The sequence below is a fragment of the Methylosinus sp. DMC45 genome (assembly GCF_056313885.1).
Map to the genome: position 1 here is coordinate 57,354 of NZ_JBQUZK010000056.1, position 55,840 is coordinate 113,193.

54 protein-coding genes and 2 tRNA genes (2 of these 56 only partly in view) are annotated in these 55,840 nt (G+C 66.7%); 28 read left to right on the top strand and 28 right to left on the bottom strand.

Annotation, left to right across the window (positions count from 1 at the left end; all coding sequences use genetic code 11):
• Together ACT53T_RS19370 and ACT53T_RS19375 are read right to left on the bottom strand one after the other, a co-directional pair.
• On the bottom strand, window positions 1-1,669 hold the 5' portion of the coding sequence (locus ACT53T_RS19370; protein ID WP_476162489.1) for a hypothetical protein. Its footprint begins 629 nt before the window's first position; the window shows 1,669 of its 2,298 coding nt (coding positions 1-1,669); the start codon lies at window positions 1,667-1,669; its stop codon lies off the left edge, out of view.
• A gap of 61 nt (window positions 1,670-1,730) precedes the next feature.
• On the bottom strand, window positions 1,731-2,138 hold the full coding sequence (locus tag ACT53T_RS19375) for a winged helix-turn-helix transcriptional regulator (RefSeq protein ID WP_400769742.1): 408 nt from the start codon (window positions 2,136-2,138) through the stop codon (window positions 1,731-1,733).
• A 77-nt stretch (window positions 2,139-2,215) separates the two neighbouring features.
• Here ACT53T_RS19375 and ACT53T_RS19380 point away from each other — a divergent pair, with 77 nt between their 5' ends.
• Window positions 2,216-2,833, top strand: a complete 618-nt coding sequence (locus ACT53T_RS19380) for an FMN-dependent NADH-azoreductase (RefSeq protein WP_476162490.1) — start codon at window positions 2,216-2,218, stop codon at window positions 2,831-2,833.
• A gap of 123 nt (window positions 2,834-2,956) precedes the next feature.
• Here the strand turns inward: ACT53T_RS19380 and ACT53T_RS19385 are convergent, their stop codons facing one another.
• Complete coding sequence (locus ACT53T_RS19385) at window positions 2,957-3,151, bottom strand: hypothetical protein (protein ID WP_018266688.1); 195 nt, start codon at window positions 3,149-3,151, stop codon at window positions 2,957-2,959.
• A 210-nt stretch (window positions 3,152-3,361) separates the two neighbouring features.
• Between ACT53T_RS19385 and mch the strand changes: the two genes are divergently transcribed.
• From mch to fae (ACT53T_RS19410), 5 genes are all read left to right on the top strand, one after another.
• Window positions 3,362-4,339, top strand: coding sequence for a methenyltetrahydromethanopterin cyclohydrolase (gene mch, locus ACT53T_RS19390; protein WP_024881061.1), 978 nt, complete (start codon window positions 3,362-3,364; stop codon window positions 4,337-4,339).
• Window positions 4,293-5,264, top strand: coding sequence for a RimK family alpha-L-glutamate ligase (locus ACT53T_RS19395; protein ID WP_400769743.1), 972 nt, complete (start codon window positions 4,293-4,295; stop codon window positions 5,262-5,264). Before mch ends, ACT53T_RS19395 begins: the two co-directional genes overlap by 47 nt.
• Complete coding sequence (locus ACT53T_RS19400; RefSeq protein WP_476162491.1) at window positions 5,257-6,126, top strand: triphosphoribosyl-dephospho-CoA synthase; 870 nt, start codon at window positions 5,257-5,259, stop codon at window positions 6,124-6,126. Before ACT53T_RS19395 ends, ACT53T_RS19400 begins: the two co-directional genes overlap by 8 nt.
• A 137-nt stretch (window positions 6,127-6,263) precedes the next feature.
• Complete coding sequence (fae, locus tag ACT53T_RS19405; RefSeq protein WP_018266692.1) at window positions 6,264-6,773, top strand: formaldehyde-activating enzyme; 510 nt, start codon at window positions 6,264-6,266, stop codon at window positions 6,771-6,773.
• Between the two features lie 258 nt (window positions 6,774-7,031).
• Window positions 7,032-7,598, top strand: coding sequence for a formaldehyde-activating enzyme (fae, locus tag ACT53T_RS19410; RefSeq protein ID WP_018266693.1), 567 nt, complete (start codon window positions 7,032-7,034; stop codon window positions 7,596-7,598).
• A gap of 140 nt (window positions 7,599-7,738) precedes the next feature.
• On the opposite strand, the gene ACT53T_RS19415 is transcribed toward fae (ACT53T_RS19410), so the two are convergent.
• Window positions 7,739-8,455: a HisA/HisF-related TIM barrel protein gene (locus ACT53T_RS19415; RefSeq protein ID WP_476162492.1), complete on the bottom strand. Its 717-nt coding sequence runs from the start codon at window positions 8,453-8,455 to the stop codon at window positions 7,739-7,741.
• A 111-nt stretch (window positions 8,456-8,566) separates the two neighbouring features.
• Complete coding sequence (locus tag ACT53T_RS19420) at window positions 8,567-9,337, bottom strand: hypothetical protein (RefSeq protein ID WP_476162493.1); 771 nt, start codon at window positions 9,335-9,337, stop codon at window positions 8,567-8,569.
• A gap of 229 nt (window positions 9,338-9,566) precedes the next feature.
• On the opposite strand from ACT53T_RS19420, the gene ACT53T_RS19425 reads away from it, so the two are divergent.
• From ACT53T_RS19425 to ACT53T_RS19440, 4 genes are all read left to right on the top strand, one after another.
• Window positions 9,567-10,181, top strand: coding sequence for a hypothetical protein (locus ACT53T_RS19425; RefSeq protein ID WP_476162494.1), 615 nt, complete (start codon window positions 9,567-9,569; stop codon window positions 10,179-10,181).
• Between the two features lie 95 nt (window positions 10,182-10,276).
• Entirely contained in the window at window positions 10,277-11,668 is a 1,392-nt protein-coding gene (locus ACT53T_RS19430; RefSeq protein ID WP_476162495.1) for a DUF2252 domain-containing protein, read from the top strand.
• Complete coding sequence (locus tag ACT53T_RS19435) at window positions 11,665-12,459, top strand: enoyl-CoA hydratase (RefSeq protein WP_476162496.1); 795 nt, start codon at window positions 11,665-11,667, stop codon at window positions 12,457-12,459. The genes ACT53T_RS19430 and ACT53T_RS19435 overlap by 4 nt, the downstream gene beginning before the upstream one ends.
• Before the next feature lies 1 nt (window position 12,460).
• Complete coding sequence (locus tag ACT53T_RS19440) at window positions 12,461-13,444, top strand: threonine ammonia-lyase (protein ID WP_476162497.1); 984 nt, start codon at window positions 12,461-12,463, stop codon at window positions 13,442-13,444.
• A 140-nt stretch (window positions 13,445-13,584) separates the two neighbouring features.
• Here ACT53T_RS19440 and ACT53T_RS19445 read toward each other — a convergent pair whose 3' ends face one another.
• Complete coding sequence (locus ACT53T_RS19445; protein WP_476162498.1) at window positions 13,585-14,571, bottom strand: hydrogen peroxide-inducible genes activator; 987 nt, start codon at window positions 14,569-14,571, stop codon at window positions 13,585-13,587.
• A gap of 153 nt (window positions 14,572-14,724) precedes the next feature.
• On the opposite strand from ACT53T_RS19445, the gene ahpC reads away from it, so the two are divergent.
• Window positions 14,725-15,288, top strand: coding sequence for an alkyl hydroperoxide reductase subunit C (gene ahpC, locus ACT53T_RS19450; RefSeq protein WP_018266702.1), 564 nt, complete (start codon window positions 14,725-14,727; stop codon window positions 15,286-15,288).
• 219 nt (window positions 15,289-15,507) lie between these two features.
• Window positions 15,508-17,061, top strand: a complete 1,554-nt coding sequence (ahpF, locus tag ACT53T_RS19455; RefSeq protein ID WP_476162499.1) for an alkyl hydroperoxide reductase subunit F — start codon at window positions 15,508-15,510, stop codon at window positions 17,059-17,061.
• 105 nt (window positions 17,062-17,166) lie between these two features.
• Here the strand turns inward: ahpF and ACT53T_RS19460 are convergent, their stop codons facing one another.
• The 4 genes from ACT53T_RS19460 to ACT53T_RS19475 all read right to left on the bottom strand — a co-directional run bounded on the left by ACT53T_RS19460 (window position 17,167) and on the right by ACT53T_RS19475 (window position 18,831).
• A complete protein-coding gene (locus ACT53T_RS19460) occupies window positions 17,167-17,619 on the bottom strand; it encodes an FKBP-type peptidyl-prolyl cis-trans isomerase (RefSeq protein WP_476162500.1) in 453 nt (150 codons plus the stop codon).
• A 212-nt stretch (window positions 17,620-17,831) separates the two neighbouring features.
• Window positions 17,832-17,906: transfer RNA gene (locus tag ACT53T_RS19465), tRNA-Thr, on the bottom strand.
• A gap of 106 nt (window positions 17,907-18,012) precedes the next feature.
• Window positions 18,013-18,087: transfer RNA gene (locus ACT53T_RS19470), tRNA-Val, on the bottom strand.
• Between the two features lie 51 nt (window positions 18,088-18,138).
• Complete coding sequence (locus tag ACT53T_RS19475; protein WP_476162501.1) at window positions 18,139-18,831, bottom strand: HAD-IA family hydrolase; 693 nt, start codon at window positions 18,829-18,831, stop codon at window positions 18,139-18,141.
• Window positions 18,832-18,927: 96 nt separating this feature from the next.
• Between ACT53T_RS19475 and ACT53T_RS19480 the strand changes: the two genes are divergently transcribed.
• Complete coding sequence (locus ACT53T_RS19480; RefSeq protein ID WP_018266706.1) at window positions 18,928-19,293, top strand: hypothetical protein; 366 nt, start codon at window positions 18,928-18,930, stop codon at window positions 19,291-19,293.
• A 49-nt stretch (window positions 19,294-19,342) separates the two neighbouring features.
• Here ACT53T_RS19480 and ychF read toward each other — a convergent pair whose 3' ends face one another.
• Window positions 19,343-20,440, bottom strand: coding sequence for a redox-regulated ATPase YchF (gene ychF, locus ACT53T_RS19485; RefSeq protein ID WP_400769755.1), 1,098 nt, complete (start codon window positions 20,438-20,440; stop codon window positions 19,343-19,345).
• Between the two features lie 283 nt (window positions 20,441-20,723).
• Here ychF and ACT53T_RS19490 point away from each other — a divergent pair, with 283 nt between their 5' ends.
• Window positions 20,724-22,091: a L,D-transpeptidase family protein gene (locus tag ACT53T_RS19490; RefSeq protein ID WP_476162502.1), complete on the top strand. Its 1,368-nt coding sequence runs from the start codon at window positions 20,724-20,726 to the stop codon at window positions 22,089-22,091.
• Between the two features lie 27 nt (window positions 22,092-22,118).
• Complete coding sequence (locus ACT53T_RS19495; protein ID WP_157235116.1) at window positions 22,119-22,337, top strand: hypothetical protein; 219 nt, start codon at window positions 22,119-22,121, stop codon at window positions 22,335-22,337.
• A gap of 38 nt (window positions 22,338-22,375) precedes the next feature.
• Here the strand turns inward: ACT53T_RS19495 and ACT53T_RS19500 are convergent, their stop codons facing one another.
• The 3 genes from ACT53T_RS19500 to ACT53T_RS19510 are packed head-to-tail and all read right to left on the bottom strand — an operon-like array spanning window position 22,376 to window position 24,950.
• The gene (locus ACT53T_RS19500) at window positions 22,376-23,164 is read right to left on the bottom strand and encodes an ABC transporter permease (RefSeq protein WP_476162503.1); all 789 of its coding nucleotides are present in this window, start codon (window positions 23,162-23,164) and stop codon (window positions 22,376-22,378) included.
• Entirely contained in the window at window positions 23,161-23,928 is a 768-nt protein-coding gene (locus tag ACT53T_RS19505; protein ID WP_476162504.1) for an ABC transporter ATP-binding protein, read from the bottom strand. Before ACT53T_RS19505 ends, ACT53T_RS19500 begins: the two co-directional genes overlap by 4 nt.
• A 2-nt stretch (window positions 23,929-23,930) precedes the next feature.
• Entirely contained in the window at window positions 23,931-24,950 is a 1,020-nt protein-coding gene (locus ACT53T_RS19510) for an ABC transporter substrate-binding protein (RefSeq protein WP_476162505.1), read from the bottom strand.
• A gap of 245 nt (window positions 24,951-25,195) precedes the next feature.
• On the opposite strand from ACT53T_RS19510, the gene ACT53T_RS19515 reads away from it, so the two are divergent.
• From ACT53T_RS19515 to cobT, 4 genes are all read left to right on the top strand, one after another.
• Window positions 25,196-26,002, top strand: a complete 807-nt coding sequence (locus ACT53T_RS19515; RefSeq protein ID WP_400769760.1) for a creatininase family protein — start codon at window positions 25,196-25,198, stop codon at window positions 26,000-26,002.
• Between the two features lie 113 nt (window positions 26,003-26,115).
• A complete protein-coding gene (eno, locus tag ACT53T_RS19520) occupies window positions 26,116-27,399 on the top strand; it encodes a phosphopyruvate hydratase (RefSeq protein ID WP_400769761.1) in 1,284 nt (427 codons plus the stop codon).
• A gap of 196 nt (window positions 27,400-27,595) precedes the next feature.
• Entirely contained in the window at window positions 27,596-30,310 is a 2,715-nt protein-coding gene (locus ACT53T_RS19525) for a valine--tRNA ligase (RefSeq protein WP_476162821.1), read from the top strand.
• Window positions 30,311-30,487: 177 nt separating this feature from the next.
• Entirely contained in the window at window positions 30,488-31,501 is a 1,014-nt protein-coding gene (gene cobT, locus ACT53T_RS19530) for a nicotinate-nucleotide--dimethylbenzimidazole phosphoribosyltransferase (protein WP_476162506.1), read from the top strand.
• Between the two features lie 3 nt (window positions 31,502-31,504).
• On the opposite strand, the gene glpE is transcribed toward cobT, so the two are convergent.
• Complete coding sequence (gene glpE / locus ACT53T_RS19535; RefSeq protein WP_018266717.1) at window positions 31,505-32,302, bottom strand: thiosulfate sulfurtransferase GlpE; 798 nt, start codon at window positions 32,300-32,302, stop codon at window positions 31,505-31,507.
• A gap of 120 nt (window positions 32,303-32,422) precedes the next feature.
• Between glpE and ACT53T_RS19540 the strand changes: the two genes are divergently transcribed.
• Window positions 32,423-34,192, top strand: a complete 1,770-nt coding sequence (locus tag ACT53T_RS19540; protein WP_476162507.1) for a symporter-like protein — start codon at window positions 32,423-32,425, stop codon at window positions 34,190-34,192.
• Between the two features lie 221 nt (window positions 34,193-34,413).
• Window positions 34,414-36,102 carry a hypothetical protein gene (locus tag ACT53T_RS19545; RefSeq protein WP_476162508.1) on the top strand — a complete coding sequence of 563 codons (1,689 nt, stop codon included), beginning with the start codon at window positions 34,414-34,416 and terminating at the stop codon, window positions 36,100-36,102.
• 27 nt (window positions 36,103-36,129) lie between these two features.
• Here ACT53T_RS19545 and ACT53T_RS19550 read toward each other — a convergent pair whose 3' ends face one another.
• Window positions 36,130-37,047: an AEC family transporter gene (locus ACT53T_RS19550; RefSeq protein ID WP_476162509.1), complete on the bottom strand. Its 918-nt coding sequence runs from the start codon at window positions 37,045-37,047 to the stop codon at window positions 36,130-36,132.
• A gap of 355 nt (window positions 37,048-37,402) precedes the next feature.
• On the opposite strand from ACT53T_RS19550, the gene rpsO reads away from it, so the two are divergent.
• The 5 genes from rpsO to hisG all read left to right on the top strand — a co-directional run bounded on the left by rpsO (window position 37,403) and on the right by hisG (window position 43,152).
• Window positions 37,403-37,672 (top strand): 30S ribosomal protein S15, encoded by a 270-nt coding sequence (rpsO, locus tag ACT53T_RS19555; RefSeq protein ID WP_018266720.1) that lies wholly within the window; start codon window positions 37,403-37,405, stop codon window positions 37,670-37,672.
• A 359-nt stretch (window positions 37,673-38,031) separates the two neighbouring features.
• Window positions 38,032-40,179, top strand: coding sequence for a polyribonucleotide nucleotidyltransferase (gene pnp / locus ACT53T_RS19560; protein WP_400769766.1), 2,148 nt, complete (start codon window positions 38,032-38,034; stop codon window positions 40,177-40,179).
• A gap of 199 nt (window positions 40,180-40,378) precedes the next feature.
• Window positions 40,379-40,948, top strand: coding sequence for a hypothetical protein (locus ACT53T_RS19565; protein WP_476162510.1), 570 nt, complete (start codon window positions 40,379-40,381; stop codon window positions 40,946-40,948).
• Between the two features lie 93 nt (window positions 40,949-41,041).
• On the top strand, window positions 41,042-42,181 hold the full coding sequence (locus ACT53T_RS19570; RefSeq protein WP_476162511.1) for an ATP phosphoribosyltransferase regulatory subunit: 1,140 nt from the start codon (window positions 41,042-41,044) through the stop codon (window positions 42,179-42,181).
• Window positions 42,178-43,152 carry an ATP phosphoribosyltransferase gene (gene hisG, locus ACT53T_RS19575; RefSeq protein WP_476162512.1) on the top strand — a complete coding sequence of 325 codons (975 nt, stop codon included), beginning with the start codon at window positions 42,178-42,180 and terminating at the stop codon, window positions 43,150-43,152. The genes ACT53T_RS19570 and hisG overlap by 4 nt, the downstream gene beginning before the upstream one ends.
• 349 nt (window positions 43,153-43,501) lie before the next feature.
• Here the strand turns inward: hisG and ACT53T_RS19580 are convergent, their stop codons facing one another.
• The 11 genes from ACT53T_RS19580 to coxB all read right to left on the bottom strand — a co-directional run bounded on the left by ACT53T_RS19580 (window position 43,502) and on the right by coxB (window position 53,242).
• Window positions 43,502-44,281 (bottom strand): WecB/TagA/CpsF family glycosyltransferase, encoded by a 780-nt coding sequence (locus ACT53T_RS19580; protein WP_400769770.1) that lies wholly within the window; start codon window positions 44,279-44,281, stop codon window positions 43,502-43,504.
• 151 nt (window positions 44,282-44,432) lie between these two features.
• Complete coding sequence (locus ACT53T_RS19585; protein ID WP_018266726.1) at window positions 44,433-45,032, bottom strand: GNAT family N-acetyltransferase; 600 nt, start codon at window positions 45,030-45,032, stop codon at window positions 44,433-44,435.
• Window positions 45,033-45,042: 10 nt separating this feature from the next.
• Window positions 45,043-46,455, bottom strand: coding sequence for a threonine synthase (gene thrC, locus ACT53T_RS19590; RefSeq protein ID WP_476162513.1), 1,413 nt, complete (start codon window positions 46,453-46,455; stop codon window positions 45,043-45,045).
• 94 nt (window positions 46,456-46,549) lie between these two features.
• Window positions 46,550-47,278, bottom strand: a complete 729-nt coding sequence (locus tag ACT53T_RS19595; protein WP_476162514.1) for an SURF1 family protein — start codon at window positions 47,276-47,278, stop codon at window positions 46,550-46,552.
• Window positions 47,268-47,648: a DUF983 domain-containing protein gene (locus ACT53T_RS19600; protein WP_476162515.1), complete on the bottom strand. Its 381-nt coding sequence runs from the start codon at window positions 47,646-47,648 to the stop codon at window positions 47,268-47,270. Before ACT53T_RS19600 ends, ACT53T_RS19595 begins: the two co-directional genes overlap by 11 nt.
• Before the next feature lie 107 nt (window positions 47,649-47,755).
• Complete coding sequence (locus ACT53T_RS19605) at window positions 47,756-48,619, bottom strand: cytochrome c oxidase subunit 3 (protein ID WP_018266730.1); 864 nt, start codon at window positions 48,617-48,619, stop codon at window positions 47,756-47,758.
• A 106-nt stretch (window positions 48,620-48,725) separates the two neighbouring features.
• Window positions 48,726-49,319, bottom strand: coding sequence for a cytochrome c oxidase assembly protein (locus ACT53T_RS19610; protein WP_476162516.1), 594 nt, complete (start codon window positions 49,317-49,319; stop codon window positions 48,726-48,728).
• A gap of 7 nt (window positions 49,320-49,326) precedes the next feature.
• A complete protein-coding gene (locus tag ACT53T_RS19615; RefSeq protein ID WP_018266732.1) occupies window positions 49,327-49,509 on the bottom strand; it encodes a hypothetical protein in 183 nt (60 codons plus the stop codon).
• 11 nt (window positions 49,510-49,520) lie between these two features.
• Window positions 49,521-50,459 carry a heme o synthase gene (locus tag ACT53T_RS19620; protein WP_400769774.1) on the bottom strand — a complete coding sequence of 313 codons (939 nt, stop codon included), beginning with the start codon at window positions 50,457-50,459 and terminating at the stop codon, window positions 49,521-49,523.
• A 186-nt stretch (window positions 50,460-50,645) separates the two neighbouring features.
• Window positions 50,646-52,313, bottom strand: coding sequence for a cytochrome c oxidase subunit I (ctaD, locus tag ACT53T_RS19625; protein WP_036294648.1), 1,668 nt, complete (start codon window positions 52,311-52,313; stop codon window positions 50,646-50,648).
• Between the two features lie 53 nt (window positions 52,314-52,366).
• Window positions 52,367-53,242, bottom strand: coding sequence for a cytochrome c oxidase subunit II (coxB, locus tag ACT53T_RS19630; protein WP_476162517.1), 876 nt, complete (start codon window positions 53,240-53,242; stop codon window positions 52,367-52,369).
• Window positions 53,243-53,588: 346 nt separating this feature from the next.
• Between coxB and ACT53T_RS19635 the strand changes: the two genes are divergently transcribed.
• Window positions 53,589-54,122, top strand: coding sequence for an invasion associated locus B family protein (locus ACT53T_RS19635; RefSeq protein WP_020493741.1), 534 nt, complete (start codon window positions 53,589-53,591; stop codon window positions 54,120-54,122).
• A 51-nt stretch (window positions 54,123-54,173) separates the two neighbouring features.
• A complete protein-coding gene (locus tag ACT53T_RS19640; protein ID WP_476162518.1) occupies window positions 54,174-54,833 on the top strand; it encodes a hypothetical protein in 660 nt (219 codons plus the stop codon).
• Here the strand turns inward: ACT53T_RS19640 and ACT53T_RS19645 are convergent.
• Window positions 54,811-55,840, bottom strand: the 3' portion of a protein-coding gene (locus ACT53T_RS19645) for an FAD-binding oxidoreductase (RefSeq protein WP_476162822.1). Its footprint extends 305 nt past the window's final position; only the last 1,030 of its 1,335 coding nucleotides appear in the window; its start codon lies beyond the right edge, outside the window; the stop codon is at window positions 54,811-54,813. The two genes, ACT53T_RS19640 and ACT53T_RS19645, sit on opposite strands and share 23 nt — an antisense overlap.

Here is a 55,840-nt window from a genome sequence, read left to right on the forward strand (position 1 = left end):
CGAGCAGGCGCAGGCGCACCGGATTGTAGCCGAACTCCTGATCGAAGCCATGCACCAGCGAGGCGTTGGGCCAGTGGAAATCAATGCCGGCGAGCTCGACGCGGTCGCGCCGATCCGGCGCCGCCGTCGCCGCGAGACGCGCGCGCAAGAGAGCGATCGTGTCGTTTTGCGTGTCCGCGCGCAGCACGTCGAAATTCTGCGGCGGCAGCGCCGTCGATTCATTGGGGCCATTATTGAAGGCGAGATCGAGCGTCATCGTCGCGCCGACGGCGGCGAGCAGCGCATAGCGCCGCGTGGCGAGCTGCGGCGCGAAGGCGATGACGAGAAAGGCCAGGCTCACGAAGCCGGCGCTCTGCGCGAGCGGCAGGAGCGCCGCGGACAGATGATCCTTGCTCCAGGCGAGCGCAATGGCGAGCGCGAATAGAACGCCCAGCGCCGCCGCGAGATAGCGCAAGGGCGGCTTGCTCGGCGCATTGGCGACGACATTGAGGCCGAAGCCGGCGAGAATGGCGAGCACGGCGCAGAGCGGGAAGGTCGCGTCGGCCGGGCGGCGGAAGAGATCGACGCCCGGTATGTGAAACATCAGCGCGAAGGCCGGCGTGAAGCGGCCGAGCGCATAGAGCAGCAGCGCCAGCGCCGCGGCAGAAAAGAAGCTGATCTCGCGATTGGACGGCAGACCGTGACGCGTCAGCGCGATGAGCGAGAGCAGCGGCAGCGCGCCAATGTAGACGTCGCACATATTGCGCGCGAGAAAGAGATCCGGCGAGCCGAAAACCGCCGCCGGCGGTCCCCAGAAATTCGCGAGCGGACCATCCGTGCCGAAGAGATTGGCCGAGACGAAAGTGAGCAGCGCCGCCGGATGCAGCGAGCCGCGCAAGGCGCCTTCGAGATCGATGGCCGGCCGATTGGATTGCGACGCCAGCTCCATCGTCAGCAGCAGCGGAACGATGATGATGGCGATTCCGCAGGCCGCGCCGGCCGCGAGCGGCGCGACGGCGGTGGAAATCTTCGCATCATCGGAAAAGACGCGAAAGACGGCGTAGGCCGAGAGGAGGAGCACTTCCAGAAAAGCGACCTGATCGCGGCCGAGCACGAGAAAGGCCGCCGCCACGCCGGCATAGGCGCCCCATTGCGCCGAGCGGCGATCGAGCGCGCGGGCGAGCAGAAAGAGCGTCACCGGGAACCAGGCGAGGCTCATAACCTGCCCCGTATGCTGAATGCGCCAGGCGGCCGAGCCGCCGAAGGCGAAAGCGAGCGCGCAGAGCAGCGCGCCTTCCGCCGAAAATTTGCGGTCGCGGAAATAGGCGATGAAGGCGAGCCCGCCCATCGCCAGCATCGCGAAGACAATGCCGTCCTCGAGCGCGAAACTGGGCTCGGGAACGAGCCAGGCGGCGATGAGGAAGAAGGGCGAGAAGATCAGCGATTGCGGATCGGCGAGCTGCGGCGAGCCGGCGAAGACATTGGGCGTCCAGAAGGGCGATTGTCCCGAATGCAGCGCATGGGCGAGAAAGGCGAATTGCGGCTGGAAATGCGCCTTCGCATCCCAAGGGACGGTGACCCGGCCGGACGCCCAAGGAAAGGCGAGAACCACCGCAGCGGCCAGAAAGACGAGCGCGGCGGCGCCGTGGGAAACATTGGTCTGCGGACGCTCGGTCACTTCTCGGCTCACTCCGACGAATCTCGATCACGCGGCATTGCGCATGAATTTTGCAAAAGCGCAAAGGACGCGCTCACGCGCCGACAGCGCGCTGCGGCCGCGCCGCCGCCTGCTTTTCCGCCTCGGCGTCGAAGCGGCGGCGCGACTCCTCGATCGTCTCGACATGCTCGAGCGCCCAATCGCCGAGTCGATGCAGCGGCTCGCGCAGAGAGCGGCCGAGCGGCGTCAGCTCATAATCGACGCGGGGCGGTATAGTGGGATAGACAGTGCGCGTGACGAAGCCGTCACGCTCGGCCGCGCGCAGCGTCAACGTCAGCATGCGCTGCGAAATGCCGCCGATGCGCCGCCGCAGCTCGTTGAACCGCAAAGGCCCGGCGCCGAGCGATTCGACGACCAGCACGGTCCATTTGTCGCCGATCCGCGATAGAATGGCCGCAATGCGCCCGCATTGGGCGGGAACATGAATGTGACCCCGTTCCAAAAATGTGCCTCCTTGCGCGCCGCAGCGACAGGGGGCAACCTAGCCTAAGTTACCCTTTGATACCAGGAGCGAGCCGCATGACGCGCCTTTTGCACATAGACTCGAGCATTATGGGAGAGAAATCGCTGAGCCGCCGCCTCACCGCCGAGCTGGTGGAGAAGCTGCGCGGCGATATCCCGGGGCTCGAGGTCGCCTATCGCGACGTCGCCGCCGTGGCGCCGCCCATTCTCTCCAGCGCTCTCTTCTTCGCCCGCGGAGCCGGCGCGGAGCCGGAGGATGCGGCGCTACGGGCCGAGCTAGCCACCGCCCGCACGATTCTGGAGGAGTTTCTCACCGCCGATATCGTCGTGATCGGCGCGCCCATGTATAATTTCTCCATCCCCACGCAATTGCGCGGCTGGATCGACCATCTCGTCGTGCCGGGCAAGACCTTCGCCTATACGGCCGACGGCCTCAAAGGCCTCGTGACCGGCAAGCGGCTCATCGTCGTCTCGACGCGCGGCAGCCTCTATGCCGGGAATGAGACGCTTTCCGCGCAGGACCATCAAGAGGCCTATCTGCGCACGACCTTCGGCAATCTCGGCGTCGCCGATTTCGCCTTCGTGCGCGCCGAGGGCGTCGGCCTCGGCCCGGCGCAGAAGGAGGAGGCGCTCGCCTCCGCGCGCCGCGACATCGCCGCGCTGCAGGCCGCCTGAGCAAAAAAACGGCCCCACGGGCGAACGTGGGGCCGAGACCTGAAGGGGAAATGACTACGTCCTAGAATTCCGCACGACCGCCGGAAGGGCGGCGACTCGCGACGCCACACGCAACCGACGCGATCAATCGAACACGGAGCCCAGCGCCGCTCCGATGAGACCGAAAACCACTGCGCTGGCGATGATGGCCGGGCCGCCCAACAGGCCATAGCCCACCACCCCGCCGATGACCGCGGCGAGACCGCCGGCGATCAGCTTGCCCGTGTTATTGTCCTTCTTGCCGGCCTCGCCGGACTTTTCCGCGATATTGTCGGCCATTTGCGCTTCTCCTCGAGAAGAGTAAGCCCTCGGACGCCGCATCACGGCCCTTTTCTAGCAGGCGCGTGTAATGCTCTCGTGTGAGTCTCTTGACGGGGGAATGACAGGCCTTTCGCCCGGCGCGGCTTTCGCCCGGGACGAAAGCTTAGTAAAGTCGCGCCGCAATTTCGGCCGGCGCGGGGAGCCGGTCCCCAATCGAGGACAAAAGACGTGACAGGGACATTGGATACGAGCGGGCGCGCCACGGCGAGCGTCAATGCGCTGGCGGGCGAGATCGTCGACAGGCTCGTCGCGGGCGCGGAGCGCTATCGCCTCGCCGTTTCGCGCGGAAGCCTCGGAGAGCTCTTGATCGACGCCGGCGCCAAGGTGGCGGGCGGCATCGACGCGGGCCTGCTGCTCACGGAAATCTGCCTCGGCGGCCTCGGCAAGGTCACGCTCTCGCCGGCTCCGGGCCAGAAGAACTGGCCCTTCTGGCTGACCGTCTCCAGCAATGATCCGGTCGTCGCCTGCCTCGCCAGCCAATATGCCGGCTGGAGCCTCTCCCATGAGAAATTCTTCGCGCTCGGCTCCGGCCCCGGCCGCTCGCTGGCGCGCAAGGAGGCGCTGTTCCAGGAGCTTCCTTATAAGGACTCCGCCGATCGCTCGACCATCGTGCTCGAGGCCGGCGCGCCGCCGCCGGAGGCCGTCGTGGCCAAGGTCGCCAATGACTGCGGCGTGTCTCCCGACAAGCTCGCCTTCGTCTATGCGCCGACGCAGAGCCTCGCCGGCAGCGTGCAGGTGGTCGGCCGCGTGCTCGAGGTGGCGCTGCACAAGGCGCATGAGCTGAAATTCCCGCTCGAGCATATCGTGGACGGTATCGCCACCGCGCCGCTCTCGCCGCCGCACCCGGATTTCGTCACGGCCATGGGCCGCACCAATGACGCGATCATCTACTCCGGCCGCGCCCATCTCTTCGTGCGCGGATCGGCGGCGGCGGCCAAGGAGCTGGCCGAAAAGCTGCCGAGCTCGACCTCGCGCGACTATGGACGGCCTTTCGCGGAAATTTTCAAAGCGTATAAGGGCGACTTCTACAAGATCGACCCCAGCCTGTTCTCGCCCGCCGAGGCGATCGTGACGGCAGTGGAGACAGGCGAGACTTTCCGTGGCGGAGCCATCGACGAAAAACTGCTCGAAGCCTCTTTCGGCTGAGCCCGCGCGCCCCCGCGAGGGGGCGCCGCGCATCGCGATCTTCACCGACGAGCTCGACTGGCATGTCGAGCGTCTCATCAAGGGCTTCGCGCGCCATGGCGCGCGGGCCGTTCCCGTGCGCCTTTCCGCCTGCAAGATCGACACGGCCCGGCCGCAGCTCATCGCCATTCCGGGCTTTCACGGCGCGCTGCCGGACGCCGCCGTCGTGCGCGCCATCGGCGACGGCTCGCTGGAGACCGTCACGCTGCGGCTCGGCGTGCTGCATGCGCTCGGCGCGCTCGGCGTTCCGCTGGTCAATAGCGCCCGCGCGATCGAGCGCTGCACCGACAAATCCGCCGCGAGCTTTCTGCTCGCCGCCGCGCGCATTCCGACTCCCGCGACCTTCGTGACCGGCTCGCGCGCCGAGGCGCTGCGCATCATCCGCAGCGAATGCGGGCTCGCGCCGCTGGTGCTGAAGCCTTTGTTCGGCGCGCAGGGCTGGGGCCTGAAGCTCATCCGCCGCGAGGAGGATCTGCCGACGACGGAGGAAGCGCGCGGCGTCTTCTATCTGCAGCGCTTCGTTCCGCCGCGGGACGTCTGGTACGAGGATATGCGCATTCTCGTCTCCCATGGCGAGATCATCGGCGCGATGCGGCGGCGCTCGCGACGCTGGATCACCAATATCCGCCAGGGCGCGAAGCCGACGCCCTGCGAGCCGAGCGCGCGCGAGCGCGAATTGGCGCTGCGCGCCGCCGCCGCGCTGGGCGCCGATTTCGCCGGCGTCGACATCATCAGCGGCGCCGACGGCCTACCAATGGTGCTGGAGGTCAACAGCATGCCGGGATGGAGCGGGCTGCAGAGCGTGACCCCCTATCAGATCGCCGAGCGCATCGCCGGCGACATAATGACGGCGATCGGCGCCGCCGCGCGCCGCGCCAATGGCTGAGCCGCTTTCGGAACAGATCGCGCGCGCCTTCATCGCCGCCTGCGAGGACGAGCTCGCAGCGCCCAAGCCCGGCAATGTCCATATATATGCGCCCGGCCATGGCATGGAGGCGCAGGACTTCATCGCCAGCGCCGCCGCCGCGGCTCCGCATCTCGCCGCGGCGGACGCCAGCGTCGGCGCGCGCATTCTCGGAGCGGTGGAGGCGACCTGGGCGCGCGTCGGCTGCAACACCAATCTCGGCATTATCCTCCTCTGCGCGCCGCTCGCTCACGCCGCATTGCGAGCGGGCGAGAGCGGGCTCGCGGAGAAGCTCGTGGCGACGTTGGACTCGCTCGATTCGTCCGACGCCGATCTCGCTTTCCGCGCCATCTTGCGCGCCTCGCCCGCCGGATTGGGCTCCGCGCCGCAGCACGACGTCGCCGCGCCGGCGCAAATCTCGCTGCGCGAAGCCATGGCGCTCGCCGCCGACCGCGACCTCGTCGCGCGGCAATACGCCAATGGATTCGCTGATATTTTCGGTCTGGGCCAGGAGGCGCTCCGCGACGCGCGCGCGCGCGGGCGCGACCGCGAGACGGCGACGCTGCTTGTCTTCATGACTTACGCACGACATTTCGCCGACACGCATATCCAGCGGAAATTCGGCGAAAAAGTCGCTCTCGAGACCTTGACGCGCTTTCAAGAAGCGGCTTCTCTTCTAGACGCCGCGCACGACAGAGATTCCATGTTCCGCATCGCGCTGGAGCTGGATCATTCTCTCAAAAAAAGCGGCTATAATCCGGGCGCCTGCGCGGACCTGACGGTCGCCGCGCTTTTTGTCGATTATCTCCTCGCCATCTTGCCGAACGTCCACAAAAATGGTTGAGTTCGCGCCGCGCGAGATGGTCTCGCGACCGGCTCGTCCGGCTCGGCCGCATTTCGGCCTGACGCCGGCGAGGAGAGGGAGGCGCCCGCGCCGGCAGCCGCGTGGGCGATAAGTCGAGTTTATCGAAAGGAAGAAACATGGCCCTGATCAACAAGCTCCTGGTTGGCGAGTCGCTCGTCGGCGAAGGCAATGAAGTCGCCCACATCGACCTGCTGATCGGACCGCGCGGCAGCGCGGCCGAGACCGCCTTCGCCAACGCGCTCGTCAACAACAAGGACGGCTTCACCACGCTGCTCGCCGTCGTTGCGCCGAATCTGCTGGCCAAGCCGAACACGATCCTCTTCAACAAGGTCACCATCAAGAACGCCAAGCAGGCCGTTCAGATGTTCGGACCGGCTCAGGCCGGCGTCGCCAAGGCCGTCGCCGATTCGGTCGCCGAAGGCGTGATCCCGCTCGCCGAGGCCGATGACCTGTTCATCTCCGTCGGCGTGTTCATCCATTGGGAAGCCAACGACGACAAGAAGATCCAGGAGTACAACTATCAGGCCACGAAGGAAGCCATCGCGCGCGCCGTCAAGGGCGAGCCGAAGGCCGCCGAGGTCGTCGCCAAGCGCAACGACGTCAAGCATCCTTTCGGCGCGAACTGAGCTCACGCTCGTTCGGCCGGCGAGCGTCGGCGCGCCTCGCGCGCGTCGTCGCCTCGCTGCGATGCGGCGCCCCGTCGCCGGATATTCGAGGAGCCGTCCGCGGCTCCTCTTCGTCGACTCGAATTGAAGCGAATCGATCCGCGGTCGGCGCGTCACCAGTCGGCTTCCTGACGGAAGTTGCAGCGAGATTGGGGGGCCTCGCGCAGGCCGAGAACAACGCCGCCAAGGCGTGACGAACAGACCGAAAGGAAATCGAATATGGCTTCGATACTGGATAAGATTCTGGGCGCCCTCTTTCCGAAGGCCGGCTCCAGCTCCTCGACCCCCAAGCTGCTGGTCGGCGAATCGCTCGTCGGCGAAGGCAATGAGGTCGCGCACATCGACCTGCTGATCGGACCGCGCGGCAGCTCCGCCGAGACGGCATTCGCCAATGCGCTCGTCAACAATAAGGACGGCTTCACCACCCTGCTCGCGGTGGTCGCGCCCAACCTTCTGGTCAAGCCCTACACCATCCTCTTCAACAAGGTGACGATCAAGAACGCCAAGCAGGCGGTTCAGATGTTCGGCCCGGCGCAATATGGCGTCGCCAAGGCCGTCGCCGACAGCGTCGCCGAGGGGATCATCCCGATCGAGCAGGCCGACGACCTCTTCATCTCGGTCGGCGTGTTCATTCATTGGGAAGCCAATGACGATCAGAAGATCCAGGACTTCAACTATCGCGCCACGAAGGAAGCCATCGCCCGCGCGCTGAAGGGCGATCCGAGCGCCTCGCGCGTCCTCTCCGAGCGCGTGACCGCCAAGCACCCCTTCGCCGCCGCCGACTGAGGCGCGGACGATATTTCGATAAATCAAAGAGGAGCCGCCGCCCGCGGCTCCTCTTTCTGTTTCAGCGGCGCGGCTCTCCCTCTCCCCGCGAGCGGGCAGAGGGAAGCGACGACGCCGCGCGAAGCGATCAGACGAGCGCATCACATGGCGCGACGCAGCTCCTGCGCCGACAGCCGCCCGTCATGCAGCGCCGAGGCGACGAGAACGCCAGCGACGCCGATGCGCGTCAACGCCTCGAGATCGCGCGCATCGCGCAGCCCGCCGGCGGCGTAGATTTCCCGACCCGGCGCGCGGCGCGCCAGCGAGGACAAAAGCGCGACATCCGGCCCCGCGAAGGCGCCGACGCGCGCCAGAGTCATGGCGATGAGTCGCGGCGGCCAGAGCCGTGGATCGTCGAGCAGCCCAGGCGGCCCGAGAAATTCATCGCCGCGAAAATCCAGCGAGAGAATAGCGCGCGCGTCATGCGAGAGATCGGGGACGACATGCTGCGCGAGACTCTCGCTGCCGATGACGGGAAAGAGATTGGCGAGCCTGAAGGCTCGCGGTCCAGACGCCGCAATGGACCGCGAGCCTTCAGGCTCGCTTTCGGCGCCCTTATCGACCCAGAAGCCGATTTGCGGAAAGCTCTTCGCCAGCGCCTCGATCGCCGCGCCATGATCGCCACATCGCTCGATCGCGTCGAGATCGGCGATATAGATCGTGTCGAAAGCAAAGAGCCGCAGAAATCCCGCGACGATGGCCTCCGGCGCGCTGCCGACGGCGAGCGGCGTGACGATCGGCGCATAGGAATCGCGCTCGCCCCGAAAGGCGCGCACGACATGGCCGCCTTTGAGGTCGATGACCGGGATGATCCGCATGGGGACGCGTTATAGGGGATAAGCCGCCCCCGCGCGACGGCGGCGGCGCGCCATGAGCCGACCTTCCTGCGCCTCTCCATATGGAAGCTTATGCGCATGAGGGTTGACACCTCATGCATTCCGAATATCGGCGCCGTGCTGCGCCGCTAGAGCCTGAACCACCTCTACCCAATCGAGTTCTTCCCCTGCAGTTCGCGGCGCGTTGCAGAATACGTCGGTAGCAAAACGGAATTGGGTTGACGGATCGCCCCAGACGCGGACCCCGGAAACGATCTTTTTGAGCTTTTTCACCGGGTGGCGGCAGTCAATGATCAAAAACGCATCGCCGCGTCGGACCGCCGTCATGTCAGAAAACTTTATCGGCTCAGAAAGGTGCGCATGCCACAAGGCGTCACCCGTGATCACGAGGTGAGGACCCGAGATAGGTGACGCCAAATCCAGGTAAGCATTCTTGCGCCACAAAGACCACGCTCCCTGAAGCGCTAGTGTAACTATAAATATATCGAAGCCTATTGGGAAATAGCAATCCGAACCATAACGATGACCGTTCTTGGCGGGACACCAGCCCTCCGCCCGATATATCGAAATCTCCCAAAAGATGAACGCTAGAAACGCGATCACAAATATCAAAATAAGCGGCACCAGTCCCCAGCTGGCTTGCTGAATGCGGTGTTCGACCGGCAGCTCGACACGCCTTTTCGGGAGAACAATCGTCGGGTCCCAGGAACCCCAACGATCTTTGACGGGCAAGCCCGGCAACTCGACAAAATCGCGCCCGGATTCGGGTGTTTCAGTTTTTTCCAATGCGCCGCCGTTACTGGCTCTGTCAAATAGGGCTTTTTTGTTCCAAGAACTGATACCGAAAAATCCAGCGTGACGCATTCGCTCATCCTAGACCGTTTTTCAGGCCGGCGGAACCGCTCGCGCCGTGAGTGCAAAATCAAAGCTTTCGCAAGCCTACACAACGCCTGACCAAAAGGGGTCGGAGCGTCCCGAGCCGCCCTCCTCCCCCCGCCGCCGCGAGGCGCCGGGCGCATCGGCGCGCCTTTGCGGCGCGCGGCGAAAAGGCGTAAACGAGGCCCGTCGCTCACAGCCGCAGATCGTCCCCCCCATGAAGACTTACCTTTCCGCCGCTCTGGCCCTCGCTCTCTCCTGCGCCTCCGCAGTGCATGCGCAGCCGCAGGCGGCGGGGCAGAGCGATTGGCCCTGCCGTCAGGTGAAGGTGCAGAGCGTCGCCGTCGCCGGCGTCTGGACCGGTCCCTCGCTCGAGGGCGCGAAGGCCTGGCGCGAGGAGTCCGCGCTCGCCGATCTCGTCGCCCGCGTCAGCGCGCGGCGCACGCCGCTGGAGACCGCGCAAAAGCTCGTCTCCGACTTCGCCGCAGCCGCCGGCGCCGAGCGCAAGGAGCGGCTGACGGCGCTATTTGCCGGCGTCTATGACACGCTCGAGGCCGAGCGCCGCGAGGTGCTCTCCGGGCTCGACCGCTATGGCGCCAAGCAGAAGCTGCTCGCCGAGCGGCTGCGCGAGGAGACGCAGGCGATGCGCGCCGAGCAGGACAAGCCGACGCAGGACGCGCAAAAGATCAAGGACGCCAGCGAGGCGCTGCAATGGGATCTGCGCATCTTCGACGAGCGCCGCCGCGCGCTCTCCTATGTCTGCGAGACGCCCGCGCTGATCGAGCAGCGGCTCGGCGCGCTGGCGCGCGTCATTGAGGCGGCGATCGATTAGATCGGCCCGCGGCCCCTCCCCCGCCTGCGCGGGAGAGGGAGCAAATTCGGCGCTTCATCTCGGTTTCGCGCCGCTCGGCGCCATGGAGAATTGCGATGCAGGATCATAGAGCCGGGGCTTCGCATCATCTCGTTTTCGCCGAGCGCTACGCCGCCGGCAAGGAGCGGCGGCGCTTCGTCGCGCGCGAAAGCCTCGCGGATTTCTCGCCCGTCGAGCGCGACCCCACCGCGATTCTGGCCGCCACGGACGAAGGGCGCGTCGCCTCGCTGCTGCCCATTCGCTATGAGCGCATGGCGCATTCGCCGTTCAGCTTTCTGCGCGGCGCCGCCTCCATCATGGCCGAGGATCTCGCCGCTCTGCCGACGCCGGGCCTCGCCGCGCAATCTTGCGGCGACTGCCATTTGATGAATTTCGGCGCGCTCTTGTCGTCGGAAGGCAATGTGCTCTTCGACATAAACGATTTCGACGAGACATTGCCCAATGTCGATTTCACCGTCGATCTGCGGCGCCTCTGCGCGAGCTTCGCCGTCGCGGCGCTGGACGCCGGCCGCTCCGAAAAGCGCGCGCGCCAGGCGGCGGAAATCGCCGCGCGGGGCTATCGCCGGCATATGCGCGGCCTCTCGCATCTGTCGCCGCTGAAGGCGTGGCGCGACCGCATCGATCTCGTCCATGTCGCGGATGGGCTGGACGAGCGGCTCGCGCGCAAATTGCGCGGCCTCGTCGCAGCGACGCGGCCCGATCGCGAGGACGATAATTTCCCGCATCTCGACTCGACGCCGCTGGGCCTGCGCATAGAGGAGCGCCCGCCGCTCATCTATCACATCGGCAATGGCGGCTGCGACGCCACGCGTTTCGACATACCCGCGACCTTCGCGAGCTGCGGCGCGACGCTCAATCCAGAAGTGGTCGCGCTGCTGCGCCGCTATGCGCTGACGGATACGGCTTTCAAGGTCGTCGGCATCGGCAGCGTCGGCACATTCTGCGCCATCGGTCTCTTCGCCACCGCGGATAACGAGCCCTTGTTCCTGCAATTGAAGGAGGCGCGCCCCTCCGTGCTGGCGCGGCTCGCGCCGGAGGCCGCAGCGCAATGGAAGGACGCCGAGGGCAAGCGCGTCGTGCATGGCCAGCGCGTGATGCAGGCCTCCACCGATCTCTTCCTCGGCTGGGCCAAGGACGAATCGACGGGCCGGCATTTCTATGTGCGCCATTTGAAGAATCGCCGCCTCGGTTCGGTGGCGGAGCTCTTCGAAGAGCATGCGCTCGACGATTACGCCGCGCTCTGCGGCAGCGTGCTGGCGCGCGCCCATGCGCGCTCCGCCGATCCTGCGATCATCTGCGGCTATATGGGCAAGAGCGGCGCCTTCGACGACGCCATGGCGTCCTTCGCCATGCTCTACGCCGCGCGCAACACATGCGATCACGCGGAGTTTCTAGCCTGGCGCGCCAAGGCGAAAGACCAAACGGAAGGGAGCGACAAAGGCCGATGAGCGATTCGACACCGAAGCTGCGCGTCATCGTCGAGGATGGCGTCGCGCGCATCCTCATCGACAACGCCGAGCGCCGCAACGCCTTCGACTTCTCCATGTGGCGCGCCCTGCCCTCGCTGCTCGCCGCGCTCGACGCAGACGAGACCGTGCGCGTCATCGTGCTGACCGGCGCGCCGTCGCTGCCCTTCTGCTCGGGCGCCGATATTTCGGAATTCTCCACCGTGCGCGCGACGGCCGAGGGCGGCCGCGCCTATGAGCAGGCCAATGTCGAGGCCTTCGACGCGCTGTCGCGATCGAGCAAGCCGGTCGTTGCGGCGATCGCCGGCTTTTGCATGGGCGGCGGCATGGGGCTCGCAGCCGCTTGCGATCTGCGCATTGCAGCGGAGGCTTGCGTCTTCGGCATTCCGGCGGGACGGCTCGGCGTCGGCTATCCGCCGGAGGCGATGAGCTATGTCGTCGCCGCCGTCGGTCCGCAGAACGCCATGGATCTCTTCTTCACCGCGCGGCGCATCAACGCCGAGGACGCGCGCGCCGCGGGCTTCGTCTCGCGCGTGCTGCCGAAAGACGGATTCGACGCGGCGATCATGACGATCGCGCGCGGGATCGCCGCCAATGCGCCGCTCACGCTACGCGCCGCCAAGGCCGCGATAAGACGCGCGGCTGGCCTTCCTCATGCGCTCTCGGCGGAAGATTGCGAGAGGCTCGCCGCGGCCTGTTTCGACAGCGCCGATTATGCGGAAGGCCGCACGGCGTTTCTCGAGAAGCGCGAGCCGAAATTCAAAGGGCAATGACATGAGCGCGCCGCTCACGCTCGCCGATGTGGAAGCCGCAGCGACGCGCATCGCTCCTCATGTGGAGGCGACGCCATTGCTCACGGCGCCGCTGCTCGATGAGGAGATCGGCTTTCGCCTATTGGCGAAGGCCGAGAATTTGCAGCCGATCGGCGCCTTCAAGCTGCGCGGCGCCTTCAATCAGCTCTTGCAGCTGACGGAGGAGGAGCGGCGCCGCGGCGTCATCGCGGTTTCTTCCGGCAATCATGCGCAGGCCGTCGCCTTCGCCGCGCGCGCCCTGGGCGTTTCCGCGACGATCGTGATGCCGCGCGACGCGCCGCGCGTGAAGCTCGAGCGCACGAAGGCGCTGGGCGCGCGCGTCGAATTCTACGATCGGCTGAGCAATGATCGCGATGCGCTGACGCGCCGCCTCGCCGAGCAGGACGGCTTGCGCTTCATTCACCCTTACGACGATCCGCGCACCATCGCCGGACAGGGAACCATCGGCCTCGAGATATTCGCGCAGACGCGCGCGAAAGACATTGCGCCGGATGCGATCATCGCCTCCTGCAGCGGCGGCGGGCTCGCCTCCGGCATTGCGCTGACGCTGCAACTCTTCGAGCGCGCGCCGCAAATGTTCACGGCGGAGCCGGCGGGCTTCGACGATATGCGCCGCTCGCTCGAGACCGGCGAGCCGCAGGTCAACGCCGCGCTCACCGGCTCGATCTGCGACGCGCTGCTGGCGCCGACGCCCGGTCGCCACACGCTGCCCATTCTGCTCGCCTGCGGCGCGCGAGGGCTCGAGGCGAGCGATGCGCAGGTGGAAGCCGCGATGCGCGTCGCCGCCGAGCATTTCCGCATCGTGCTGGAGCCCGGCGGCGCGGCGGCGCTCGCCTGCGCGCTGATCGAGCGCGAGCGCTTCGCGGGAAAGACGGTGGTCGTCGTCGCGTCCGGCGGCAATGTCGATCGGAAAGATTTCGCGGCGATTCTCGAGCATTCGAGCTGAGCGAAGCGCCCTCTCCCTCATCCTCCCCCACTATCGCGGGAGAGGGAAGCGGCAAACGCTACGCGAAATCTCCATGAAACGCGCAATCAGCCCCCTCTCCCGCGCAGCGGGGAAGGGTTGGGGAGAGGGCGGCGCAGCCCTCACTTACGTCGTCGCAGGCCAGCAGCGCTCTTGCGCTCACCGCGCGCAGGCGTCGCAGAGACTTTCGCTTTCTCCGCCGGCGCGGCCTCCGCCAAAAATCCCTCGAGCGCGCGGGCGAGGCGGCGGAACGTCTCCTTGCGCGCGGAGGAGGCGCGAAAGACGAGGCCGATGCGGCGGAAGGGCGCCTCGCCCGAGAGCGGCCGCACCACGAGATCGAGCCCGCGCAATATTCCGGCGTCCAGCGCCATTTGCGGCAGCAGCGTCACGCCGAGCCCGTTGGCGACCATTTGCGCCAGCGTATGCAGGCTGGTGCCCTGGAAGGCCACATTGCGCCGCGCGCCCTCGAGCGCGCAGGCGGCGAGCGCATGATCGCGCAGGCAATGGCCCTCCTCCAGCAGCAAAAGATCCTCGGCCGCCATATCGTCATGGCCGACAGAGGCGAGACGGCTGAGCCTGTGGCCCGGCGGGCAGACGACGACGAAAGCGTCCTCGCCGAGATCGATCGTCTCCATGCCGCGCGAGGGATAGGGCAGCGCCAGCACGGCGGCGTCCAATTCGCCGGCGTCGAGGCGCGCCAGCAGAGGCTCGGTCTGCTCCTCGCGCAGATAGAGCTTCAGCTCTGGAAAGGCGGAGCGCAGCCGCGGCAGCACACGCGGAAACAGAAACGGGCCTATGGTCGGAATGACGCCGAGCCGCAGCGGCCCGGACATGGGCGCCTGGGCGGCGCGCGCCAGCTCGACGATATCCTGCGCCTCGCGGAGAAGCGTGCGCGCGCGCTCCGCCAATTCGCGGCCCACCGGCGTCGGCGAGACCTTGCGCTTGGTGCGCTCGAAGAGGCGCACGCCGAGCAATTGCTCGAGCTCCAATATTCCGGCGCTGAGCGTCGATTGGCCGACGAGGCAGACCTCGGCCGCGCGGCCGAAATGCCGCTCGTCCACGACGGCGACCAGAAAACGCAGCTGCCTGAGGGTGGGCAAAACCGCCATTCGCAGAGCATAATCGTTAAATTCGATTATTGAAGCCTGTTTTTTTCGCTTTTATCGATGGTGAAACCCCTCTAGGTTCCCGGGCGTCTTCCCCGAAGGCCCGCGGACCCACCCGCCTCCCCGCGCGCCTTCACTACTCGAGGAGAAAATCGAATGTCTCTCATCGGCTCCGAGATCAAGCCGTTCAAGGCGACCGCCTTCCACGCCGGCAAGTTCGTCGACGTCACCGAAGCCACGCTCAAGGGCAAGTGGTCGGTGTTCTTCTTCTATCCGGCCGACTTCACCTTCGTCTGCCCGACCGAGCTCGAGGACCTCGCCACCAACTACGCCGCCTTCAAGGCGATCGGCGTCGAGATCTACGGCGTCTCCACCGACACGCATTTCGCGCATAAGGCCTGGCACGACACCTCGCCGGCGATCGGCAAGATCGAGTATCCGCTGGTCGGCGATCCGACGCTGACGCTGAGCCGCAATTTCGACGTGCTGATCGAAGAGGCCGGCCTCGCCGACCGCGGCACTTTCGTCATCGATCCCGACGGCAAGATTCAGATCGTCGAGATCAACGCCGGCGGCGTCGGCCGCAACGCGCTCGAGCTGCTGCGCAAGGTCAAGGCGGCGCAGTATGTCGCGGCGCATCCGGGCGAGGTCTGCCCGGCCAAGTGGGAAGAGGGCCAGAAGACCCTCGCTCCCTCGCTCGACCTCGTCGGCAAGATCTGATTCGGCGAGATCTGATTTCGCATTACGTCTCCGGCCGGTTCGCCGGCCGGGGGCGCCTCGAGGCCGTCGAAAATTCCCCCGCCTCATCCCGAGGCGCTTTTTGCGGAACGCAAAAAGCCTCGAAGGATGCTCCAGCGCGCGCTGCGGCGCACCCTTCGAAACGCCCGCCGCGCGGGCTCCTCAGGGTGAGGGATTGTTCTCGAAAATCGGGAGTCGAAGATGCTGGACGCCGCTCTGAAAACACAGCTGCAGGCCTATTTCGCGCGCATCGTCACGCCCATCACGCTCCGCGCCTCGCTCGACGACAGCGAGAAATCCACAGAGCTCGCCGAGCTGCTGCAGGAGGTCGCGAGCATCTCGGACAATATCTCCTATGTGCGCAGCGACGATGATTCGCGCCGTCCCTCTTTCGCGATCGAGCGTCAGGGCGCCGATGTCGGCCTGCGCTTCGCCGCCATTCCGGGCGGTCACGAGTTCAACTCCTTCGTGCTGGCGCTGCTGCATGTCGGCGGCCATCCGCCGAAGGAGGACGAGGAGACTCTCGCGCGCATAAAGGCGCTCGACGGCGAGTATCGCTTCGAGACCTATTTCTCGCTCACCTGCCAGAACTGCCCCGAGGTGGTGCAGGCGCTCGACACGATGGCCGCGCTCAATCCGCGCGTGCGCCATGTCGCGATCGACGGCGGCCTCTTCCCCAAGGAGGTGGAGGAGCGCGGCATAATGGCCGTGCCCGCCGTCTATCTGAATGGCGAGCCCTTCCAGCACGGCCGCGCGACGCTGGAGCAGATTCTCGACAAGCTCGACGCCGGCGCCGGCGAGAAGAAGGCGGCCGCCATTTCCGCCAAGGAGCCCTTCGACGTGCTGGTGGTCGGCGGCGGCCCGGCGGGCGCGGCGGCGGCGATCTACGCCGCGCGCAAGGGCGTGCGCACCGGCATTGTCGCCGAGCGTTTCGGCGGCCAGGTGCAGGACACGGCGGGCATAGAGAACTTCATCTCGGTTCCGCATACGGAAGGCCCGCATATGGCCGCCGCGCTGGAGCGTCACGTCGCCGAATATTCCGTCGATGTGATGAATGGCCAGATCGCCTCTGCCTTGGTTCCGGCGGCGCAGGCCGGCGGTCTCGCGGAGCTGAAGCTCGCCAATGGCGCGACACTGAAATCGAAGACGATCATTCTGGCGCCGGGCGCGCGCTGGCGGCGCATCAATGTGCCGGGCGAGACGGAATATATGACCAAAGGCGTCGCCTATTGCCCGCATTGCGACGGGCCTCTGTTCAAAGGCAAGCGCGTGGCGGTGATCGGCGGCGGCAATTCCGGCGTGGAGGCGGCGATCGATCTCGCCGGCCTCGCCTCGCATGTCACCTTGCTCGAATTCGACGGCAAGCTGCGCGCCGATGGAATCTTGCAGGAGAAGCTGCGCTCGCTGCCCAATGTGACGATTCTCGTCTCGGCGCAGACGACGGAGATTCTCGGCGACGGCGCCAAGGTGACAGGCCTCGTCTATCGCGACCGCGAGAGCGAGGCGACGCGCACTGTCGAGCTGGAAGGCGTGTTCGTGCAGATCGGCCTGCTGCCCAACACGGAATGGCTGAATGGCGCGGTGACGCTCTCGCCCTATAAGGAGATCGAGATCGACCGCCGCTGCCACACATCCGCGCCGGGCGTGTTCGCGGCCGGCGACGCGACGACGGTTCCCTATAAGCAGATCGTCATCGCCATGGGCGAAGGCGCGACGGCGGCGCTGTCGGCCTTCGATCATCTGGTGAGAATGTGACGCGAGTTCGCTTCTCTGTTCGAGAGGCGTGAGCTGCGAAGCGATCCAGGGCGGCCCCTCGTCTCTGGATTGCTTCGCTTCGCTCGCAAAAGCGGCGCGCGGCCGTCAGATCTGCCCTTTGATCTCGATCAGCTCGACATCGAAGATGAGCGTGGCGTTGGGCGGAATAACGCCGCCGGCTCCGCGCGCGCCATAGCCCAGCTCCGGCGGAATGACCAGCGTGCGCTTGCCGCCGACCTTCATGCCGAGAATGCCCTGATCCCAGCCGGCGATCACCTGTCCGGCCGAGAGGCGGAACTCGAAGGGCTGGCCATGGTCCAGCGAGCTGTCGAATTTCTTGCCCTTGGCGCCATTCTGCGAAACCCAGCCGGTGTAATGCATCTTCAGCATCTGCCCCGGCTCGGCGCCGGAGCCCGTCCCGACCTTGGTGTCGGTGATCTTGATTCCGGTGGCGGTGGTGGTCGTCGCAGGGCTCTGCGCGAGCGCCGTGAGCGGCGCGGCGACGAGCGCTAATGCGGCGAGGACGGGCAGAGCGTGGAAACGGAATAGGGCGCGCATGTCGGATCCTTTGGGAATTGGGCGCGGCGAGCAGCCCTGCGCGCAGCGGCGAGGGCGGTCGAACGGCCCCCGCCGATCATCAGCCACAGGTCGGCCTTCGTGACCTTCGCGGGCGCCGCCGCGAGCCTGTCTGCCCGCGACGCAGACGGGTGTCAACCAGCGGCGAATGACGCGAGGCGAGGCTCGAGGGCGGGAAGGTTGCGCGGGTGGGATGGTGCTGCAAGAGAGGATTGAACTCTCGACCTCTCCCTTACCAAGGGAGTGCTCTACCACTGAGCTACTGCAGCGTCGGGCGGCCTTGTGCCACAGTGATCGCGACTGCGCAAGACATTCGCCGCTCCTATCCGCCGAGCGGAAGGAGGAAAATCGTCCAAAGGGGAGAAGTGGAGCGAATGGTGGGCGGCACAGGGATTGAACCTGTGACCCCTCCCGTGTGAAGGGAGTGCTCTCCCGCTGAGCTAGCCGCCCGAGGGCCTCACCGAGGCCGAACTGTTCTGTAAGAGACGACGGCGTCTCCCGTCAAGTGCATGCGGAGGCTTCCAGCGCGCCGAGCGAAGCCACGGCCTCCCATAATTCGTCGAAATGCGAGATCACCCGGTCGGGGCCGAAGGACGAGACCGGGGTTTCGGTATAGCCGAAATCCACCGCGACCACGGGCACGCCGGCATTTTTGGCCGTCGCTATGTCGGTCTGCGAATCGCCCACCATCACCGCCCGCGCCGCATGGCCGCCGGCTCTCTCGATCGTCAGCGTCAGCGCGCGCGCGTCGGGCTTGTGCGCAGGAAAAGTGTCGCGGCCGCAAATGGCGGCGAATCGCCCGGCGACGCCCAGGCGCTCCAGCAGCAGAACGGCCAGCTCCTCGGATTTATTGGTGCAGACGGCGAGCGCGAAGCCGGCCTCGGCGAATCGCTCCAGCGCCGCCTCCGCGCCGGGAAAGAGCCGCGTCTCGACGGCGATTCGCTCACGATAATGGGCGATGAAATCGGGAAACAGCGCCTCGACCCGCTCGGGCGAGAGCGGCGCGCCGGTGGCCGCGAAGCCGCGCTCGATCATCGCCCGCGCGCCGGCCCCGGCCAGCGTGCGCACGGCGGAGAGCGGCACGGGCGCGCGGCCGTCGCGCTCCAGCAGCACGCCCAAGGTGGCGATGAGATCGCCGGCGGTGTCGGCCAGCGTGCCGTCGAGATCGAAGACCAGAGTCGGCGCGCCGACCATTCGCTGCCCCCTTGCACCTATCCCCTTGCGCGCCGTCTCGCGATTGCCGCATCGGCGTGTAGACTGCGCCCTGTGATTCGTCGAAGGAGTGTAACCTTGCGCGCAGCCATTCGTCTCCTCTCTCTCGGGGCCGCCCTGGCGGCGCCGGCGGCGCTCGCCGGCAATTACGAGTTTCTCGCCGCCCCGCAGACCGATCTCAACCGAGTCTTTCGCCTGGACCGCGCCAGCGGCGAGGTGGGGGCCTGCCAATATGGGCTGAAGGAGGGCGCGGCCGTCGGCGTGACGCTCTGCTATCCGCCGGGCGAGGGCGCCAAGGCCGGGCAGTTCAGCGAATATGCGCTGATCGCCTCCCGCCATACGGGCGAGGGCGGCGTGTTCCGCGTCGATCTGCGCTCGGGACAGATGTCGATCTGCTTCGTCTTGAACGAGAGCTCGGTGGTCTGCACGCCGCCGGCGAAATAGCGAGACCCCGAATAAGAGACAGCGAGCCCGAAGGCTCGCTCTCGTCCGATCAATTGTTGAAGCGGAAATGCAGCACGTCGCCGTCGGCGACGACATAGTCCTTGCCCTCGAGCCGGAACTTGCCCGCCTCTCGCGCGCCCGCCTCGCCGCGCAGCGCGACATAGTCCTCATAGGCGATCGTCTCGGCGCGGATGAAGCCCTTCTCGAAATCCGTATGGATCACCGCCGCCGCCTGCGGGGCGCGCGTGCCCTGCTCGATCGTCCAGGCGCGCGCCTCCTTGGGGCCTACGGTGAAATAGGTCACGAGCCGCAGCAGCGTATAACCGGCGCGGATGACGCGGTTGAGGCCCGGCTCCTCGAGCCCGACCGCCTCAAGATACTCTTTCTGCTCCTCGGCCGGCAGCACCGCGATCTCGCTCTCGATCTTGGCGGAGACGACGACGCTCGCCGCGCCCTCCTCGCGCGCCCGCGCGGCGACCTTCTGCGAGAAGGAATTGCCCTCCGCAGCGGCGCCCTCCTCGACATTGCAGACATAGAGAACGGGCTTGGACGACAAGAGGCCGAGACCTGCGAGCGCGCCGCGCTCTTCCGGCGCGATCGTGACGAGGCGGGCGGGACGGCCGTCGCGCACCAGATCGAGGCAGCGACGCATCAGATCGAGCAGCTCCTTGGCGTCCTTGTCGCCGCCTTTGGCCTTTTTCTCGAGCGGGAGGACGCGCTTTTCCAGGCTCTCGAGATCGGCGAGCATCAGCTCCGTCTCGATCGTCTCTATGTCGCGGATCGGATCGACGTCGCCCTCGACATGGGTGATGTCGCCGTCCTCGAAGCAGCGCACCACATGGGCGATGGCGTCGCATTCGCGGATATTGGCCAAGAACTGATTGCCGAGCCCCTCGCCCTTGGAGGCGCCGCGCACGAGCCCGGCTATGTCCACGAAGGTGAGGCGCGTCGGGATGATCTGCTTGGAGCCGGCGATCTCGCAGAGCTTTTCGAGCCGCGGATCGGGCACGGCGACGTCGCCGACATTGGGCTCGATCGTGCAGAAGGGATAATTGGCCGCCTGCGCGGCCGCCGTCTGCGTCAGCGCGTTGAAGAGGGTCGACTTGCCGACATTCGGCAGGCCGACGATTCCACATTTGAAGCCCATGGCGTCCCGTTTCCTCGCGCAATCTCGCTGCGGCGCGGTATGGGCGGGACCGGCGCAAAAGGCAAGGGGCGCGGCCGCGGCGCAGCGTCTCCATAATTCCGCCCCGCAGAAAGGCGCATCCTCGCCGCGCGGGTTGACCGCGCGCCTCGCAAGGCGGAAAAGCTTCGACAAAAGCAGAGCGTCGGCGAATCTCGAGGGCGCGATTCTGGCGCGGAACCCTATGCGAAACAGATCACGAATCGGACGAGCTGGTCGCGCGATCGCGACATTCGCGGCGGCGGGATTGCTCGCAGCGCCGCTCTTTCCCGCGTTGGCGCAAACCGCCGCCGAGCCTTCGGCGGCTCCGGCCGCTCCTGTCGCGCCGGCGCCCACGCCGACCGCGGCTCCGGCGGCCCCAGCGCCTGCGCCCGTTCCTGCGCCTGCCCCTTCCCCCGCCTCCGCGCCCGCAGCCCCGGCCGAACCCATCGCGGCGCCGACGGCGGCCCCGCAGGCCTCGGCCGCGCCCAAGCCGAAACCAAAGCCGAAGCCCAAGCCCGCGCCGCCGCGCGAGATGGCGCTCTCCGACGATCCGACCCCTGCGCTGCAGCCGGAGACCTTCTTCGCCACCTCGCTCGCCTCCGAGCGCTATGCGGCCATCGCCGACGCCGGCGGCTGGCCCAAGGTGGGGACGCCATTGCAGCCCGGCGCGCGCGGCAAGGCGGTGGCGGCGCTGCGCAAGCGGCTCGTCGCGGAGGGCGATCTGCCGGCGGAAGCGGCCGGCGGCGAGGCCTGGGACGCGGGCCTCACCCAGGCGGTGAAGCATTTTCAATTCCGCATGGGGTTGCGGCAGACCGGCGCGGTCGCCGGCGCGACGCTGCGCGAGCTGGACATTCCCGCCTCGGTGCGCTTCCGCCAGCTGGCCTCCTCGGCGCAGCGGCTCGCCGGCAATGATTTCCCCTTCGGCCCGCGCTATATCGTCGTCAACATCCCCTCCGCCGCGGTCGACGCGGTGGAGAACGGCCATGTCGTGCGGCGCTATACGGCGATCGTCGGCGATGTCGAGCATCCTTCGCCGGAGGTCGAGGCGAAGGTCGGCGCGGTCAATCTCAATCCCACATGGACGGTTCCGGTCTCGATCATCAAGAACGAGATCATGCCCAAGATGCAGAAGGACCCGTCCTATCTCGCCAAGGCGCGCATTCGCGTCTTCGACAATCACGGGACCGAGGTGGAGCCGAAATCCATCAATTGGGCCAGCGAGCGCGCCGTCAATTACACGCTGCGCCAGGACAGCGGCGCGCAGAACTCGCTCGGCTCGATCCGCATCGCAATGCCCAACAAGCACGCCGTCTATATGCACGACACGCCGAGCAAGCGGCTCTTCGCCAGCGACTACCGCTTTCTCTCGCATGGCTGCGTGCGCGTCGAGGGCGTCTACGACCTCGCCGCCTGGCTGCTGGAGGGCGCCGGCGGCGCGCCGGGCGGCCAATGGGACAAGGCCGCCATAATGGCCAAGATCGCCGGCGGCGAGCGCCAGGACGTGAATCTGCCCAAGCCCGTGCCGGTCGTATGGGTGTACATGACCGGATGGGCTTCCGCGAATGGCACGGTCCATTTCCGCAACGATATATACGGGGTCGACGCAGTGGGCGAAGCGCGCGGAGATCGCTGATTCGCTCCAGACTTCGGAGGAATCGCGATGCGCGCTTCGATTGCTTTCGTCGCGGCTCTGCTCGGCGCGCTCAGTGCGGCGCAGGCCGGCGAGCGCCCTTCCCGCCAGCCGCAGCCGGCGCAGACCTATGTCGTCGTCCCCGTGCAATTCTGCGAGAAGATGTGTCCCGAGGACTTCGCGCCCTGCGATCCGATCTATTTCAAGACCGCCGATGCGCGATGCGCGCAAGTGGGCGTCGGACGGTGAGGCGCGACTCCTTCTCCCGCGAGCGGGAGAAGGATGCTCTAATCGTCCAATCCCCGCGCGCTCTCGTGCCAGCGTGAGAGGGCGAGACGCGACAGCGCCGTCAGCCCCGCATAAATGACGATCCCCGCCAGCGAGACCAGCGCCAGCGCCGCGAACATGCGCGGAATGTCGAGCCTGTAGCCCGCCTCCGAAATGCGGAAGGCGAGGCCCGCCCCCTGCCCCGCCGCGCCGGCCGCGAGCTCGGCCGCTATCGCGCCGATCAGCGCGAGCCCGCCGCCGATGCGCAGCCCGGCGAAAAACTGCGGCAGCGCCGCCGGCGCGCGCAGATAGACGAGCTTGCGCCAGGGCGAGGCGCGATAGAGATCGAAAAGCTCGACCAGTGAGCGATCGACCGAGGCGAGGCCGAGCGAGGTATTGGCGAGAATGGGGAAGAAGGCGACCAGAAAGGCGCAGACCAGCACCGCCTCGGCGGGGGCGAGATAGACCAGCAGCAGCGGCGCTATGGCGATGATGGGCGTCACCTGCAGCACGATGGCGAAGGGCATCAGCGCGCGCTCCATCCAGCGCGAGCGCGAGATGAGCAGAGCCAGAGCGACGCCGCCGATCGTCGCCAGCGCCAGAGCCTCCAGCGCCGTCGTCAGCGTGACGAGGAGGGCGGCGAAGAGAAGGTCCCAGTCCTTCACCAGAGTCTCGGCGATGAGGCTCGGCGCGGGCAGCACATAGGGCGGAATGGCCCAGAAACGCACCGCCGCCTCCCAAGCGGCGAGCGCGACGGCCAGCACGGCCAGCGGCGCCAATGTCTCGCGAAGCGGGCTCGGCTGCGTCATCGCAGCTCCTCCCCATAGGCGCTGCGCAGAGCGGCGGAAGCGCGCCGGCAATATTGCGCGAACTCGGGACTCGTGCGGAATTCCTCGTCGCGCGCGATGGTCGCATCTATGTCGATCGCATCGACGATCGCGCCGCCGCGCGCGGAAAGCGCGAGAATGCGCGTCGAGAGATAGACGCTCTCGTAAATGGAATGGGTGACGAAAACGATCGTGGTGTCGAGCCTTCGCTTCATCGCGAGGAGATCGTCGCCGAGACGAAAGCGCGTCACCTCGTCGAGCGCGGCGAAGGGCTCGTCCATCAGCAGCAATTTCGGCCGCGTCACCAGGCCGCGCGCTATGGCGACGCGCATCTTCATGCCGCCGGAGAGCTGGCGCGGCAACGCCGTCTCGAAATCGGCGAGGCCGACGAGAGCGAGCGTCTCGCGCACCAGCGGCGCGGCGGCCTCGCGCGTCTTGCCGGCGAGTCGCAGCGGCAGATAGACATTAGCGAAGACATCGGCCCAGGGCAGCAGCGTCGCCTCCTGAAACACGAAGCCGATGTTGTGCGCCGCGGCCGAGTCACGCCAATCGACGGCGCCGGCGCTCGGCGTCGCGAGGCCGGCGATGAGCCGCAGCGCCGTGGATTTGCCGCAGCCCGACGGGCCGAGCAATGTCAGAAACTCGCCGTCGCGAAGATCGAGATCGAAATTCTCGAGCGCCGCGACGCCATTGGCGAAGCTCTTGCCGATCCCGCGCAGCGAGACCAGAGGCTCCGCGGCGCCCATCGTCACTGCGCCCCCGCGGCATGCGAAGGCTGCAGCTCCAGCCCGACCTTCTTGTTCACGAAGCGCGTGGTGTAGCCCTGGGCGATGGGAAGATCGGCGGGGAAGACGCCGGCCTTGGCCATTTTGTCGAAGAAGCTGCGCACGCGCGTGTCGGTCATCGCGCCAATGCCGAGGCCGAGCGAATCGCCGGAATCGACAATGCCGCGCTCCTTCAGCTTCTCGACGGAATAGGCGAGCTGGCCCTCGGACATTTCGGGATTGTCCTTGCGGATGGCGGCGTTGGCGGCGCTATTGTCGCCGTAGATGTAATGATACCAGCCTATGATCGAGGCGTCGACGAAACGCTGCACGAGATCGGCCTTGGCCTCGATCGTCTCCTTGCGCGTCTCGATCGTCGTCGAATAGCTGTCATAGCCATAATCGGCGAGCAGAAACACATTGGGCGTGAAGCCGCCCTGACGCGCGATCTCGAAAGGCTCCGAGGTCAGATAGCCCTGCTGGATCGATTTCCTGTCGGCGAGGAAGGGCGCCGAGTTGAAGGTGTAGGGCTTGATCTTCTCTTCCTTGAAGCCATGGGCCTGTTTCAGCCATTGATAGACCGAGACGAGATTGTCATTGCCGACGAAAGCGGTCGCTTTGGGCAGATCCTCGAAGCGATCGAAGCCCTCGCCCGGATGCGACATGAAGATGATCGGATCCTTCTGGAACATGCTGGCGACGGCGACGATGGGCGCCTTCTGCTGCACGGCGGAGAAGGTCTGGATGAGATTGGCGCCCATGCAGAAATCGACGCGGCCGGCGGCGAGCAGCAGCCGCGCGTTGGACTGCGGACCGCCCTGCAATATTGTGACGTCCAGGCCGTATTTGGCGTAAGTGCCGTCGACGAGGGCCTGATAAAAGCCGCCATGCTCGGCCTGCGCCCGCCAATTGGTGGCGAAGGAGACCTTGTCCAGCGCGAGGGCCGGAAGGGCGGAGAGGAAAAAAGCCAAAGCCGCGATCTGTGCTGCGAAGCGTTTCGTCATCGATTGCCTCACCTCGATTTTTCGACAAACACGGGGCGGTGAAGAAGGATATCCCCAACCCTCGTCCTGAGGAGCCGCCGTAGGCGGCGTCTCGAAGGACCGCGCGCCGAAATCAAAAAACGTCCTTCGAGACGCCCGCTTCGCGGGCTCCTCAGGACGAGGGCCGCGGATCGTTCCTCCACCCTATCGCCGTGGAAGGATGCGCCCTATGGCGATCCCCGTCCGAAAGGACTACCCTCTCCGCCATGCTTCCGTCCCGCTACTGGATCGACCTCGCCACCACCGAATTCCGCGACCTCGAGATGGAGCGCGTCATCGCCGTGCTGCCCATCGCCGCCGTCGAGCAGCATGGGCCGCATCTGCCGGTCGGCGTCGACTCCGAGATCATGCGCGGCATGATCGAGCGCGTCGTCGACCGCCTGCCGGACGATCTCGACGCGCTGTTCCTGCCTTTGCAGGCGATCGGCGTCTCCATCGAGCATGGCGATTTTCCCGGCACGCTCAGCCTCTCGCATGAGACGGCGCTGCGCCTTCTCTGCGAGATCGGCGAAGGCGTCGCCCGCGCCGGCTGCCGCAAGCTCGTACTCCTCAATTCGCATGGGGGCAACTCGGCGCTCATCTCCCAGGCGGCGCTGGAGCTGCGCATTCGGCGAGAGCTGCTCGCCGTCTCCTGCTCCTGGCATCGCTTCGGCTATCCCGACGGGCTGTTCGGCGAGGAGGAAATCCGCCTCGGCATACATGGCGGGGAGATCGAGACCTCGCTGATGCTCGCGCTCGCGCCGGATTTCGTCGATGTGGCGCGGGCGCGGCATTTTCGCTCGGCCAGCGCCGATTTCGAGCGCGATTTCACCTGGCTGCGCGCCGACCGGCCGATCGGCTTCGGCTGGAAGACGCAGGACCTCTCCAAGGAAGGCGCGATCGGCGACGCCGCGGCGGCCAGCGCCGCCAAGGGCGAGGCCGCGGCCGATTATTGGGCGACCGCCTTCGTCGAGCTGCTGCGCGACGTCGAGGCCTTCGATCTCGCGCGCTTGGCCGGCGCGCCGCCGAAATAGCGCCGGAAACGCCACAGGGAACCGGCCTTTCGCCGGTTTTGGAGGCTTTCGTCCCGGCGCGGTTCGGTCTACAACGCGCGCAACTGCGCAGCCAGACGCCGGAGAGGCCCGATATGACCGAAATCATCGATATTCACGCTCGCGAGATACTCGATTCGCGCGGCAATCCCACGGTCGAGGTCGAGGTCGTGCTGGAGGACGGCTCCTTCGGCCGCGCCGCCGTGCCGTCCGGCGCCTCCACCGGCGCCCATGAGGCGGTGGAGAAGCGCGACGGCGACAAGACCCGCTATCTCGGCAAGGGCGTGCTGGACGCCGTGCAGAGCGTGAATGACGAGATCGCGGGCGAGCTCACCGGCTTCGAGGCCGAGGATCAGGTGGCGGTCGACGAGGCGCTGATCGAGCTCGACGACACGCCGAACAAGTCCCGCCTCGGCGCCAACGCCATTCTGGGCGTGTCGCTGGCCGTCGCCAAGGCCGCCGCCGACGCCTCCTCCCTGCCGCTCTACCGCTATATCGGCGGCGTGCAGGCGCGCGTGCTGCCGGTGCCGATGATGAACATCATCAATGGCGGCGTCCACGCCGACAATCCGATCGACTTTCAGGAATTCATGATCCTGCCGGTGGGCGCGCCCACGGTGCGCGAGGCGATCCGCTGGGGCGCGGAAGTGTTCCACACGCTGAAGGCGGCGCTGAAGAAGGCCGGCCTCTCCACCTCCGTCGGCGACGAAGGGGGCTTCGCCCCCAACCTCCCCTCCGCCGAGGCGGCTCTGGACGTCATCGTCGAGGCGATCGTGACCGCCGGCTTCGTGCCGGGCGAGGACATTTATCTCGGCGCCGACGTCGCCTCGACCGAGTTCTTCAAGAACGGCAAATATGTCTATGAAGGCGAGAAGGTCACGCGCACCATAGAGGAGCAGGTCGCCTATCTCGCCAAGCTCGCCGAGGCCTATCCGATCGTCACGATCGAGGACGGCATGGCCGAGGATGATTGGGAGGGCTGGCGCCTCCTGACCGACACGCTCGGCGACAAGATTCAGCTCGTCGGCGACGATGTGTTCGTCACCAATGTCGAGCGTCTGGCGCGCGGCATAGACGAGGACGTCGCCAATTCGCTGCTGGTGAAGGTCAATCAGATCGGCACGCTGACCGAGACGCTCGCCGCCGTCGAGATGGCGCATCGCGCCGCCTATACGACGGTGATCTCGCATCGCTCCGGCGAGACGGAAGATTCGACCATCGCCGACATCGCCGTCGCCACCAATAGCGGGCAGATCAAGACCGGCTCGCTGGCGCGTTCGGACAGAGTCGCGAAATACAATCAGCTCATCCGCATCGAGGAGGAGCTGGGCCCGGCGGCGATCTACGCCGGCCGCAGCGCGCTGAAGGCGCTGGCCTGATTTCCCTCTCCCCGCGCGCGGGGAGAGGGTCAGGGTGAGGGGCTCGGGGTCTCGAGCGGCAATGCCGCTCCCGCTCCGGGCCCTCGCTCTTTCGACCATTCCGCCTCGCGCCATTCCGTCTCGCGCCCCGGCCCCTCACCCCAACCCTCTCCCCGTGAACGGGGAGAGGGGGTAGTTCCGAGCTTCCCCCATGCCCATGGAAAAGACCTTCGACCCCTCGACCATCGAAGCGCGGATGCGCGAGCTCTGGGAGGCGGCGGGCGCCTTTCGCGCCGGCCGGCCGGAGCGCGCCGGCGCGAAGCCCTTTTCCATCGTCATTCCGCCGCCGAACGTCACCGGCTCGCTGCATATGGGCCATGCGCTCAACAATACGCTGCAGGATATTCTCGCGCGCTATCATCGCATGCGCGGCGACGATGTGCTGTGGCAGCCGGGCACGGATCACGCCGGCATAGCGACGCAAATGGTGGTCGAGCGCAAGCTCATGGAGCGCCAGCAGCATCGCCGCGAATTGGGCCGCGCCAAATTTTTGGAAGAGGTGTGGGCCTGGAAGGCGGAGTCGGGCGGCGTCATCGTCGAGCAGCTGAAGCGGCTCGGCGCCTCCTGCGATTGGTCGCGCGAGCGCTTCACGCTGGACGAAGGGCTTTCCCGCGCCGTGGTGAAAGTCTTCGTGCAGCTCTATCGCGACGGGCTGATCTATAAGGACAAGCGCCTCGTCAATTGGGATCCGAAGCTGCTGACCGCCATCTCCGATCTCGAGGTGCAGCAGATCGAGGTGAAGGGCCATTTGTGGCACTTCAAATATCCTGTGGTCTATCACGACGGCCAGCCGACCGGCGAGTTCATCACCGTGGCGACGACGCGGCCCGAGACCATGCTCGGCGACACGGCGGTGGCCGTGCATCCCGAGGATGAGCGCTATAAGAAGCTCGTCGGCAAGAATGTGCGCCTGCCTCTGGTCGGGCGCCTCATCCCCATAGTGGCGGATGAATATTCCGATCCCGAGAAGGGCACGGGCGCGGTGAAGATCACCCCCGCGCATGACTTCAACGATTTCGAGGTCGGCCGCCGCCACGGTCTGCGGCTCATCAATGTGCTCGACGCCGAAGGCGCGGTGACGCTGAAGGACAATGTCGACTTCTTCGAGCATGTCGCGCCCTCTCCCGAGCTCGACATGACCGTCGCCGCTCTGCACGGCCTCGACCGCAACGCCGCCCGCGCGCGCGTCGTCGCGATGATGGAGGAGCATGAGCTGCTCGCCGAAGTGTCGGACCATAAGCATATGGTGCCGCATGGCGACCGCTCCGGCGCCGTGCTAGAGCCGCGCCTCACCGACCAATGGTATGTCGACGCCAAGACTCTGGCGCAGCCGGCGCTCGCCGCCGTGCGCGAGGGCCGCACCAATTTCGTGCCGAAGAATTGGGAGAAGACCTATTTCGATTGGCTCGAGAACATCCAGCCCTGGTGCGTGTCGCGCCAGCTGTGGTGGGGCCATCGCATACCGGCCTGGTATGACGAGGACGGCAATGTCTTCGTCGAGGACAGCGAGGAGGCCGCTCTCGCCGCCGCGCGCGCGAAGCACGGACGCGACGTTGCGCTGACGCGCGACGAGGATGTGCTCGACACTTGGTTCTCTTCGGCGCTGTGGCCCTTCTCGACGCTGGGCTGGCCCGACGAGACGAAAGAGCTCGATCGCTATTACCCCACCAATGTTCTGGTGACGGGCTTCGACATCATCTTCTTCTGGGTCGCCCGCATGATGATGATGGGCCTCTATTTCAAAAAGGAGGTCCCCTTCCACGACGTCTATATTCACGCCCTCGTCCGCGACGAGAAGGGCGCGAAAATGTCGAAGTCGAAGGGCAATGTCATCGACCCGCTCCATCTCATCAATGAATATGGCGCCGATGCGCTGCGCTTCACACTCGCGGCCATGGCGGCGCAGGGGCGCGACATAAAGCTCTCGACGCAGCGCGTCGTCGGCTATCGCAATTTCGCGACCAAGCTATGGAACGCCTCGCGCTTCGCCGAGATCAACGGCTGCGCGCGCGTCGCCGGCTTCGACCCGAAGAATAATCAGATCACGCTCAATCGCTGGATCGTCAGCGAGGCGGCGCGCGCCTCCGCCGAGATCGCCGCGGCGATCGAGGCCTATCGCTTCAACGACGCCGCCAATGCGGCCTATCGCTTCGTCTGGAACCAGTTCTGCGATTGGTATCTGGAGCTCGCCAAGCCCCTGCTGCAAGGCGAGGACGGCGCCGCCAAGGACGAGACGCGCGCCACCACGGCGTTCCTGCTCGATCAGACCTACGCGCTGCTGCATCCCTTCATGCCCTTCATCACCGAGGAGCTGTGGGGCGTCAAAGGTTTCGAAGGTCCCGCACGGGAAACGCCGCTGGCGCTGGCGCAATGGCCCGATCTCGCAGGGCTCGAGGACGCCGCAGCGGAGGCGGAGATCGGCTGGATCGTCGATCTCGTCTCCGAAGTGCGCTCGGTGCGCTCGGAGATGAATCTCCCCGCCGGCGCGGAAGTGCCTCTCGTCCTCGTCGGCGCCGACGCGGATGTGCAGTCGCGCGTGACGCGCTGGGACGAGACGCTGCGCAAGCTCGCGCGCCTCTCGCAGATCGGCTTCGTCGACGCCGCGCCCAAGAGCAGCGCGCAATTGATCGTGCGCGGCGTGCTCGCCGCCATACCGCTGGAAGGCGTCATCGATTTCGCGGCCGAGAAGGTGCGTCTCGCCAAGGAGACCGCCAAGCTGGAAGGCGAGGCGAAGAAGATCGAGGCCAAGCTCGGCAACGCCGATTTCGTCGCCCGCGCGCCGGAAGAGGTCGTGGAGGAAAATCGCGAGCGCCTCGAGGAGACGCGCGAGCGCATCGAAAAGCTGACAGCTGCCGCCAAGCGCCTGGGCTGACGGGCTCGTCGCCGAGTGGGCGGCGCCCCGCGAACCCCACCCCGTCCGGCTGTCGCCGGCCGACCCTCCCCCTAAAGGGGAGGGTGATCGCGCCCCTTTAGGCATTCATCTGATTGTCCTGCGCGGCGCCCTCTCCCCGCTTGACTCGCGCCCCCGCAATGCCGCACGCCACGCGGCATGAGCACGCCCTTCGACGACATCCGCAATCTCCTCGCCGACCTTCCCGCCCCCTGCCACGACAGCCTGAACGCCGTGCGGCGACGCGACGCCGAGCTCACCAAGCCGCCGGGGTCGCTCGGGCGGCTCGAGGAGATCGCCGAATGGCTGGCCGCATGGCAGGGCCGCGCGGAGCCAAAGATCGAGCGGCCGCTCGTCGCCGTTTTCGCGGGCAATCACGGCGTCACGGCCAAGGGCGTCTCCGCCTTCCCCGCCGCCGTCACGCGGCAAATGCTCGATAATTTCACGGCCGGCGGCGCGGCGATCAATCAAATCTGCAAGGCCAATGGAATCGGCCTCAAGGTCTTCGAGCTGGCGCTCGAGCATCCGACGCGGGACTTCACGGAAGCGCCCGCCATGGAGGAGCGCGAGGCCGCCGGCACTCTGGTCTATGGCATGGAGGCGGTGGACGGCGGGATCGATCTGCTGGCGCCGGGCGAGATGGGCATTGGCAACACCAGCGCGGCGGCGGCGATCTACGCCGCGCTCTATGGCGGTCCGGCGGCGCGCTGGACAGGGCGCGGAACCGGCCTCGACGATGAAGGGCTCGCGCGCAAGAACGCCGTCATCGACGCGGCGCTGACCTTTCACGCCGGCCATTTGTCCGACCCTTTGGAGATTTTGCGCCGGCTCGGCGGGCGCGAGATCGCCGGCATGATGGGCGCGATGCTCGCGGCGCGGCGCAACCGCGTTCCCGTGCTGCTCGACGGCTATGTCGCCTGCGCCGCCGCGGCGCTGCTGCATGCGATGAGCCCGGACGCCATCGCCCATTGCCTCGCCGGCCATGTCTCGGCGGAGGGCGCGCATAGGGATGTGCTGGAGCGGCTCGGCAAAAAGCCGCTGCTCGATCTCGGCATGCGGCTCGGCGAGGGCTCCGGCGCGGCGCTGGCGATCGGCCTCGTCAAGGCGGCGCTGGCCTGCCACAGCGGCATGGCGACTTTCGCCAGCGCCGGCGTCAGCGGCAAGGACGGCTGATCGTCACGAGGCGGCGGCCGCGGCCTTGCGGCGCTTGGCCTCGGCGCGCATCAGATCGAGGCATTCCTTGGTGGAGGCCATGTCCAGCGCGGTGAGGCCGAGGTCGGTCTCGAAAGACGGGTCGGCGCCGGCCGCCATCAATTGCGCCACCGCGCGGGCGCGGCCGGAGGAGGCGGCGAACATCAGCGGCGTCGAGGCGTTCACATTTATGTGCTGAATGTCGATTCCGGCGCGGATCAGCAGCGCGATATTCTCCTCTATCTCGCCGACGCAGGCGAGCCACAGCGCCTGATTGCCGTCCACATTGGTCGCATGAATATCTGCCCCGGCCTGGAGCAGCTCGGCGACCAGCGCCGGCGGGGCGAGGCGCGCGGCGACCATCAGCGGCGTCACATTGTCCTTGTTGCGGCCATTGGCGTCGCCGGGCGCAAAGCCGTGCTCGGCCAGAAAAGCCTCCAGCGCCGGGCTCAGCGCCGCCGCGGCGGCGGGCGCGGAACGCTCGGCGATCGCCCAGGCCTCATAGCCGCCGTCGAGGCTGTAGACGTCGGAAAACCCCTGCTCGACAAAATATTTGGCGTAGGCCTGGCTGGAATTGCCATGATAGCAGCAGAAAATCACCGGCCGGTCTTTCGGCGTCAATGTGACGAAGGAGGAGATGTTCTCCCGGCTCGCCGGCTCGGCCCCGTCTATATGGCCGCGCGCGAAAGAATCCGGGTCGCGCACATCGATCACCAACGCGCGCCCGCGCCCGATGATCTGACGCGCCGCGGTGACGTCGATCCTGCGAAAATTCGCCTGCATGCCGCATTTCTCCCTACGATCGCCCCGCGACATGCGAAGTCGGGGCCAACCGCGCCTCGGGGACGGCGCGCGCTGGTTTTCGGCGCCCTCGTCGGCTAGGCTCGCGGGAGGAGGCGCCACATGCGGGACACGGCGGAGAATTTCGAGGATCGGGCGCGGCTCGACGGACGCATCGCGCTGGCGATCGTCACTTTCGCCACCGCTTATGGGCTCGTCGCGCTGCTCGATCGCGTCGGCGCGCCGGAGCGGCTGGTGGCGCTGGTGTCGCCCTATTTCACGGTCGTCGCCCTCGCCGCGCTCGGCTTTCTGCTGCATTCGATGCGCGTGTCCTTCTATTACGCGGCGGGACGGGCGGCGCCGGCCGCCTATGTCGGATTTGCGCAGGCGGCGCTCGTCACCGGACTCGCGGCGCCTTTCGCGGCGCGGCTCACCGGCGCCGGCTCGCCGCTCGGCGTGACGCTCGGCCTGCTGCTCGGCGTCGCGCTCATCGGCGCCGCCACCGGGCCGATGCTGCGCAAGACCGGCGCCTTTTCTCTGTCCGATCTGCTCGCGGCGCGCTTCTCGCGCATGGAGCCGCGGCTCGGCATGATCGCCGTCGCGGCGCTCACCTCGGCGATCGTGGCGCTCGCCGGCTATCAGACGGCGGTGGACGCGCTGGTCGGCTTCACCGGCGCGGGCCGGCCTTTCGCGGCCTTCTTCATCGGCGCGGCGATTCTCCTGATCGCGGGGCCGGGCGGCGTCGGCGGCGTGCTGTGGAGCGCCTGCGCCGCCGCGGGCGTGCTGGTCGCCGGCTTCGCCCTGCCGCAGATCGCCCTGATGACGGAAGGCTTTCCGACGCCCTTGCCACTCATCGGCGATCAGACCGCCTGGAACGAGGCGACCCGCATCATTCAGAATTGGCGGCTGGCGCGGCCAGCGCCGGCGGCGCTCGAGATCGCCACCGCGCTCGGCCTGGCGCTCGGACTCGCGACTCTCGCGCCCGCCCTCGCCCCATCGGTGGCGACGCGGGACGCCGCGGCGGCGCGACGAGCCGGGATCGCGGCCCTGTTCTGGACGCTGACGGCGGCGGCGCTGGTGGCGGCGACGGTCGCCTCCTCCGCGCTGATCGTCTCCAATGTCGCCGTCGGCCAAACGCCGGAACGGCTGCCCGAATCGATCTATTCGGCGAGCGCGCGCGGCCTGCTGCAGATTTGCGGCGTCAAGGCGGACGGGCCGGCGCAGGCGCGCGCCGCCTGCCTCGCCCGCAAGCTGGCGCCCGCCGCGCCGCTGCGGGCGGAGGATATTTCCGTGCGCGCGGAATATCTCATCGGCGCGCTGCCGCAATTGGCCAAGCTCGGCGCCGCGCTCAGCGGCCTCGTCGCCTCCGGCGTCATCGCCGTCGGCCTGGCGCTGGCGGCGGCCAGCCTGCACGCCTGCGCCGCCGCGGTCGGCCATGACGCGCTCTATCGTCTGCGCGCCGAATCGGCGCTGACCAGCCGTCGCCTCGCCATCACGCGGCTGGCCCTCGTCGGCGTCACCGCGCTCGGCTCGGCGACGAGCGCGGCCAACGCCATAGACGCGCGCACGCTGGTCGGCATGGCGCTGGCGCTGTCGGCGGCCGGCTTCGTTCCGCTGATCGGCCTCGCGCTGCTTCCACGCGCGCAAGACCGCGACGCGATGATCGGCCAATTGGCGGGCGTCGCGACAATGGCGGTGACGTTGATCGTCGATTCGTCGCCGCCGGACATAGAGCAGCTCGCCTGGGCCGGACTCTGCGGCGCCATCGCCGGGCTGCTCGCCGGCGGCGTTTCGGCGCAGGCCTTCTCGAGAGAGACGCGGCAATCACGTAATTTCGTAGAGGAGATTTTACGCGGCGACGGCAATGTGCTACATCTCGATAAAGGAGCCTGAAATGCAACATTGTGTAACATCGTTATAAGAAGAAGATGGCGATGGCGAAAAAGCACAATTCGGGTAAAAATGTCAGCGTTGTTGCAAGAGAAAGCTCTGAGCTCCCGGCCGAGGCGGCTCATGTCGACGATCGCCGCAAGAGCTTTATAACATTGGGCGGCTGCTCGACTTACGAGAGCGGCCTGAGGCTGAATGAAGGTCTTTTCCGATCGCGCGGACATTTGTGGCGCCGCCCGACGATTTCGCTGGTCGCCGATCCGATCGAGAAAATCGATTCGCGCTTCTCCTGCCTGCCGCCGCAATTCCTGACCTATCTCGTCAATGACGCGAAGAAGCTGCATCTGCCGAATCTTCTGGAGATGGACGCGGAGCTGCTGATCTTCGACATAACGCGCGATCTGCGCACAGGCGTCGTCGCGCTCAGCGAAACGCAATTCGTCATCGATCCGCTCGAGGGCGTCAATATTATCGAGGGCCTGACGCCCGAGACGATGAATGAGGAGGTCTTCGACAAGGTCTTCAAAGGCGGCGAGCGCATTTCCTTTCACACCAATTGGGCGCGGTTCTTTCCGCTGTGGAAGCGCGCCTTCGCGCGATCGATCGAGATATTGTCGAGGAAGTTTTCGCGCCTCGTGCTGCTCGAGCATTATTTCACCTGCAAGGTGAATGGCGTCCCCTACACCTATGACCTCGCGCCCGGCGCCGCGGAGACGGCGAATATCGCGCTCGAGAAAATGTATGATTTCGCGCGCAGCTTCGACTGCATCTCTTTCGTCTCGCTGCCGCGCAAGCTGTTCATCACCGGCCGCGAGGTCCCCTGGGGCGGCCCGAGCGACACGCATTACTTGCCCGAGGTCTATCTTCTCTACGCCGAGAAGACCGCGCAGCTGCTCTTCCGCGATCGCGAGGACGGCAGCCGCGCCATCATCGATCAGCTCTTCCTCCGGGCGGCGGAGCGCGATGATCTGATCCTGCAGATTCAGGCTCTCACCGCGGAGCGCGACCAGCTGGCGACCGACAACGCCACTTTTGCCGCCGCGCGCGATGCCGCGCTCGAGGAACGAGACGAGATGCGGGCGCGGCTCGAAGGCGCGGCCGACGATAGGCTCACGCCCAGCGACGATCATGCGCCCGCCACGACGGAGAATGACGCCGCTTTCGTGGAGCGCGAGAGCGCGGCGATCGAGGCGAGAGTGATCCGAGCCGAGCGCGACGCCGCCATCGCGGAAAAGGCCGCGGCCGTCGCCGAGCGCGCTCTCACGCTCTATGAGAAAGAGGCGATGCAAAGGGAGCGCGACGCCGCCGTCGCGGACCGCGATCGCATCATGGGCGAAAATGCCGCCATAGCCGCCGAATGGAACAAGGAAACTCACGAGAAAGAAGCGATGCGGGCCGAGCGCGACGCGGCCATTGCGAACGCCGAGGCCATTGCGGCGGACCGTGATCGCATCATGAGCGAAAACGCCGCCATAGCCGCCGAACGGAACAAGGAAGCGCACGAGAAGGATGCGATGCGGGCCGAGCGCGACGCGGCCATTGCGAACGCCGAGGCCATTGCGGCGGACCGCGATCGCATCATGAACGAAAACGCCGTCATGGCCGCCGAATGGAGCAAGGAGGCGCATGAGAAGGAGGCGATGCGCGCGGAGCGCGACAACGCTCTCGCCGACAAGCACGCCTTTGCGGCCGATCGTGATCGCGTCCTGGCCGAAAGCGCCGCATTGCTCGTCGAGCGCGATCGAGCGTCCGGCGAGATCGACGAGATCATCGCCCGGCTCGAAGCCGCTCTCGCGCATAGCGAGGAGCTCGCCGCCGAGCGCGACCGCCTCGCCGTCGAGAAGGCCGCGCTCATCTCCGAGCGCGACTATGCCCGCGACGCGCTGCTCGAACGCCCGGTCGGCGCGGCATAGGCCGAGCCGTGACGCCGGAAGAGACGATCAGCCGCCGGAGAGCGCCAGCGCCATCGGCATGGTGACTCCGGCGACGAGGGTCTGCACGCTGATGATGCCCGCCGCGACGCGGTGATCGCCGCCGAGCAGCCGCGCCATGATATAGGCGGAGGGCGTGCAGGGCAGCGCGCTGAACAGCACCATTCCGCTCAGCGTCACGCGATCGAGGCCGAGACCCGAGCCGATCCAATAGGCGAAGAAGGGCAGAGCGACGAGCTTGACGGCCGCCGATTGCAGCACCGGCCCCAGCGACACGCGCGCCGCCGCGAGATCGAGCCCCGCGCCCACCGAAAGCAGGCCGAGCGGCAGAGAGGCGGAGCCGAGCACATGCAGAGTCTCGAGCGCCACGGCCGGCAGCGGCAGGCCAGACAGATTCGCCATCGCCCCCGCGAGCACGGAGACCACGACCGGATTGCCGGCGATGGCGCGCGCGAGGCGGCGCGGATCGGCGCTCTTCTGCTCGCCATAGAAGGCGAGGATGAGAATGGAGAGAATGTTGAACAGCGGAATGGCGATGGCGATCGCGATGGAGGTCGCCATCAGCCCCGGCCGGCCGAAGACGGCGGTGGCGGCGGCGACGCCGACATAAGTGTTGGGCCTCACCGCCCCCTGCAGCACGGAGGAGAAGGTCGGCCCCGCCTGCGGCCGCAGCAGCCGGCCGGCGAAAATCAGCGCCCCGCCGGCGGCGGCCGCGCCCAGCACGGTGGCCGCTATCGCGCGCAAGGGAAGGTCGGCGAGATCGGCGGTCGCGATCTGCGCGAACATCAGCGACGGAAACAGGCAGAAATAATTCAGCCGCTCGCAAGGAAGCCAGAACTCCTCCGGCAGGAGGCGGCGATGGCGGAGCCCATAGCCCAGAAATATGAGGATGAAAATCGGCGCGAGCGCCGTCAGCACGGCCGACATGCGAGAAACCTCTCCTGACCCCGGCGGAACGGCGCGACAAAAGTTCCGAAGCCATAGTCATAGCAATGATTTACAGCGCCGATCAAATGGATATAAAGTCTGTCGCGCGCCGCCGTAGCGGAAGACCGCGCTCCGCCCGGAGGAGAATTTTCTCCACGTTTCCGGTCGGCCGCGGCGCATCGCCGCCGCCGGAGCCCGGCGAGAGGGCTCTCTATCCTTCCCGCCCGTTTCTGCTATAAGCCCGTCGCGCGCCCGGTTTTCCGGGCGGCTCCGCTCGCGGCGACCCTCGCTGGACGACATCCCGGCCCCGGCCGCGGCCTGCGGACCCACACCAGACGAGAAAAGGACCTCACCGATGTCGATCACTGCGGAGCGCAAGCAGGCGCTCATCAAGGAATATGCGACCAAGCCGGACGACACCGGCTCGCCGGAAGTGCAGGTTGCGATCCTCACCGAGCGCATCACCAATCTGACCGGGCATTTCAAGACCCATGTGAAGGACAATCATTCGCGTCGCGGTCTCTTGAAGCTCGTGTCGCAGCGTCGCCAGCTGCTCGACTATGTGAAGTCGAGAGACGAGCCGCGCTATCGCTCCATCATCGAGCGTCTCGGCATTCGTCGCTGAGCTTCCGGCCGTCCCGCGGGACGGCCCTCGAAAGAGCGTCAGAGAAAGCGAGATCGCGGTCCGCCGCGATTTCGCGTATGAAAAAACGGTTCGGCCGAACGATTCGGCCGCTTCATTGCCGGAAGGGATGCGCGAAAGGGCGGCCCTTCCAATGTTCGGCGGGCGGCATGGGGCCGCGCCGCCGGCCCTCGGCAGATCGTCATGGCAGGATCGCCGGACGCTGAGGCGAGGATCTTTCGAAGCGTTCGCGGCTTCGCGTCTTTGAAAATCCCCGCCCCACAGCCTCTCGCCGTCTTGCCCATGACGCCGCGCCAAGCCGACGCGCATCATGGCGCGTCATGAGAGAAAGACGAAAAGACATGTTCCAAATCCATCGCGAAGAGCTCGACTGGGCGGGCCGCAAGCTGATCCTCGAGACCGGCAAGATCGCCCGCCAGGCGGACGGCGCCGTTTTCGCCAGCTGGGGCGAGACCACCGTGCTCGCGACCGTCGTCTCCGCCAAGGCGCCCAAGCCCGGCCAGGACTTCTTCCCGCTGACCGTCAACTATCAGGAGAAGGCCTTCGCCGCCGGCCGCATTCCGGGCGGCTATTTCAAGCGCGAAGGCCGCCCCAGCGAGCGCGAGACGCTGGTCTCCCGCCTCATCGACCGGCCGATCCGCCCGCTCTTCCCCGACGGCTATCGCAACGACACGCAGGTCATCGTGACCGTGCTGAGCCATGATCTCGAGAATGACCCGGATGTTCTCGCCATGGTCGCCGCCTCGGCGGCGCTGACGCTCTCCGGCATTCCCTTCATGGGGCCGATCGGCGGCGCCCGCGTCGGCTATATCAACGGCCAGCTCAAGCTCAATCCGACGATCGAGGAGATGAAGCTCTCGGCGCTCGATCTCGTCGTCGCCGGCACGTCGGACGCCGTGCTGATGGTGGAATCGGAGGCGCAGGAGCTCTCCGAGGATTTGATGCTCGAGGCGGTGATGACCGGCCATCGCGGCTTCCAGCCCGTCATCGACGCCATCATCCGTCTCGCCGAGCGCGCCGCCAAGGACCCGCGCGACCTCAATGTCGCCGACAAGTCCGAGGTCAACGCCGCCGTCGCGGCGATCGCGGAAGCCGAGCTGCGCGCCGCTTATAAGATCACTGTGAAGCAGGACCGTTACGCCGCCGTGGACGCGGTGAAAGCCAAGGTCTTCGCCGGCCTGCTGCCGGAAGGCGGCGAGGCGAAATTCTCCAAGGAGCATGTCGCCGAGGCCTTCCACGATCTGCAGGCCAAGGTCGTGCGCTGGAACATTCTGGACGACGGCATTCGCATCGACGGCCGCGACGTGAAGACCGTGCGCCCGATCGTCGCCGAAGTGGGCGTGCTGCCGCGCGCGCACGGCTCCGCTCTGTTCACCCGCGGCGAGACGCAGGCGCTGGTCGTCGCGACGCTCGGCACCGGCGAGGATGAGCAATTCGTCGACTCGCTCGAGGGGACGTATAAGGAGCGCTTCCTGCTCCACTACAACTTCCCCCCCTATTCCGTCGGCGAGACGGGCCGCATGGGCTCGCCCGGCCGCCGCGAGATCGGCCATGGCAAGCTCGCCTGGCGCGCCATTCGCCCGATGCTGCCGGCCGCCGCCGAATTCCCCTACACGCTGCGCGTCGTCTCGGAGATCACCGAGTCCAACGGCTCCTCCTCCATGGCCACGGTCTGCGGCTCCTCGCTGGCGCTGATGGACGCGGGCGTGCCGCTGAAGAAGCCGACCGCCGGCATCGCCATGGGCCTCATCCTCGAGGGTTCGCGTTTCGCCGTTCTCTCCGACATTCTCGGCGACGAGGATCATCTCGGCGACATGGACTTCAAGGTGGCGGGCACGTCGGACGGCGTCACCTCGCTGCAGATGGACATCAAGATCGCCGGCATCACGGAAGAGATCATGCGCGTGGCGCTGGGCCAGGCGCGTGAGGGCCGTCTGCATATTCTCGGCGAGATGGCCAAGGCGCTCACCACCTCGCGCGCCGAGCTCGGCGAGTTCGCGCCGCGCATCGAGACGCTGAAGATCGCCACCGACAAGATCCGCGAGGTGATCGGCACCGGCGGCAAGGTCATTCGCGAGATCGTCGAGAAGACCGGCGCCAAGATCAATATCGAGGACGACGGCACGGTGAAGGTCGCCTCCTCGGACGGCAACTCCATCAAGGCGGCGATCAATTGGATCAAGTCGATCGCCTCGGACCCCGAGGTCGGCCAGATCTATGAGGGAACAGTGGTGAAGACCGCCGACTTCGGCGCCTTCGTCAATTTCTTCGGCGCCAAGGACGGCCTCGTTCACATCTCGCAGCTCTCCAAGCAGCGCGTGAACAAGACCACCGACGTGGTGAAGGAAGGCGACAAGGTGAAGGTGAAGCTGCTCGGCTTCGACGATCGCGGCAAGGTGCGCCTCTCCATGCGCGTCGTCGATCAGCAGACCGGCGAGGACCTCGAGGCCAAGGAAAAGGCCGAAGCCGCCGCCAACGCCGGCGAGTGACGGCTCATCGGATAGAAACGGGAGCGCCCCTCCCTTACCCTCCCCCGCTTTCGCGGGAGAGGGAGGCGGCCGGCGTTACGCGAAATCTCCGTGAAGCGCGGACCCTACCCCCTCTCCCGCGAAGCGGGGGAGGGCCGGGGAGGGGGCTCCCCTCGAATTTCAGCCTCGAAATAATATCGTTGCGGACAGGAGCTCCCGCATGTTTCGTCGCTTCGCCGCATGCGCGGTTCTTCTCCTCGCCGCCTCCCCCGCCGTCGCCGAAACAGCGCCGCTGGAGCGCATCCTCTCCGCGACGCCGATCTATCTCTCCGACGGCGGCGGCCGTGATCTCGCCGTGCTCGTCGACAATCTCGACAATGGCGCCGATCTCTATGTCTATCTCGGGCTCGATCAGGACGCTCTGCGCGCCGGGGCCAAGCCCAGCTTCGTGAAGAAGAACGCCGCCTGGAACGGCGGCATGGCGGGACAGCGGCCTTCGCTGGCGGTGAGCGACAAGGGCTCGCTGCTGATCAAATCCGAGAATGATTCGATCGGCCGCGACCGCTGGAGCGAGACTTTGACGGTCATCCGCCGCAATGGCGCGCTCATCGTCGCCGGCTTCACCTATGCGACCCGCGACACGATCGACCCCAGCGCCGGCAAGAGCTGCGATCTCAATTTCCTCTCCGGCAAGGGAACGCGCAACGGCAAGAAGATCGAGATCAAGGCGCAGACGATTTCGCTCGCCGATTGGTCGGACGATAATCCGCCCAAAGAGTGCGAGCGCTGACCGAAGCCTCGTCCTGTTCACCCTCCCTCCCGAAAGCGGATGCGAATGTCATCCGCGCTTGCTAAGGAAGGGCCGCAAGAGAGGGATAGAGGCGTGAACGAGGCGGCGAAAACCGATTTATCGAGCGGCGACGCTCTCGGCGCGATATTGGCGTCGTTCCAGCGCGCGGGCTTTGCCCGCTGCGAGCCGAAGATATTGCAGCCGGCCGGCGTATTCCTCGACCGCTCGGGCGAGGATTTCCGCGGCCGCCTGTACCTCACCAGCGACGCCGCCGGCGACGACGTCTGCCTGCGGCCGGAATATACGATCCCCGTCTGCCTCGCCTATCTCGCCTCGGCGACGGCCGGGGCGCCCGCCTCCTTCGCCTACGGCGGCACTGTGTTCCGCTTTCCCGCCGAGGGCGAGACGGGCAGCGGCGAGCTGTTGCAGGCCGGGCTCGAGAGCTTCGGCCGCGACGATCGCGAGGCCGCCGACGCCGAGATTCTCGCCGCCGCTCTCGAGGCCGCCTCCGCGGCCGATGGCGGGGCGCTGCATGTGGAGACCGGCGACGCCGGCCTCGTCTCCACCTTTCTGGATCGGCTCGATCTGCCGCCCGCCTGGCGCCGGCGTCTCGAGACGGGACACGCCCGCGGCGAGTCGCTGTCGCAGATTTTCGCTCCGCCCGCCAATGGCAAGGAGCACGCCGGCGTGCTCGCCGCGCTCGAGAAGGTGGACGCCAAGGAGGCGCGCGCGCTCGTCGAGGATCTTCTGTCCATCGCCGGCATTTCGCCGGTCGGCGGCCGCAGCGCCGGGGAGATCGCCGAGCGCTTTCTGGATCAGGCCGCTCTCGCCGGCGGCGCCGGCGTGAGCGCCGAGAAGCATGCGCTGGTCGACGCTTTCTTCGCCATTCAGGGCCAGATCGACGAGGCCGCGGCCGCGCTGCGCGCGCTGGCGAAGGAGGCCGCGCTCGACCTGACCGCGGCGCTCGACTCGCTCGACACGCGCTCGGGCTTTCTCGCGGCGCGCGGCGTCGATCTCGATCGCGTGCGCTTCTCCGCGAGCTTCGCGCGGAGGCTCGACTATTACTCGGGCTTCGTCTTCGAGGCGCGGCGCGAGCCCGCCGGCCCGGCGCTCATCGGCGGCGGGCGCTACGACCGCCTGCTGAAGACGCTGGGCGCGAAACAGGACATTCCCGCTGTCGGCGCGGCCATATGGGTCGATCGGCTGACGGCGCGCAAAGGAAACGCGGCATGACCGCAACGACGACCGACAGACTCATCGTCGCCGTTCCCTCCAAGGGCCGGCTGCAGGAGAACGCCAACGCCTTTTTCGCCCGTGCGGGCATAGAGGTGACGCAGGGGCGCGGGGCGCGCGACTATCGCGGCCAGCTCGCCGGAGTGGAGGATGCGGAGGCCGCCTTTCTCTCCGCCTCCGAGATCACCTCGCGGCTCGCCAGCGGCGACGTCCATCTCGGCGTGACTGGCGAAGACCTCGTGCGCGAGACGATTGCCGACGCGGCGAGCAAGGTGGAGATTCTGGCGCCGCTCGGCTTCGGCAAGGCCAATGTGGTGGTCGCCGTTCCGCAGGCCTGGATCGACGTGCGGACCATGGCCGATCTCGCCGATGTCTCGGCCGGCTTTCGCGCCCGCCATGGCCGCGGGCTGCGCGTCGCCACCAAATATATCCATACGACGCGGCGCTTCTTCGCCAAGCACGCCATCGGCGATTATCGCATCGTCGAGAGTTCCGGCGCCACGGAAGGCGCGCCGGCGGCGGGCTCCGCCGATCTCATCGTGGACATCACCACCACCGGCGCGACGCTCGTCGCCAATGCGCTGAAGACTTTGGACGATGGCGTGATCCTGCGCTCGCAGGCCAATCTCGTCGCCTCGCTGACCGCGCCCTGGACGCCGCGGGCGCGGGAGGCGGCGCGCATCATCCTCTCGCGCATAGCGGCCGAGGAGCAAGCCCGCACGACGCGCGAGATTCGCGCCCGTGTGACGCTGAACGACGCCCTCCTCGCCGAAGCGGCGGAGAAATTTTCCGTTGAGCTGCGCGAGCGCGGCGACGGCGGCTTTTTCGCCTTCTCCGCCCCGGCGGATGGCGCGCCGCAATTCGCCGACTGGCTGATCGCCAAAGGCGCGCGCACGGTGACGAGCGCCCGGCTGGACTATGTGTTCAGCGCGGAAAATGCGCTGTGGAGCCGGCTGCAAGGGCGGATCTGATCGGGTTGCGGCGCGAAAAGCGCCGATAGCCGGACGAGCCCCCTCCCCAGCCCTCCCCCGCTGCGCGGGAGAGGGAGCAGATGCGGCGCTTCATCGAAATTTCGCCCAACGCTGGCCGCCCCCTCTCCCGCGCAGCGGGGGAGGGTGAGGGAGGGGGCCTTCGCGCCCGCCTTCGGCTTGAATGGCGCAGGCGGCCGAACTTTTCCCATTTTGAGAATTCGCCGATGATCGGCGTCGTCCCCGGCGCTGGCGGAGTGGCGCGGCGCGCCGGGGACCCAAAGCCGAACTCGTTACACTGCGGCTTCGGACGCCCGCCGGCTTCGACGCGCCGGCGGATGTGCGAGGACGGTCAATGCGTGTGGCGCAATAGCAGCAGCAACGCGATCGGATTGGTCGTCACGTAACGCAAGAACAGCCGGCGCGGCTCGAGACGAAGGCGGAAGGCCCATTCGAGGCCGGCCTTCTGCATCCACATAGGCGCGCGCTTCTTGGCGCCGGCCACAAAATCGAACAGGCCTCCAGATGTCTTGATCACTTTGACGTTTCGAAGGCGATCGCTCCATTTTCGCACGAATTCCTGCTCGCGCGGCACGCCCAGCGCGAGCCAGACGATATCCGGCGCCAGCTCGTCGATCTCGTCGATCTTGCGCTCCAGCTCCTCGCCGGCGAGATAGCCATGCGAGCGGCCGACGATGCGCAGGCCGGGGAAGCGGCGCTTGGTGACCTCATAGGTCGCGCGATTGACCTCCTCCGTCCCGCCATAGAGGTAGAAGGTGACGCCCTCGCGCGCGGCCATTTCGGCGACCAGCGGATAGAGATCCGTGGTGGCGACGCGCTCCGGCAGCGCCCGCGCGCCCAGCAGGCGCGAGGCGAAGACGAGCGGTTGGCCGTCGGCGCTGATGAGATCGGCCTCGTCGACGAGCTCGGCGAATTCGCGGCTGGCGCGGCGACGCGCCAGCACCTCGCCATTGACGGAGGTGAGATAGAGCGGCCCATTCTCCCGCGCGGGGCGGAGAGCCGCCTCGATCATCAGCCGCGCGGTCGCCGCAAGATCGAGCCGCGCGACGCGCGCGCCGCCAACGGTGATCTCCTCGATGTCCCGGAACGCCGGTTTACGCTGGAACGCCATGAATACGCTACCCTTTTTCGCCTGCCGTCCCGTTTCGAAACGTGGTCGGCAATGTCGAAGGGTAGGTTGAGAGATGCGTGCCAGAGAGAATCGGGGCTGTTCTGTGCGGATTCGAAACGGGACGACGGGCGAACCCGCCATCCCCGTCCGCTCACAGCGTTCGGCGCGCCGGCGAAGGGTCGCTATCGAGCCGCGCGAAGAGGAGATGGTCGCGCCATTGGCCGTTGATGTTGAGATAGGCCCGCGCGAAGCCCTCCTGATGGAAGCCATTGCGCTCCAGCAGCCGGATGGAGGCGGCGTTGGAGGGCAGGCAGGCGGCCTCGACGCGATGCAGGCGCTGGCGGCTGAAGGCGTAATCCAGCGCGGCGCGCACGGCGCGGGACATATAGCCCTTGCCGGCATAGGGCTCGCCCATCCAATAGCCGAGCGTCGCCGCCTGGGACACGCCGCGACGCACATGGCCGAGCGTCAAGCCGCCGACGAGCACGTCGTCCGCCTCGCGGAAAACGAAGAAGGAATAGGCCTCGTCGCGCGCCATCTCCTCGGCGTGACGGCGCACGCGATAGCGAAAGCTCCCGCGCGTGAGATCGTCGGACGGCCAGGTCGGCTCCCAGGGCGTCAGAAAGGCGCGGCTGCGCTCCCTGAGCGACGCCCAGGCGACGAAGTCCCGCATCTCTGAGCCACGCAGATAGACGCCCTCGCCGCGCAGCGGCAGATCGCGATAGGCGGGAACGAGGCCGAAGAGCGCCATGGAAGCCCTCTCAGACCGCGGCGCGCGCTGCGCGGGCGCGCTCGGAAATAAAGGCCGCGACCTTGCCCGAATCATTGTCGAGCACGGTGAAGCGCTCGCGCGCGTCCAGAATATGCGCGAGATGCTCGGGCAGCGGCGGGCGCTTGCCGATGGCGCGCTCCACAGCGTCCGGGAATTTCGCCGGATGGGCGGTGGCGAGCGAAACGATCGGCGTCGCAGGATCGATCGCGAGGCGTTTTCTCGCCGCATGAACGCCGGTGGCGGCGTGCGGATCGAGAATATAGCCGGTCTCGCGATAGGTGCGGGCGATCTCTTCCGTCGTGTCGGCCTCATAGGCCGCGCTCGCCTCGAATTCGGCGCGGATCGCTGCGAGCGGCGCGGGGGCGACGGTAAAGCCCTTGGATTGATCCAGCGCGCCCATCAGCCCGCGAATCTGCGCGGCGTCGCGGCCATAGACGTCGAACAGCAGACGCTCGAAATTGGACGAGATCTGAATATCCATCGACGGCGATTGCGTCGGGGTCACGCCACGCAGCTCATAGCGTCCGCTCGCCAGCGTGCGCGCGAGAATATCGTTGGAATTCGTGCCGATGACCAGCTTGCCGATCGGCAGGCCCATGCGCCCGGCCACATAGCCCGCCAGCACATCGCCGAAATTGCCGGTGGGAACCGAAAAGCTCACCTCGCGATGCGGCGCGCCGAGCGCGACGGCGCTCGTGAAATAATAGGCCGTCTGCGCGACGACGCGCGCCCAATTGATGGAATTGACGCCGGCGAGGCCGACGCTCTCGCGGAAACGCGCGTCGCGGAACAGCGATTTCAGAATCGATTGCGCATCGTCGAAGGAGCCGCGCAGCGCAATGGTGTGGATGTTGGCGGCCTCGACCGTCGTCATCTGCCGCCGCTGCACGTCCGAGACGCGCTCATGCGGATAGAGGATGAAGACATCGACGCGATCGAGCCCGGCGAAGGCCTCGATCGCCGCCGCGCCCGTGTCGCCCGAGGTGGCGCCGACGATGGTCGCGCGCAAGCCACGACGGGCGAGGACGGCGTCCATCATGCGCCCGAGCAATTGCATGGCGACGTCCTTGAACGCCAGCGTCGGGCCATGGAACAGCTCGAGGACGAAGAGATTGTCGGCGATCTGCGTCAGCGGCGCGATGGCGCTGTGACGGAAGCTCGAATAGGCGCCCTGCGTCAGCGCGCGCAGCTCGGCGCCGTCGAAGGCCTCGCCGAGGAAAGGCGCGATGATGCGCGCGCTGGCCTCGGCATAGGGGAGGCCGGCGAGAGAAGCGATATCGCCGCGCGCGAGTCCCGGATAGGAGACGGGCGCATAGAGCCCGCCGTCGGAGGCGAGGCCGGCGAGGAGAACGTCTTCGAAGGCGAGCTCTGGAGCTTCGCCGCGTGTGGAAATGTAGCGCACGGCGTCTCTTCTACCCGCGAAGCCGGCGCCGGCAAAGTCCGAAGGCGCCGAAATCGTCGCGAGAATCGCCTCCGCTGGAGAATGCGCGGCCGACTCAGCGCCGTCTCAGCCGGCCGAATGCGTAGAAGGCGAAGCCTCCCGCGACCGCGGCCGAAAGCGAGAACCAGGTGATGGCGTAGGAAAGGTGATTATTGGAAAGCTCGATATTGTGGTCGTAGACGCGCGGCAGGCCGGGCGTCGGCGTCGCCGGATCGAGCTCGAGCAGAAAGGGCGCGGCGTCGGCGATTTTGAGATAGGCGGCCAGAGCCCGCGCGTCGGCGGTGTAGAACAGGCCCTCCTGCGGCGAATCGGCCGGCGTGAAGAGATTGCGCGCCTGCGGTCCGCGCAGCAGGCCGATGATCGCGACCGGACCGGCGGGCTCGCGCTTGCGGGTCTCGTCGCCGCGCTGCGACAGCAGCAGAAAGCCGCGATCGACCAATATCGCGCCGCCGCCGTCGAGCAGCAGAGGCGCGATCACCCGATAGCCCGGCTCCACCCCGGCGCCGGAGGGCGGCGGCGAGAAGATCAGCGCCTCGCGCGCAAGATCGAAATGGCCGGACGCTCGGACATGGGTGAAATCATAGTCCTGCGGCGCGAGCGCCTCCCATTGCGCGCGCGGCGGCGGCGCGACGGGCGCGGCCGCCGCGCGCGTCTCGACGCGCTCGATCAGCGCCTCTTTCCAGGCGAGGCGCCGCAGCTGCCAGACGCCGAGCCCGGCCAGCAGCGCCGCCATGACGAGCGAAAAGATCGCCGGCCCGATAAGAGCGCGCGCTTCAGCCTTCATCGGCGCGATGCCCCTCCTCCGCCTTGTTGAAATATTGCAGCGCGATCAAGAGGCTCTTGGTCGGCCGCAGCAGGCCGGCGCAGACGATGACGGTGAGCGGCAGAAAGATGAGCGCATGCACCCAATAGGGCGGCGCATAGGCGACCTCGACATAGAGCGCGGCGCCGACGACGATGAAGCCGGCGATGGTCATCACGAAGACGGCCGGCCCATCGCCCGAATCGGCGAAAGCGAGATCGAGCCCGCAGACCTCGCAGCTCGGCGCGAGCGTGAGAAAGCCGCGGAACAAATGTCCTTTGCCGCAACGCGGGCAGCGGCCGAGCAGGCCGGCGACATAAGGATTGACGGTGGAGCGTTCGTCCGCGGCCATGATGTTCCTATCCCTTTTGCGAGGGCGAGAGATCGACGAAACGAAAGAAGCGCCGACGAGACCCCGCCGGCGCTTCTCTCAAAAGAAGCCGAAATGGGCTCGTCCCGTCACTCCATATGGCCGCCCCAGTTGCCCCAAACGTAGATGGAGGCGAACAGGAACAGCCAGACGACGTCGACGAAATGCCAATACCACGCGGCGAACTCGAAGCCGAGATGCTGCTCCGGCTTGAACTGGCCGGCGAGCGCGCGCGCGAGGCAGACGATGAGGAAGATAGAGCCGACGATCACATGGAAGCCGTGGAAGCCGGTCGCCATGAAGAAGCTCGCGCCATAGATCGAGCCTTTGAAGGCGAAGGGCGCATGGGCGTATTCATAGGCCTGGACGCAGGTGAAGATCAGGCCGAGCGCGATGGTGGCGATGAGGCCCCTCTTCAGCGCGTCGCGATTATTGTGCAGCAGGCCGTGATGCGCATAGGTGAGCGTCGCGCCGGAGGTGAGCAGGATCACCGTGTTCAGCAGCGGCAGATGCCAGGGATTGAGCACCTCGATCCCATGCGGCGGCCACACGCCCTGGAACAGCTCGGTGCGGGCGAACTGCTGCGGATCGGCCGGGAAGATCGCCGAATTGAAGAAGGCCCAGAACCAGGCGACAAAGAACATCACCTCGGAGAGGATGAAGAGGATCACGCCATAGCGGTGATGCAGCTGCACGACCGCGGTGTGATGGCCCTCATGCTCGGCCTCGCGGATGATGTCGCTCCACCAGGACCACATGGTAAAGAGAATGCCGGCGAAACCGGCGCTGAACAGCAGCGGACCGCCGATCTTCACGCCCAGCAGCGGCAGGCCCTTCATCCAATAGATGGCGCCGATCGCGGTGAACAGCGCGGCGAGCGAGCCGACGAGCGGCCACGGGCTCGGATCGACGAGATGATAATCGTGATTTGGTTTCGCGTGTCCGTCCGACATATCAGTATCCTCGAGATTTCGCCGGCCGGGCCGGTCTCGTTCACAGGGCTCCAATCGCTCGAGTGGCTCGCTCCGCCGCGGGCGTCCCTCGTCGCATTCTTTTACGTCACGTCTTCGGCTTCACGCCGCTCGCCGCCTCCTTGGGCTTTGCGTCCTTGGGCTTTTTGGAGGCGAAGAAGGAATAGGAGAGCGTGATCTCCTCGACGTGGCGCATCGTCTCATCGGCCTCGAGCGCCGGATCGAGGAAGAACACCACCGGCCATTCGGCGCTCTCATGCGGCGCGAGCTTCTGCTCCGAGAAGCAGAAGCAGGCGAGCTTGTCGAAATAGGCGCCGGCCTGATCCGGGCTGACATTGTAGGCGGCGACGCCGCTCGTCTCCTGATCGGAGAGATTGACGACCTTGTAATAGATGGTCGCGGTCTCGCCGGTGCGCACCACGATGCGGGGCGTCTCCGGCTCGAAGCGCCAGGGCAGATCGCGCGCGACATTGGCGTCGAAGCGCACGCCGATGCTGCGCTCGCCGGGCTTGGCCGGCGCGAGCTTGGCGACCTGCGTCGTGCCGCCGAAGCCGGTGGCGGAGCAGAAGGCGCGATAGAGCGGGACCGAGGCGAAGGACAGAATCAGCATCGCCACCGAGCCGCCGATCAGCAGCGCGGCGCCCCTGCCGGCGTGGCCTTTCTCTTTGCGATCCGCGCCCATCACGACCTCACCCCGCCCGCGGCACGACGTTGCCGCCGAGCTTCACAATGGTGACAAAATAGAAGAGCGCCACGAACAGCGCCACGGCGACGCCGATCGCTATGTTGCGGGCGCGGCGGCTCTTCGCCTGCTCCGGCGTGAGGACGACGCCCTCTCGCCGCTCAGTGTCCTCGTGTCGGCCGATCGTCATGCGATGCTCCTTCAGGCGAGCCAGGACGAGAGGGCGACAAGCCTCTCGATCACCAGAACCATGAACAACAGCGTCAAATAGACGATGGAGAAGAAGAAGAGGCGCATAGCCGCGCGGCGCGCCTTGTCGCCGTCGCGGCGCAGATAGACCTCCACCGCGCAGGCGACGAGCGCCACGCCCAGCAGCAGCGAGACGACGCCATAGACCGGCGAGGCGAAGCCCAGCAGATAGGGCGCGACGCCGATGGGCGCGAGGAAGATGGAATAGACGAGGATCTCGAGGCGGGTGCGCGTCTCGCCATGCACATTGGGCAGCATGGGGATGCCGGCGGCGCCATATTCCTCGCGCTTGACCAGGGCCAGCGCCCAGAAATGCGGCGGCGTCCACATGAAGATGATGCCGAAAAGAATGACGCTGGAGAGATCGACGGCGCCGGTCGCCGCGGCGAAGCCGACGACGGGCGGCAGCGCGCCGGCCGCGCCGCCGATGACGATGTTCATCGGCGTCGAGCGCTTCAGCCACATCGTATAGACGACGACATAGAAGAAGATGGTGAAGGCGAGCAGGCCGGCGGCCAGCCAATTGGCGACCAGGCCGAGCGTGAACACCGCCATTATGGAGAGGAAGAGGCCGAAGGCGAGCGCCTCCTCGCGGCCGAGGCGGCCGGCGGGAATGGGCCGGCGACGCGTGCGCGTCATCAGCCGGTCGATATCGGCGTCGTACCACATGTTGAGCGCGCCCGACGCGCCCGCGCCGACGGCGATGGCCAGCAGCGAGGCGAAGGCGATGAAAGGATGCGGCGCGGCCGGCGCCAGCAGAATGCCGGCGAGCGCCGTGAACACGACGAGCGACATCACGCGCGGCTTCAGCAGAGCGAAATAATCGCCGGGGGCGGCGACAGGCGCGCGCGGGGCCGAAGCTTCGTCGAGGATGAAGGAGGCGTCGCTCATGCTCTCACTCTTTTATTGGCGATCGTTCTCGTTCTCGATTTTCGACGGTCTCGCGAAGATCATTGTCTCGCGGAGATCGTCGTCGTGTCGGCGATCGTTCCGAAGGTCGCGCGGGGCGCTCGTCCCGCGAGAAGAGCCGGATCGCTCCGGCCGCGACAACGAGCGCCGCGGCCGGAGGATATTGCCTCAGTGGTGGCCCGAGCCGGTGATGCGCGGCAGGGTCTCGAACTGATGGAAGGGCGGCGGTGAGGACAGCGTCCACTCGAGCGTCGTCGCGCCCACGCCCCAGGGATTATTGCCCGCCTCACGCTTGCGCAGGAAAGCCTCCGCGACCGTGTAGAAGAAGAGCAGGACGCTGACCGCGGCGATGGCGGCGCCGACCGACGACCAGTAGTTCCACAGCGCGAACGCGTCCGGGTAGTCGATGTAGCGGCGCGGCATTCCGGCGAGGCCGAGGAAGTGCTGCGGGAAGAAGACGAGGTTGATGCCGGCGAAGAGCAGCAGGAAATGCGCCTTCGACAGCGTCTCGTTGTACATGTAGCCCGTCATCTTCGGGAACCAGTAGTAGAAGCCCGCGAAGACTCCGAACACCGCGCCGAGCGACATGGTGTAGTGGAAGTGGGCGACGACGTAATAGGTCTCGTGCAGCTGGCGGTCGGCGGAAGCGTTGGCCAGCACGACGCCGGTGACGCCGCCGAGCGTGAACACGAAGATGAAGCCGATCGCCCACCACATGGGGGCGCGGAAGGAGATGGAGCCGCCCCACATGGTCGCGATCCAGGAGAAGATCTTGATGCCGGTCGGCACCGCGATGACCATTGTGGCGAAGACGAAATAGCGCTGCGCGTTGAGCGACAGGCCGACCGTATACATGTGGTGCGCCCACACGATGCAGCCGAGGAAGCCGATCGACACCATGGCGTAGGCCATGCCGAGATAGCCGAACACGGGCTTGCGCGAGAAGGTGGAGACGATGTGGCTGATGATGCCGAAGGCCGGCAGGATCAGAACATAGACTTCCGGGTGGCCGAAGAACCAGAACAGATGCTGGAACAGGATCGGATCGCCGCCGCCCGACGGATCATAGAAGGTGGTGCCGAAGTTGCGGTCCGTCAGCAGCATGGTGATGGCGCCGGCGAGCACGGGCAGCGTCAGCACCAGCAGGAAGGCCGTCACCAGCATGCCCCAGGCGAACAGCGGCATCTTGTGCAGCGTCATGCCCGGCGCGCGCATGTTGAAGATGGTGGTGATGAAGTTGATCGAGCCGAGGATCGACGAGGCGCCGGCCAGATGCAGCGACAGGATCACATAATCCATCGCCGGCCCGGGATGGCCCGTGTTGGACGACAGAGGCGGGTAGAACACCCAGCCGCCGCCGAAGCCGAGCGAGCCCGGAGCGCCCTCCGCGAAGGTCGACAGCACCACCAGCACCAGCGCCACGGCGAGCAGCCAGAAGGAGATGTTGTTGAGGCGCGGGAAAGCCATGTCCGGCGCGCCGATCATGATCGGCACGAACCAATTGGCGAAGCCGCCCATCAGCGCCGGCATGACGAAGAAGAAGATCATCAGCACGCCATGGGCGGTGATGAACACATTGTAGAGATTCTTGGCCGCGTCGATATTGGTCGGATCGGTCCCGTGCAGCAGCGCGGAAATGCCCGGAAACACCGAGATGCCCGGATGCGCGAGCTCGGCGCGAATGGCCATGGACATCAGGAAGCCGATGAGGCCGCCGACGACGGCGAGGATCAAATAGAGCGTGCCGATGTCTTTATGGTTGGTCGAGAAGAGAAAGCGGCGCAGGCCGGTGGGGTGGTCGTGGTGGGCCCCCGCCTCGGTCGAGATGGCGTCCATGGTCGTGATCCTCGAAGAATGCTTGGCTTTGTTCGGTTGGCGATGCGAGAAGGTCAGCGCGCGGCGCTCTCGTCGGCGACGCGCATGCGCCCGTCGGCCTGGGCGAACTTCTTCTTCGCCTCGACCAGCCATTCTGCGTATTTCTCCTTGGAGACGACGCGGATGGCGGCCGGCATGAACGCATGATCCTTGCCGCAGATCTTCGAGCACTGGCCGTAGAAAATGCCTTCCTTCTCGGCCTTGAACCAAGTCTCGTTCAGGCGGCCCGGCACGGCGTCGATGCGGACGGTGAACGCCGGAATGGTGAAGGAGTGGATCACGTCGGAGGCGATCACTTGCAGCTTGACGACCTCGCCGACCGGCACGACCGCCTCATTGTCCACCGAGAGCAGACGAACGTCGCCATTCTCGGGCTTCAGCTCGGCCTCGGGCTTCAGGAACTGATCGAAGGAGAAGCCGCCGCCCTGATCCTCGGGATAGGCGTAGGACCAGTACCATTGATTGCCGGTGACCTTGATCGTCACCTTCGGCTCGGGAATCTCGACCTGATGCGCGAGCAGCCGGAAAGAGGGGATGGCGATGAACACCAGGATCAGCACCGGAACCAGCGTCCAGACGACCTCGAGGCCGGTGTGATGGGTGAGCTTGGAGGGAACCGGATTGGCGTTCTCGTTGAAGCGCCAGCAGACGTAGATGAGAAGCCCGAGAACGAAGAGACCGATAAAGCTGATGATGGGAAGCAGAATGACATTGTAGAAAAACTGCGTCTCGGCGCCGACTTCCGTCACTGTCGCCGGAAGACCGAGGCCTCCCGGAGTGGGCTGCCCGATCACCTCGGCGGATGCGACGCCGGCGAGCAGGAGCAGGGAGGATACGGCGCTGGCCATCAAGGCCGCGCGGCGGAGTGTGAGTCGTCTGCCGATGAGCATGAAGATCGCCTCTCGGACCTCAGGAACAAGGTCGTTATGATTTTGTTATCCGGTAGCTTTAGATCGGCCCGAACCCGCCACAAATCCGGCCCGTCAGGTATTCCCACGCGGGTTCAACCACAAACAGCGGCGCCGCGCAATCGCTGCGGCGCCACAGTCTGCCTGACAAAAAGTCGCGCCACCTGGCTCTGCGCAAAATTGCGGCGGCGGCGCCCGGCGGCTTGACAGCGGGCGGCCATTTGCTACGCAGGACCGGAGCTTCGAGATTATTCGTAACGCCCCGATTTGGCCCGCTTTCGATCCTAAGGGCCATAGGAATCCGCATCGAAGAAAAGATGGAGCGAAAATGAGGCCGCACGCCGCCGTTCTCCGGCTCGCGAGGTTGCGACATGTGGTCGCGGGGCTGTTTTTCGCAGTCGCAGCATGTTCTACGGCCTCGCCCGCCGCGGCGCAGGGCGCGGTCAAATCGAAATACGGCGATTGGGAGATTCGCTGCGAGACGCCGGCCGGCGCCGCCGCCGAGCAATGCGCGCTGATTCAGAGCGTCGCCGCGGAGGACAAGGCCAATGTCAATCTCGTCGTCGTGGTGCTGAAGACCAGCGACGGCAAGAGCCGGCTGCTGCGCGTCATCGCGCCGCTGAATGTCTTGCTCATCAAAGGCCTCGGCCTCACCATCGACAAGACGCGCATCGGCGACACCGGCTTCGTGCGCTGCCTGCCCTCCGGCTGCGTCGCCGATGTGGTGATGGACGACGCCCTCGTCGAGCAGCTCAAGAACGGCAAGACGGCCACTTTCGTCATCTATCTGACGCCGGACGAGGGCGTCGGCCTGCCCTTGTCGCTCGCCGGCTTCAAGGAGGGATTCGCCAAATTGCCGTGATGGCGGTAATGGCGTTTTATGACGACGATGGGCGAGAGGGTGAGAGGGCCGATGGACAAGAGACGGATGAAGGGACGCTTTTTCGCGATTCTCTCGATTTCCGCCATTGCGGCCGCGCTGGCGGCGAGCGGCGCGAGCGCCTTCGACTTTCCAAATCCGCTCTCGGTCTTCGGCGGCGGCGAGAAGGAGCCGCAAAAATCCGATCGGCCCGTGCAGGCCGCGCCCGGCGCTGCGGTCGATTGCCCGGAAATTCTCGTCGACACCGGCGCGGCGACGCTGCGCGTTCCGCCGGGAGCGGATAATTCCTCGGTGCGCTATCAGCTCTCGCTGTCGCATCTCGCGCGCGAATGCACAGTGTCCGGCGACCAGATTCTCATAAAGGTGGGCGTGGAGGGCGCGGCCGTGCTCGGCCCCAATGGCCAGCCCGGCTCCTTCTCCGGCGCGCTGAAGATCGCCGCGCGGCGGCAGAAGGACGAATCCATCCTCGCCTCCAAAACCTATCACGTCTCGGCGAGCGTTCCCGCCGGCGCCGCGCGCGGCGAGTTCCGCGTGATCTCGGAGCCTCTGGCGGTCCCCTATCTCGGCGCGCAGGCGGCCGATGATTACGAGATACTCGTCGGCTTCGAAGGCGGCGCGGCCGACAAATCGGCGCCGGCGCAAAAGCGCCGCAAGCGCCACGCTCGCACGGCTACAGAAGCTTCCCCGGATTGAGGATTCCCTTCGGGTCGAGCGCGGATTTGATCGCGCGCATCAGCTCGAGCGCCACCGGGTCCTTCACTCTGCGCAGCAGATCGCGCTTCAGCACGCCGATTCCATGCTCGGCGGAAACCGAGCCCGCATATTTCGTCACCAGCCCATGGACGATCTCGTTGATCTCCGCGCGGCGGGCGAGGAAGGCGTCACGATCGGCGCCCTCGGGCTGCGAGACATTATAGTGGATGTTGCCGTCGCCCATATGGCCGAAGGGCGTCGGCCGCGCGCCCGGCGCATGGGCGATGACGCGCGCGCTCGCCTCCTCGAGAAAGGCCGGAATCGACTCGAGCGGCACAGAGACGTCGTGCTTGATCGAGGCGCCCTCGGGCTTTTGCGCCTCCGGCAGAGTCTCGCGCAGCTTCCATAGGCCGGCGCGCTGCTCCAGCGTCGCGGCCAAAGCGGCGTCCTCGGCGATCCCCTGCTCCATCGCCTCGCCGAGCAATTCGGTCAGCAGCTCCTCGACGCCGCTCTCGGCGGGCGAGGCCAGCTCCATCAGCACATACCAGCCATGCGCGCCGGCGAGCGGATCGCGCACGCCGGCGATATGGCGCGTCGTGAAGTCGACGCCGATGCGCGGAATCAGCTCGAAGGCGACCAGCGCCGAGCCGGCGCGCGCCTTGGCGAGCGTCAGCAGCTCCAGCGCGGCGCGCGGATCGGGAAGGCCGACGAATGCGGTGGCGCGCGAGCGCGGCAGGGGAAAGAGCTTCAGCGTCGCGGCGGTGATGATTCCGAGCGTGCCCTCCGAGCCGATGAACAAATGGGCGAGGTCATAGCCCGTATTGTCCTTGCGCAGCTTGGAGAGGTCGTTGAGCAGCCGCCCGTCGGCGAGCGCCACCTCGAGCCCGAGCGCGAGATCGCGCGTCGTTCCATAGGCGATCACATGCACGCCGCCGGCGTTGGTGGCGAGATTGCCGCCGATGGTGCAGCTGCCTTCGGCGCCGAGCGAAAGGGGGAAATAGCGGCCG

Bases quoted from the DNA above. Each gene is read 5' to 3' on its own strand.
- ACT53T_RS19380 (WP_476162490.1), top strand. From the start codon at position 2,216: ATGACGCGCCTTTTGCACATAGACTCGAGCATTATGGGAGAGAAATCG.
- ACT53T_RS19385 (WP_018266688.1), bottom strand. From the start codon at position 3,151: ATGGCCGACAATATCGCGGAAAAGTCCGGCGAGGCCGGCAAGAAGGAC.
- ACT53T_RS19400 (WP_476162491.1), top strand. From the start codon at position 5,257: ATGGCTGAGCCGCTTTCGGAACAGATCGCGCGCGCCTTCATCGCCGCC.
- fae (WP_018266692.1), top strand. From the start codon at position 6,264: ATGGCCCTGATCAACAAGCTCCTGGTTGGCGAGTCGCTCGTCGGCGAA.
- fae (WP_018266693.1), top strand. From the start codon at position 7,032: ATGGCTTCGATACTGGATAAGATTCTGGGCGCCCTCTTTCCGAAGGCC.
- ACT53T_RS19415 (WP_476162492.1), bottom strand. From the start codon at position 8,455: ATGCGGATCATCCCGGTCATCGACCTCAAAGGCGGCCATGTCGTGCGC.
- ACT53T_RS19420 (WP_476162493.1), bottom strand. From the start codon at position 9,337: ATGCGTCACGCTGGATTTTTCGGTATCAGTTCTTGGAACAAAAAAGCC.
- ACT53T_RS19425 (WP_476162494.1), top strand. From the start codon at position 9,567: ATGAAGACTTACCTTTCCGCCGCTCTGGCCCTCGCTCTCTCCTGCGCC.
- ACT53T_RS19430 (WP_476162495.1), top strand. From the start codon at position 10,277: ATGCAGGATCATAGAGCCGGGGCTTCGCATCATCTCGTTTTCGCCGAG.
- ACT53T_RS19435 (WP_476162496.1), top strand. From the start codon at position 11,665: ATGAGCGATTCGACACCGAAGCTGCGCGTCATCGTCGAGGATGGCGTC.
- ACT53T_RS19440 (WP_476162497.1), top strand. From the start codon at position 12,461: ATGAGCGCGCCGCTCACGCTCGCCGATGTGGAAGCCGCAGCGACGCGC.
- ACT53T_RS19445 (WP_476162498.1), bottom strand. From the start codon at position 14,571: ATGGCGGTTTTGCCCACCCTCAGGCAGCTGCGTTTTCTGGTCGCCGTC.
- ahpC (WP_018266702.1), top strand. From the start codon at position 14,725: ATGTCTCTCATCGGCTCCGAGATCAAGCCGTTCAAGGCGACCGCCTTC.
- ahpF (WP_476162499.1), top strand. From the start codon at position 15,508: ATGCTGGACGCCGCTCTGAAAACACAGCTGCAGGCCTATTTCGCGCGC.
- ACT53T_RS19460 (WP_476162500.1), bottom strand. From the start codon at position 17,619: ATGCGCGCCCTATTCCGTTTCCACGCTCTGCCCGTCCTCGCCGCATTA.
- ACT53T_RS19475 (WP_476162501.1), bottom strand. From the start codon at position 18,831: ATGGTCGGCGCGCCGACTCTGGTCTTCGATCTCGACGGCACGCTGGCC.
- ychF (WP_400769755.1), bottom strand. From the start codon at position 20,440: ATGGGCTTCAAATGTGGAATCGTCGGCCTGCCGAATGTCGGCAAGTCG.
- ACT53T_RS19495 (WP_157235116.1), top strand. From the start codon at position 22,119: ATGCGCGCTTCGATTGCTTTCGTCGCGGCTCTGCTCGGCGCGCTCAGT.
- ACT53T_RS19500 (WP_476162503.1), bottom strand. From the start codon at position 23,164: ATGACGCAGCCGAGCCCGCTTCGCGAGACATTGGCGCCGCTGGCCGTG.
- ACT53T_RS19505 (WP_476162504.1), bottom strand. From the start codon at position 23,928: ATGGGCGCCGCGGAGCCTCTGGTCTCGCTGCGCGGGATCGGCAAGAGC.
- ACT53T_RS19510 (WP_476162505.1), bottom strand. From the start codon at position 24,950: ATGACGAAACGCTTCGCAGCACAGATCGCGGCTTTGGCTTTTTTCCTC.
- ACT53T_RS19515 (WP_400769760.1), top strand. From the start codon at position 25,196: ATGCTTCCGTCCCGCTACTGGATCGACCTCGCCACCACCGAATTCCGC.
- eno (WP_400769761.1), top strand. From the start codon at position 26,116: ATGACCGAAATCATCGATATTCACGCTCGCGAGATACTCGATTCGCGC.
- ACT53T_RS19525 (WP_476162821.1), top strand. From the start codon at position 27,596: ATGGAAAAGACCTTCGACCCCTCGACCATCGAAGCGCGGATGCGCGAG.
- cobT (WP_476162506.1), top strand. From the start codon at position 30,488: ATGAGCACGCCCTTCGACGACATCCGCAATCTCCTCGCCGACCTTCCC.
- glpE (WP_018266717.1), bottom strand. From the start codon at position 32,302: ATGCAGGCGAATTTTCGCAGGATCGACGTCACCGCGGCGCGTCAGATC.
- ACT53T_RS19540 (WP_476162507.1), top strand. From the start codon at position 32,423: ATGCGGGACACGGCGGAGAATTTCGAGGATCGGGCGCGGCTCGACGGA.
- ACT53T_RS19550 (WP_476162509.1), bottom strand. From the start codon at position 37,047: ATGTCGGCCGTGCTGACGGCGCTCGCGCCGATTTTCATCCTCATATTT.
- rpsO (WP_018266720.1), top strand. From the start codon at position 37,403: ATGTCGATCACTGCGGAGCGCAAGCAGGCGCTCATCAAGGAATATGCG.
- pnp (WP_400769766.1), top strand. From the start codon at position 38,032: ATGTTCCAAATCCATCGCGAAGAGCTCGACTGGGCGGGCCGCAAGCTG.
- ACT53T_RS19565 (WP_476162510.1), top strand. From the start codon at position 40,379: ATGTTTCGTCGCTTCGCCGCATGCGCGGTTCTTCTCCTCGCCGCCTCC.
- hisG (WP_476162512.1), top strand. From the start codon at position 42,178: ATGACCGCAACGACGACCGACAGACTCATCGTCGCCGTTCCCTCCAAG.
- ACT53T_RS19580 (WP_400769770.1), bottom strand. From the start codon at position 44,281: ATGGCGTTCCAGCGTAAACCGGCGTTCCGGGACATCGAGGAGATCACC.
- ACT53T_RS19585 (WP_018266726.1), bottom strand. From the start codon at position 45,032: ATGGCGCTCTTCGGCCTCGTTCCCGCCTATCGCGATCTGCCGCTGCGC.
- ACT53T_RS19595 (WP_476162514.1), bottom strand. From the start codon at position 47,278: ATGAAGGCTGAAGCGCGCGCTCTTATCGGGCCGGCGATCTTTTCGCTC.
- ACT53T_RS19600 (WP_476162515.1), bottom strand. From the start codon at position 47,648: ATGGCCGCGGACGAACGCTCCACCGTCAATCCTTATGTCGCCGGCCTG.
- ACT53T_RS19605 (WP_018266730.1), bottom strand. From the start codon at position 48,619: ATGTCGGACGGACACGCGAAACCAAATCACGATTATCATCTCGTCGAT.
- ACT53T_RS19610 (WP_476162516.1), bottom strand. From the start codon at position 49,319: ATGGGCGCGGATCGCAAAGAGAAAGGCCACGCCGGCAGGGGCGCCGCG.
- ACT53T_RS19615 (WP_018266732.1), bottom strand. From the start codon at position 49,509: ATGACGATCGGCCGACACGAGGACACTGAGCGGCGAGAGGGCGTCGTC.
- ACT53T_RS19620 (WP_400769774.1), bottom strand. From the start codon at position 50,459: ATGAGCGACGCCTCCTTCATCCTCGACGAAGCTTCGGCCCCGCGCGCG.
- ctaD (WP_036294648.1), bottom strand. From the start codon at position 52,313: ATGGACGCCATCTCGACCGAGGCGGGGGCCCACCACGACCACCCCACC.
- coxB (WP_476162517.1), bottom strand. From the start codon at position 53,242: ATGCTCATCGGCAGACGACTCACACTCCGCCGCGCGGCCTTGATGGCC.
- ACT53T_RS19635 (WP_020493741.1), top strand. From the start codon at position 53,589: ATGAGGCCGCACGCCGCCGTTCTCCGGCTCGCGAGGTTGCGACATGTG.
- ACT53T_RS19640 (WP_476162518.1), top strand. From the start codon at position 54,174: ATGGACAAGAGACGGATGAAGGGACGCTTTTTCGCGATTCTCTCGATT.